This is a genomic window from Pseudomonas eucalypticola, from assembly GCF_013374995.1.
Lineage (GTDB): Bacteria > Pseudomonadota > Gammaproteobacteria > Pseudomonadales > Pseudomonadaceae > Aquipseudomonas > Aquipseudomonas eucalypticola.
The window spans coordinates 3810312-3866344 of record NZ_CP056030.1; the positions used below are offsets into that span (position 1 = coordinate 3810312).

At 65.3% G+C, this 56033-nt stretch carries 51 protein-coding genes (2 of these 51 cut by a window edge); 25 read left to right on the plus strand and 26 right to left on the minus strand.

Going from position 1 to position 56033, the window contains the following annotated elements; genetic code table 11:
* The 10 genes from HWQ56_RS16825 to HWQ56_RS16870 all read left to right on the plus strand — a co-directional run.
* Positions 1 to 488 carry the end of a TldD/PmbA family protein gene (locus HWQ56_RS16825; RefSeq protein ID WP_176571228.1) on the plus strand. Its footprint begins 958 nt before the window's first position, so the window shows 488 of its 1446 coding nt (coding positions 959-1446); its start codon lies off the left edge, out of view; the stop codon is at positions 486 to 488.
* The gene (locus HWQ56_RS16830) at positions 488 to 1837 is read left to right on the plus strand and encodes a TldD/PmbA family protein (RefSeq protein ID WP_158155603.1); all 1350 of its coding nucleotides are present in this window, start codon (positions 488 to 490) and stop codon (positions 1835 to 1837) included. The genes HWQ56_RS16825 and HWQ56_RS16830 overlap by 1 nt, the downstream gene beginning before the upstream one ends.
* A 673-nt stretch (positions 1838 to 2510) precedes the next feature.
* The gene (locus HWQ56_RS16835; protein WP_176571229.1) at positions 2511 to 3326 is read left to right on the plus strand and encodes an energy transducer TonB; all 816 of its coding nucleotides are present in this window, start codon (positions 2511 to 2513) and stop codon (positions 3324 to 3326) included.
* 60 nt (positions 3327 to 3386) lie between these two features.
* Positions 3387 to 4073 (plus strand): MotA/TolQ/ExbB proton channel family protein, encoded by a 687-nt coding sequence (locus HWQ56_RS16840; RefSeq protein WP_425331973.1) that lies wholly within the window; start codon positions 3387 to 3389, stop codon positions 4071 to 4073.
* Positions 4073 to 4474 (plus strand): ExbD/TolR family protein, encoded by a 402-nt coding sequence (locus HWQ56_RS16845; protein ID WP_158153264.1) that lies wholly within the window; start codon positions 4073 to 4075, stop codon positions 4472 to 4474. The genes HWQ56_RS16840 and HWQ56_RS16845 overlap by 1 nt, the downstream gene beginning before the upstream one ends.
* 201 nt (positions 4475 to 4675) lie before the next feature.
* Positions 4676 to 7366, plus strand: a complete 2691-nt coding sequence (locus HWQ56_RS16850; protein ID WP_176571230.1) for a TonB-dependent receptor — start codon at positions 4676 to 4678, stop codon at positions 7364 to 7366.
* Between the two features lie 125 nt (positions 7367 to 7491).
* Positions 7492 to 9354 carry an extracellular solute-binding protein gene (locus HWQ56_RS16855; RefSeq protein ID WP_176571231.1) on the plus strand — a complete coding sequence of 621 codons (1863 nt, stop codon included), beginning with the start codon at positions 7492 to 7494 and terminating at the stop codon, positions 9352 to 9354.
* Between the two features lies 1 nt (position 9355).
* Positions 9356 to 10420: a microcin C ABC transporter permease YejB gene (locus HWQ56_RS16860; protein ID WP_176571232.1), complete on the plus strand. Its 1065-nt coding sequence runs from the start codon at positions 9356 to 9358 to the stop codon at positions 10418 to 10420.
* Entirely contained in the window at positions 10420 to 11442 is a 1023-nt protein-coding gene (locus HWQ56_RS16865) for an ABC transporter permease (RefSeq protein ID WP_158153268.1), read from the plus strand. The genes HWQ56_RS16860 and HWQ56_RS16865 overlap by 1 nt, the downstream gene beginning before the upstream one ends.
* A 2-nt stretch (positions 11443 to 11444) precedes the next feature.
* The gene (locus HWQ56_RS16870) at positions 11445 to 13064 is read left to right on the plus strand and encodes an ABC transporter ATP-binding protein (protein WP_176571233.1); all 1620 of its coding nucleotides are present in this window, start codon (positions 11445 to 11447) and stop codon (positions 13062 to 13064) included.
* Positions 13065 to 13142: 78 nt separating this feature from the next.
* On the opposite strand, the gene HWQ56_RS16875 is transcribed toward HWQ56_RS16870, so the two are convergent.
* Complete coding sequence (locus HWQ56_RS16875; RefSeq protein WP_158153270.1) at positions 13143 to 14318, minus strand: XylR family transcriptional regulator; 1176 nt, start codon at positions 14316 to 14318, stop codon at positions 13143 to 13145.
* 148 nt (positions 14319 to 14466) lie between these two features.
* Here HWQ56_RS16875 and xylA point away from each other — a divergent pair, with 148 nt between their 5' ends.
* From xylA to HWQ56_RS16915, 8 genes are all read left to right on the plus strand, one after another.
* The gene (gene xylA / locus HWQ56_RS16880) at positions 14467 to 15783 is read left to right on the plus strand and encodes a xylose isomerase (RefSeq protein WP_176571234.1); all 1317 of its coding nucleotides are present in this window, start codon (positions 14467 to 14469) and stop codon (positions 15781 to 15783) included.
* Between the two features lie 111 nt (positions 15784 to 15894).
* Positions 15895 to 16896 (plus strand): D-xylose ABC transporter substrate-binding protein, encoded by a 1002-nt coding sequence (gene xylF / locus HWQ56_RS16885; protein ID WP_176571235.1) that lies wholly within the window; start codon positions 15895 to 15897, stop codon positions 16894 to 16896.
* Between the two features lie 163 nt (positions 16897 to 17059).
* Complete coding sequence (gene xylG / locus HWQ56_RS16890) at positions 17060 to 18616, plus strand: D-xylose ABC transporter ATP-binding protein (RefSeq protein ID WP_158153273.1); 1557 nt, start codon at positions 17060 to 17062, stop codon at positions 18614 to 18616.
* Positions 18617 to 19753, plus strand: coding sequence for a sugar ABC transporter permease (locus HWQ56_RS16895; RefSeq protein ID WP_158153274.1), 1137 nt, complete (start codon positions 18617 to 18619; stop codon positions 19751 to 19753).
* A 65-nt stretch (positions 19754 to 19818) separates the two neighbouring features.
* Complete coding sequence (locus HWQ56_RS16900; protein ID WP_158153275.1) at positions 19819 to 20094, plus strand: metal/formaldehyde-sensitive transcriptional repressor; 276 nt, start codon at positions 19819 to 19821, stop codon at positions 20092 to 20094.
* A complete protein-coding gene (dmeF, locus tag HWQ56_RS16905; protein WP_176571236.1) occupies positions 20091 to 20996 on the plus strand; it encodes a CDF family Co(II)/Ni(II) efflux transporter DmeF in 906 nt (301 codons plus the stop codon). The genes HWQ56_RS16900 and dmeF overlap by 4 nt, the downstream gene beginning before the upstream one ends.
* A 3-nt stretch (positions 20997 to 20999) precedes the next feature.
* Positions 21000 to 21188, plus strand: coding sequence for a DUF1289 domain-containing protein (locus HWQ56_RS16910; RefSeq protein WP_176571237.1), 189 nt, complete (start codon positions 21000 to 21002; stop codon positions 21186 to 21188).
* A gap of 170 nt (positions 21189 to 21358) precedes the next feature.
* A complete protein-coding gene (locus HWQ56_RS16915) occupies positions 21359 to 22315 on the plus strand; it encodes an MBL fold metallo-hydrolase (RefSeq protein WP_176571238.1) in 957 nt (318 codons plus the stop codon).
* Positions 22316 to 22503: 188 nt separating this feature from the next.
* Here HWQ56_RS16915 and HWQ56_RS16920 read toward each other — a convergent pair whose 3' ends face one another.
* The 4 genes from HWQ56_RS16920 to gabT form a co-directional block, all read right to left on the minus strand.
* Positions 22504 to 23973, minus strand: a complete 1470-nt coding sequence (locus tag HWQ56_RS16920; protein ID WP_158153279.1) for an aldehyde dehydrogenase family protein — start codon at positions 23971 to 23973, stop codon at positions 22504 to 22506.
* Between the two features lie 122 nt (positions 23974 to 24095).
* Positions 24096 to 24584, minus strand: a complete 489-nt coding sequence (locus HWQ56_RS16925; RefSeq protein WP_158153280.1) for an Lrp/AsnC family transcriptional regulator — start codon at positions 24582 to 24584, stop codon at positions 24096 to 24098.
* 45 nt (positions 24585 to 24629) lie between these two features.
* Positions 24630 to 25271: an HAD family hydrolase gene (locus HWQ56_RS16930; RefSeq protein WP_176571239.1), complete on the minus strand. Its 642-nt coding sequence runs from the start codon at positions 25269 to 25271 to the stop codon at positions 24630 to 24632.
* Positions 25272 to 25336: 65 nt separating this feature from the next.
* Positions 25337 to 26632, minus strand: coding sequence for a 4-aminobutyrate--2-oxoglutarate transaminase (gene gabT, locus HWQ56_RS16935; protein WP_176571240.1), 1296 nt, complete (start codon positions 26630 to 26632; stop codon positions 25337 to 25339).
* A gap of 219 nt (positions 26633 to 26851) precedes the next feature.
* On the opposite strand from gabT, the gene HWQ56_RS16940 reads away from it, so the two are divergent.
* Positions 26852 to 27778 carry a 2-hydroxyacid dehydrogenase gene (locus HWQ56_RS16940; protein WP_158153283.1) on the plus strand — a complete coding sequence of 309 codons (927 nt, stop codon included), beginning with the start codon at positions 26852 to 26854 and terminating at the stop codon, positions 27776 to 27778.
* A gap of 41 nt (positions 27779 to 27819) precedes the next feature.
* Here the strand turns inward: HWQ56_RS16940 and HWQ56_RS16945 are convergent, their stop codons facing one another.
* The 11 genes from HWQ56_RS16945 to HWQ56_RS16995 form a co-directional block, all read right to left on the minus strand.
* A complete protein-coding gene (locus HWQ56_RS16945; RefSeq protein ID WP_158153284.1) occupies positions 27820 to 29277 on the minus strand; it encodes an NAD-dependent succinate-semialdehyde dehydrogenase in 1458 nt (485 codons plus the stop codon).
* A 125-nt stretch (positions 29278 to 29402) separates the two neighbouring features.
* Complete coding sequence (argE, locus tag HWQ56_RS16950) at positions 29403 to 30560, minus strand: acetylornithine deacetylase (RefSeq protein WP_158153285.1); 1158 nt, start codon at positions 30558 to 30560, stop codon at positions 29403 to 29405.
* Between the two features lie 148 nt (positions 30561 to 30708).
* Complete coding sequence (locus tag HWQ56_RS16955) at positions 30709 to 31878, minus strand: NAD(P)/FAD-dependent oxidoreductase (RefSeq protein ID WP_158153286.1); 1170 nt, start codon at positions 31876 to 31878, stop codon at positions 30709 to 30711.
* Positions 31875 to 33251, minus strand: a complete 1377-nt coding sequence (locus tag HWQ56_RS16960) for an FAD/NAD(P)-dependent oxidoreductase (RefSeq protein ID WP_176571241.1) — start codon at positions 33249 to 33251, stop codon at positions 31875 to 31877. The genes HWQ56_RS16955 and HWQ56_RS16960 overlap by 4 nt, the downstream gene beginning before the upstream one ends.
* Complete coding sequence (locus HWQ56_RS16965; protein ID WP_176571242.1) at positions 33233 to 33541, minus strand: (2Fe-2S)-binding protein; 309 nt, start codon at positions 33539 to 33541, stop codon at positions 33233 to 33235. The genes HWQ56_RS16960 and HWQ56_RS16965 overlap by 19 nt, the downstream gene beginning before the upstream one ends.
* Positions 33538 to 35382 carry an ABC transporter ATP-binding protein gene (locus tag HWQ56_RS16970; protein ID WP_176571243.1) on the minus strand — a complete coding sequence of 615 codons (1845 nt, stop codon included), beginning with the start codon at positions 35380 to 35382 and terminating at the stop codon, positions 33538 to 33540. Before HWQ56_RS16970 ends, HWQ56_RS16965 begins: the two co-directional genes overlap by 4 nt.
* A complete protein-coding gene (locus tag HWQ56_RS16975; protein ID WP_176571244.1) occupies positions 35383 to 36243 on the minus strand; it encodes an ABC transporter permease in 861 nt (286 codons plus the stop codon).
* Positions 36240 to 37196, minus strand: coding sequence for an ABC transporter permease (locus tag HWQ56_RS16980; protein WP_158153291.1), 957 nt, complete (start codon positions 37194 to 37196; stop codon positions 36240 to 36242). The genes HWQ56_RS16975 and HWQ56_RS16980 overlap by 4 nt, the downstream gene beginning before the upstream one ends.
* Before the next feature lie 84 nt (positions 37197 to 37280).
* Complete coding sequence (locus HWQ56_RS16985) at positions 37281 to 38924, minus strand: ABC transporter substrate-binding protein (RefSeq protein WP_158153292.1); 1644 nt, start codon at positions 38922 to 38924, stop codon at positions 37281 to 37283.
* Positions 38925 to 39005: 81 nt separating this feature from the next.
* Complete coding sequence (locus tag HWQ56_RS16990; protein WP_176571245.1) at positions 39006 to 40280, minus strand: NAD(P)/FAD-dependent oxidoreductase; 1275 nt, start codon at positions 40278 to 40280, stop codon at positions 39006 to 39008.
* A gap of 58 nt (positions 40281 to 40338) precedes the next feature.
* Entirely contained in the window at positions 40339 to 41010 is a 672-nt protein-coding gene (locus tag HWQ56_RS16995) for a haloacid dehalogenase type II (protein ID WP_176571246.1), read from the minus strand.
* A 595-nt stretch (positions 41011 to 41605) separates the two neighbouring features.
* Between HWQ56_RS16995 and HWQ56_RS17000 the strand changes: the two genes are divergently transcribed.
* The 3 genes from HWQ56_RS17000 to HWQ56_RS17010 all read left to right on the plus strand — a co-directional run bounded on the left by HWQ56_RS17000 (position 41606) and on the right by HWQ56_RS17010 (position 45382).
* On the plus strand, positions 41606 to 42436 hold the full coding sequence (locus tag HWQ56_RS17000) for a GNAT family N-acetyltransferase (protein WP_176571247.1): 831 nt from the start codon (positions 41606 to 41608) through the stop codon (positions 42434 to 42436).
* Positions 42437 to 42453: 17 nt separating this feature from the next.
* On the plus strand, positions 42454 to 43158 hold the full coding sequence (locus HWQ56_RS17005) for a cupin domain-containing protein (RefSeq protein ID WP_176571248.1): 705 nt from the start codon (positions 42454 to 42456) through the stop codon (positions 43156 to 43158).
* Positions 43159 to 43459: 301 nt separating this feature from the next.
* A complete protein-coding gene (locus HWQ56_RS17010; RefSeq protein WP_176571249.1) occupies positions 43460 to 45382 on the plus strand; it encodes a tyrosine-protein phosphatase in 1923 nt (640 codons plus the stop codon).
* On the opposite strand, the gene HWQ56_RS17015 is transcribed toward HWQ56_RS17010, so the two are convergent.
* Both HWQ56_RS17015 and HWQ56_RS17020 read right to left on the minus strand, forming a co-directional pair.
* Positions 45370 to 46362: a helix-turn-helix transcriptional regulator gene (locus HWQ56_RS17015; protein WP_158153298.1), complete on the minus strand. Its 993-nt coding sequence runs from the start codon at positions 46360 to 46362 to the stop codon at positions 45370 to 45372. The genes HWQ56_RS17010 and HWQ56_RS17015 overlap by 13 nt on opposite strands.
* A gap of 163 nt (positions 46363 to 46525) precedes the next feature.
* Complete coding sequence (locus HWQ56_RS17020; RefSeq protein WP_176571250.1) at positions 46526 to 47251, minus strand: SDR family NAD(P)-dependent oxidoreductase; 726 nt, start codon at positions 47249 to 47251, stop codon at positions 46526 to 46528.
* A 99-nt stretch (positions 47252 to 47350) separates the two neighbouring features.
* Here HWQ56_RS17020 and HWQ56_RS17025 point away from each other — a divergent pair, with 99 nt between their 5' ends.
* Positions 47351 to 48244, plus strand: coding sequence for a LysR family transcriptional regulator (locus tag HWQ56_RS17025; RefSeq protein ID WP_158153300.1), 894 nt, complete (start codon positions 47351 to 47353; stop codon positions 48242 to 48244).
* Here HWQ56_RS17025 and HWQ56_RS17030 read toward each other — a convergent pair.
* Entirely contained in the window at positions 48231 to 49409 is a 1179-nt protein-coding gene (locus HWQ56_RS17030; protein ID WP_176571251.1) for a GGDEF domain-containing protein, read from the minus strand. The two genes, HWQ56_RS17025 and HWQ56_RS17030, sit on opposite strands and share 14 nt — an antisense overlap.
* A 197-nt stretch (positions 49410 to 49606) precedes the next feature.
* Between HWQ56_RS17030 and HWQ56_RS17035 the strand changes: the two genes are divergently transcribed.
* On the plus strand, positions 49607 to 50281 hold the full coding sequence (locus HWQ56_RS17035; RefSeq protein ID WP_158153302.1) for an MgtC/SapB family protein: 675 nt from the start codon (positions 49607 to 49609) through the stop codon (positions 50279 to 50281).
* Between the two features lie 54 nt (positions 50282 to 50335).
* On the opposite strand, the gene HWQ56_RS17040 is transcribed toward HWQ56_RS17035, so the two are convergent.
* Positions 50336 to 50746 (minus strand): cupin domain-containing protein, encoded by a 411-nt coding sequence (locus tag HWQ56_RS17040; RefSeq protein ID WP_176571252.1) that lies wholly within the window; start codon positions 50744 to 50746, stop codon positions 50336 to 50338.
* A gap of 52 nt (positions 50747 to 50798) precedes the next feature.
* Positions 50799 to 51950 carry an aldose epimerase family protein gene (locus HWQ56_RS17045; protein ID WP_158153304.1) on the minus strand — a complete coding sequence of 384 codons (1152 nt, stop codon included), beginning with the start codon at positions 51948 to 51950 and terminating at the stop codon, positions 50799 to 50801.
* A gap of 152 nt (positions 51951 to 52102) precedes the next feature.
* Between HWQ56_RS17045 and HWQ56_RS29285 the strand changes: the two genes are divergently transcribed.
* The gene (locus tag HWQ56_RS29285; protein WP_267903662.1) at positions 52103 to 52237 is read left to right on the plus strand and encodes a hypothetical protein; all 135 of its coding nucleotides are present in this window, start codon (positions 52103 to 52105) and stop codon (positions 52235 to 52237) included.
* 117 nt (positions 52238 to 52354) lie between these two features.
* On the opposite strand, the gene HWQ56_RS17050 is transcribed toward HWQ56_RS29285, so the two are convergent.
* The 5 genes from HWQ56_RS17050 to HWQ56_RS17070 form a co-directional block, all read right to left on the minus strand.
* Positions 52355 to 53188 carry an ABC transporter substrate-binding protein gene (locus HWQ56_RS17050; protein WP_176571253.1) on the minus strand — a complete coding sequence of 278 codons (834 nt, stop codon included), beginning with the start codon at positions 53186 to 53188 and terminating at the stop codon, positions 52355 to 52357.
* A gap of 24 nt (positions 53189 to 53212) precedes the next feature.
* Positions 53213 to 53941: an amino acid ABC transporter ATP-binding protein gene (locus tag HWQ56_RS17055; RefSeq protein ID WP_176572419.1), complete on the minus strand. Its 729-nt coding sequence runs from the start codon at positions 53939 to 53941 to the stop codon at positions 53213 to 53215.
* A 23-nt stretch (positions 53942 to 53964) separates the two neighbouring features.
* Entirely contained in the window at positions 53965 to 54708 is a 744-nt protein-coding gene (locus HWQ56_RS17060; RefSeq protein ID WP_176571254.1) for an amino acid ABC transporter permease, read from the minus strand.
* 6 nt (positions 54709 to 54714) lie between these two features.
* Positions 54715 to 55416, minus strand: a complete 702-nt coding sequence (locus HWQ56_RS17065) for an amino acid ABC transporter permease (RefSeq protein ID WP_158153308.1) — start codon at positions 55414 to 55416, stop codon at positions 54715 to 54717.
* A gap of 109 nt (positions 55417 to 55525) precedes the next feature.
* On the minus strand, positions 55526 to 56033 hold the 3' portion of the coding sequence (locus HWQ56_RS17070; RefSeq protein ID WP_176571255.1) for an SDR family oxidoreductase. Its footprint extends 245 nt past the window's final position; only the last 508 of its 753 coding nucleotides appear in the window; its start codon lies beyond the right edge, outside the window; it ends in the stop codon at positions 55526 to 55528.

The window sequence follows — 56033 nt, forward strand, 5'->3', positions numbered from 1 at the left end:
TCGAAGCCGGCGTGCTCAAGCGGCCCCTGGGCGGCGCCCTTTCCCAGGCCCGCAGCGGCCTGGCCGGGGTGGCCAACAGCCGCGCCTGCGACTGGAACCGCCCGCCCATCGACCGCATGGCCAACCTCAATGTCGAGCCCGGCGACCAGAGCCTGGCGCAGATGATCGGCAACATCGAACACGGCATCCTCATGGCGACCAACCGCTCATGGTCCATCGACCAGGCCCGCAACAAGTTCCAGTTCGGCTGCGAATGGGCGCAACTGATCGAAAACGGCGAACTGGCCGGTGTGGTCAAGAACCCCAACTACCGGGGCATTTCCTCGCAATTCTGGCGCAACCTCAGCGCCGTGGGCGAGCGCAGCACCTTCGAGGTGATGGGCACGCCCAACTGCGGCAAAGGTGAACCCAACCAGGCGGTCACCGTCGGGCATGCGTCACCGCCCTGCGTGTTCCAGCAGATCGACGTGTTCGGGGGGCAAGCCTGATGAATGCCTGCGTAATGAGCCACGCCCACTACCGCCGTTCCTTCGACACCCTGGAGCAATGGCTGCACACCCAACTGGCCACCGGCGAGCATTTCTCCCTGTGGTACAGCGCCGAAGACTCGCAGTTCATCCGCTTCAACCATGGCCAGGTACGCCAGGCCAGTCAGGTTCGGCAGATCGACGCCACCGTGCGCCTGATCCGCGAAGAGCGCCATGCCAGTGAAACCCTCAACCTCACCGGCGACGTAGAGACCGACCGCGCCCGCCTGGCCGAGACGCTGGTGCAGTTGCGCGCCCTGCTCGACGTATTGCCCGCCGACCCCTACCTGCAACTGGACAACCAGGTGTTCGCCAGCGACCGCCTGCCCGACGGCAGCCTGCCCGGCGCCGACGAGCTGATTGAACAGGTGGCCACCCTCAGCGCTGGTCTGGACATGGTCGGCATCTATGCCGGTGGGCCCATGTACCGCGGCTTCGCCAGTTCCTGGGGCGGCCGCGGCTGGCACGTGGCGATCAGCGCCAGCCTGGATTTCAGTCTCTTCCACGCCAACGGCGAAGCGGTGAAGATCACCTACGCCGCCAGTGAATGGGACGCTGACGCGCTGGCTGCCGAGTTCGCCCGTGGTCGTGAGCAACTCACCCACCTGGGCAAGCCGCGCAAGACCCTGGCCCCCGGCACGTACCGCACTTACCTGGCGCCGGCGGCCGTGGAAGAAATCATCAGCATGCTGCAGTGGGATGGCTTCTCCGCCCGCGCGCTGGCTACCCGCAACAGCCCTTTGCAGGCGCTGCAACTGGGTAGCGCGCGCCTGTCGCCGCTGGTGTCGATCAGCGAAATGGCCTCCACCGGCCTCGAGCCGTTGTTCAACAGCGAAGGCAGCCTGCGCCAGGATCAGCCCCTGATCGAGCGGGGCCAACTGGTCGGCCAGATGGTCAGCTCGCGCTCGGCCCAGGAATATGGCCTGGTGGCCAACGGTGCCGACAGCTACGAAAAGCCCGCTTCCATCGAAATGGCCGCAGGCGTGTTGCCCAGCGACGACGTATTGCAGGCCCTGGGTACCGGTTTGTACATCGGCAACCTGTGGTACCTGAACTACTCGGACCAGGGCCTGGCACGCATGACCGGCATGACCCGCTTCGCCAGTTTCTGGGTAGAAGACGGCAAGATCGTCGCGCCGCTGGCGACCATGCGCTTCGATGAAAGCCTGTATGCGATGTTCGGCGACAACCTGCTCGGGCTGACCCGTGAGCGCAGCCTGCGGATCAGTACCAGTACCTATGGGCAGCGGGACGCACAGACGTTGCTGCTGCCGGGGGCATTGGTGGATGGGTTTACCTTGACGTTATGAGGTAGCCCCCCCTTGTCCAGGGCTCGGTTTTTTAGCCTTGTGAACATCGAGTGCCGCTCGCGCGGCGCTCGATCTCGTGAATACCAGAAAAACAAACCCGCCCCTTTGAACCCATCATTTTTTATTCCAGACACTCCACTTTTTTATTTCTCTCATCCACAACCAGACAGGTATTCATTGGCATAAACCAACCACGCCCACGCACCAAATAAATCCAAACTTCCCGGATTGGTGCAGCCCTGAAAACATCGCTACCGCCCACGGCCAATTGTTTTACAACTTACCGGCCGCGGTCCCGTGCAGCCCGAGTTTCGCCCCATGATGGCAATGAAATTGCCGGTCAGGGCCCCGTGCACGCCATCGCACGGCAGAACTTACAGAATTGCGACATGACCGGGCTAAATGTGCAAAAACCCCTCTAGAACGGCATTCCTGGCATAGCGGTTGCTCTGTACCACATGCGAGACAGAGACGTACCTATCCGTACAATCAACAAAAAAGGAAAGCGCCATGAAACCGTACGACCGAATACACAGATAGTTGAAAAGACTGGATTCTGACACTCACCCTGCAGACTTCCAAACGGTTAACTCTTGTTCCACCCGCACTTCGAACATTCAGAAAATGTTTGAACGGACGCGCGTTGCCCTTCTATTTGTTCGAGGGAGCCTTGATGAATGACGCGGTAAAAAAGAAACCACCCCAACCGCCTTTAACGGGGGCCGTGGTTTCCACGTGGCCGAGTATTCCCTTCACCGCGAATACTTCACGCCCGGGCGTATTAAAGAAACAGCACGTACTGTTACTGGTTGCTGTTTCGTTGGTATTGCACGGCGGCGCCTGGTGGCTGATACAACAGGCCAAGGCACCGGTGCCGGAAGTGGCGCCGCAAGTGCCGGAAATGACCGTGGAGCTCACCAGCCCCACGCCGCCTGCTCCCGAACCACCCCCGCCGGAACCGCCACCGCCCCCTCCTCCCCCGCCGCCACCGGCGCCCGAGGAGGACCCCGACGCGGTGAAGCCGCCGCCCAAACCGGTGGTAAAGAAAGTCGAGAAGCCCAAGCCGGTGCCCAAACCGCAGCCGCTGAAAAAGCCCGCACCACCGACGCCGCCGCCGGTGCCCGCCCCCGCGCCGGCACAAAGCGCCCCGCCCAGCCCCAGCCCGGCGCCCGCGGCCCCGGCTGCCGCGCCGGGCCCGGTAAAAGAGTCAGCGGCCGTGTCGGGCCTGGCCAGCCTGGGCAACCCGCCGCCCGAGTACCCGTCGCTGGCCCTGCGGCGCAATTGGGAAGGCACCGTGGTGCTGCGCATCAAGGTGCTGCCCAACGGCCGCGCTGGCAGCGTGGAAGTGACCCGCTCCAGTGGCAAGCAACAGCTGGATGACGCGGCGGTGGAAGCGGTGCGCAACTGGAAGTTCATTCCGGCCAAGCGCGGCGACACGCCCATCGAAGGCTTCGCCACCCAGACCATCGACTTCAAGTTGCCGCAATAAACGAACACGACCCATTCGACTGATTCAAGAGGTATCGCCATGAACGCTTCAATGTCCGCAATGATTGTCCCGGGCGTGCTCTGGGCCCTGGTGCTGTTCTCCGTCCTCAGCTGGGGCCTGTTGCTGATCAAATCAGCCCAGTACCTGCGCCTGAAAACCCAGAACCGGCAATTCACCAAGGCCTTCTGGGCCGCCCCCGACCTGCTCACTGCCGCCGAGCACTCCAGCCAGTACCCCGGCGCATTGGCGCGCATCGCCAACAGCGGCTTCGAGGCCATGGCCAGCGAAGAGAACCCGCGCAACGCCCAGCAACTGGCCCACACCATCAACCGCCAGGACCGCCTGGAGCGCAACCTGCGCCAACAGATCCAGAAGGAGCGCCGCGCCCTGGAGGCTGGCCAGGCGATTCTGGCCAGTATCGGCAGCACCGCGCCCTTCATCGGCCTGTTCGGCACGGTGTGGGGCATCATGGAAGCCCTGCAGAGCATCGGCGCCAGCGGCTCGGCGAGCCTTGAAACCGTGGCCGGGCCTATCGGCCACGCGTTGATCGCCACCGGCGTGGGTATCGCCGTCGCCGTGCCGGCGGTGCTGATCTACAACTTCTTCCTGCGCCGCCTGAAGCTGGCCATGGCCGACATGGACGACTTCGCCCATGACTTCGACAGCCTGGCCCAGCGCAGCGCCTTCGCGGTCAGCCGTCAACCCATCGCCCACAAGCATGCCACCGGCGTGCGGGAGGCAAGCTGATGGCCTTCTCTACTCAGGACAGCGATGAAGTGCTCAGCGAAATGAACGTCACGCCGCTGGTGGACGTGATGCTGGTGCTGTTGGTGGTGTTCATCGTCACCGCCCCGCTGATGACCAACGCCATCAAGGTCAACCTGCCGAAGACCGACGCCGTGGCCCCCGCCGAGAAGAAAGACCCGGTGGTGGTCAGCGTCGACCAGGACGGCAAATTCTTCCTGGCCAAGAGCGAAGTCGCCCCCGAACTGCTGGAAAAAAGCCTCTCGGACGTCAAGGCCAAGGACCCCGAGGTGCGTGTCCAGCTGCAAGCGGACACCAGCGTGAACTATGGCCAGGTGGCCAAGGCCATGGCTTCGATCGAACGCTCGGGCATCACCAGGATTTCGGTGATGACCTCGCGGTAAGACGCGGAGCCGGGCGGGGGCTGTAGCAGCCCGGCTACGCGCCAGTACCAGCCGTTCCACCCCTGTGCGGTGCCCCTTGGGCACTGCAGGGCAGCGGCTTGCTTGAAGCAAAGGAGTTTATCCGGGGCCGGCACAACCCATCCGGAAACCAGAGGGCTCACAAGGCCATTTCACAAACGTCTGAAAAAGTCGGAAATTACCATGCTGATGAGTTTTCCACGTTTTACCCTCAAACCACTGGCGGCCACCCTGCAACGGCATCGCCTGGTGCCCTTGTACGTGATGGCCATGGGCATGGGCACCGTGCAGGCCGCCGACGACAGCAGCACCGCAGCGGTCGTGGCGCCCGCCACCACGCAGCTGCAGAAAGTTGAAGTGACCGGCTCGGCCATTCGCCGGGTCGACGCCGAGACGGCCGTACCAGTGACGATCCTGCGCGCCGCCGAGCTGGAGAAACAGGGGGTGACCACCACCGCCGAGCTGATGCAGCGCATCACCGGCAACAACTCGATCGGCAACTCGGCCGGCTCCGTGGGCGCCGCCACCGGCGGCGCCAGCTTCGCCGACATGCGCGGCATCGGTGCCAACAAGACGTTGGTGTTGCTCAACGGCCGGCGCCTGGCCAACAACGCCATGTCAGGGACCGATTCTCAGGGCGGCGCGGTCGACCTGAACATGATCCCCTTCGCCGCCATCGACCGCGTCGAAGTGTTGCGTGACGGCGCCTCAGCCCTGTATGGCACCGATGCCATCGGCGGCGTGATCAACTTCATCACCAAGAAATCGCTGACCGATGGCACCCTCACCCTGGGCGGCGAAAACCCCACCAACAGCGGTGGTGGCGGCAGCAAGGACATGAGTGGCAGCTGGGGCTACGGTGACCTGGACAAGGACCGTTTCAACGTCATGGGCGTGTTCAACTACCGCACCCAGCAAAACCTGGACGCCAACGACCGCAGTTTCGACCAGGACTACGTGCCCGGCCGCGGCCTGGACAACACCTCCGGCACCGCCTTCCCCGGCAACTACAGCCAGAACGGCAACGCCGCCAACCCGTTGGGCACCGCGTGCAGCGGCGCCAACCTGATCGCCAGCAACGGCGTGTGCCGCTACAGCACCCGAAACTCGATCGACCTGCTGCCGCAGACCGAATCCACGTCGTTCTTCGGCAAGGCGACCGGCAAGCTGGCGGACGACCACAACGTCAACCTGGAATACTTCTGGTCGCGCAACAACAACAGCACCACCGTCGCCCCGGCGCCCCTGACGGGTCTCAGCCTGGCGCCCTCCTCGCCTTACTACCCCGGCAACGGCATTACCCCCCTGCCCACCGGTTTCGCCCTGGACCCCACCCAACCGGTGGACGTGAACTGGCGCGAAACGGCTGCCGGTGACCGCGAATCCAAAGACCAGAACACCAGCCAGCGCCTGGTGCTGAGCTTCGATGGCACCGTCGGCGGCTGGGACTACAACGTCGGCGCCGGCTATAACCAGAACCAGGTGTACAACAGTGTCACCGGGGGCTATGCCAGCGATTCGGCGCTGACCAGCGGCCTGGACAGCGGCCTGCTCAACCCCTTCGGTGCGCAAAGCGCCGCCGGCCAGGCCTACATCGACGCCAACACCTACCATGGCGCCTATGCGGTGTCCACGGGCCGCGTGGCGTCGCTGGATGGCAAGGTCACCCGCGAGATCGGTGACTGGTTCGGTGCAGGCCCCGTGGGCCTGGCCTTGGGCGGCGAGTACCGCAAGGAGAAATACCACGAGTCGGTGGCCGATTGGGCCGGCGACCTGTCGAGCCTGGGCGTCGACCCCAACAGCTCGGTCTCGGGCGAGCGCAGCATCAGCGCCGAGTATGCCGAGATCAACGTGCCGGTGATCGACAGCCTGGAACTGGGCGCCGCGGTTCGCCACGACAAGTACAGCGACTTTGGCAGCACCACCAACCCCAAGTACACCTTCCGCTTCCAACCCTTCAAGGAATTGGTGATGCGCGGTGCCTACAGTGAAGGCTTCCGGGCCCCCTCGCTGTATGAACTGAACAACCCCACCTACACCACGTTCACCCAAGGCAACTACAACGACCCTACCCTGTGCGCCGGCGGCGTCGTGCGCCCAGGCGGCAACGGTGGCCGCGACTGCAACCAGCAATTCCTCAACAGCACCGGCGGCAACCAGGACCTCAAGCCCGAGACAGCACGCAACGTCACCCTGGGCTTCGTCTACCAGCCCGTGCGCAACCTCTCCATGGGGCTGGATTTCTGGTGGATCAAGATCGCCGGGCAGATCGAGGAGTTTCCCGAGTCCGAGGTGTTCGCCAACCCTGAGCTGTACAGCGACCGTATCGTGCGCGCCGCTGACGGTTCCATCGACCATATCGTGACGGGCCTGGCCAACCTGGGTAACGTGAAAACCAGTGGTATCGACGTCAGCCTCGACTACCGCTTCCCGCAGACCACCTTCGGCCAGTTCGGCCTGGACCTGCAGGGCACGTACGTCACCCGCTACGATTACCAGCAGATCATCGGCGGTGCCTATACCGACCGCGTCGGCGACTTCCAGGGCGACCAGGTGGCACAGCGCTGGAAACACAACATCACCGGCAGCTGGAACTACGATGCCTACCGCGCTTCGGTGACCAACCGCTTCACCACCGGCTACAACGACTACGACCCCACCACCCACAGCCGCGTCAGCTCGTATTCGCTGTGGGACCTGTCGGCCGGCTACACCTTCGACAAGGTGCTGGACCTGGACGTGGGCGTGAAGAACGTGTTCGACCGCGACCCACCGTTCTCCAACCAGGCCTACACCTTCCAGAGCGGCTACGACCCGCGCTACACCGACCCGTTGGGCCGAACCCTGTTCGCGCGCATGACTTACCACTTCTGAACGAGGTCGACGGGGCTGCGCTCCGGCCCCCACCGACCCGCCTGCGACATCGCACCCCCGGCGCGCTCCACGCCGGGGCTTTTTTCCAGGCCTTGAGTGTTACCGCGGTTCGAGGATTAGCCACCATGCCCCACCCCATCAAGACCCTGCTGTGCGTCTGCGCGGCCAGCCTGCTGAGCCTGGCGGCCCAGGCCGAACCGGTCACGGCCATGACCGTGTACGGCGAAGCGCCCAAATACCCGGCGAACTTCCAGCACTTCGACTACGTGAACCCCGACGCGCCCAAGGGCGGGTCGCTGAGCCGCTCCGCCATGGAGATTGGCCAGTTCAATTACATCCTGCCCTACGTGGACCAGGGCACCGGCGTGGTCCAGGCCGATACCTGGCTGTACTCGCCCCTGGCCTACCGCTCGCTGGACGAGCCCTACACGGTCTACGGCCTGATCGCCGAGAAAATCGAACGCGCCCCCGATGGGCTGTGGGTGCGTTTCTACCTCAACCCCAAGGCGCGTTTTCAGGACGGGACACCCATCACCGCCCAGGACGTGGCCTTCACCTACCACTTGCTGATGACCAAGGCCAGCCTGAGCTTCAGGCTGCTGTACGGCGACGTCGACGACGTGGTGGTCGAAGGCCCGCGGCAAGTGCGCTTTACTTTCAAGAACAACCTCAACCGCACCTTGCCGCTGGACCTGGCCTCGATGCGGGTGATGCCCGAGCACTACTGGAAAGACCACGACTTCGCCAGCGGCGGCGGCTTCGAGCCGCCTTTGGGCAGCGGCCCGTACCGGGTCACCCGCGTGGACCCCGGACGCAGCATCACCTTTACCCGCAACCCGGACTGGTGGGCCAAGGACCTGCCCGTGAGCCGCGGCCTGTACAACTTCGACACCCTGACCGTGAACTTCTATGGCGACACCGAAGTGGCCCGGCAACTGCTGCAGGCCCAGGCGTTCGATTACAACCGCGAGTTCTCCGCCAGCGGTTATGCCGTGGGCTACCAGAGCCCGGTGCTCGACGACGGGCGCCTGCAGCAGCGGATCCTGGCCCCCAACCTGCCCGTGGGCGCCCAGGGCTTCGTGTTCAACCTGCAACGGCCGATCTTCCAGGACCGTCGCGTGCGCCAGGCGCTGTCACTGCTGTGGGATTTCGACTGGGCCAACCGGCAGATCATGCGCAGCTTCTACACCCGCCAGGACAGCTATTTCCCCAAGAGCGAGATGGCCGCCACGCAACTGCCGGACGCCCAGGAACTGGCCATCCTGGAGCCCCTGCGCGGCAAGATCCCCGATGAGGTGTTCACTCAGGTCTACCACTCGCCCCGAACCGATGGCAGCGGCAACCTCCGCGACCAGCAGCTGCAAGCCCTCAAGCTGCTGGCCGAGGCCGGCTGGCACCCGCTGCACAACAAACTGGTGAATGCCCAGGGCGAGCAACTGAAGTTCACCTTCCTGGACGGCCAGGGTGGCTTCGACCGCCTGCTGCTGCCCATGAAGCGCAGCCTGGCGCAGATCGGTATCGACATGGAATTGCGGCGCATCGACGCCGGCCAGTACAACAACCTGATGAATGCCCGCGACTACGACTTCATCGTGGTGCAATTCCCGCGCAGCGGCGACCCGATCATTTCCCCCGGCCGTGAGCTGTACAACCTGTACGCCAGCGCCAGTGCCACGCAACCGGGCAGCTCCAACTTCATGGTGCTGCGCGACCCGGCCGTGGACAGCCTGATCGACGGCCTGGTCAAGGCCGACAGCCGCGACGCCATGGTCCATTACGCCCGGGCCCTGGACCGGGTGCTGCAGTGGGGTTACTACTCGATCCAGAACTACTACGCCCCCGGCACTCCCACCGTGTACCTCAACCGCTTCGGCATGCCCAAGGTGCCGCCCACCTACGATGTGGGCCTGGACACCTGGTGGCAGGTCAGCCCCAAGCCCCTGAACAACCTGCAAATGAGCGCCCTGGCGAACAAGGAGGAGCACTGAGATGCTGCGTTATATCGGCCGTCGGCTGTTGCTGATCATCCCCACCCTGCTGTGCATCCTGGTGGTCAACTTCGTCATCGTCCAGGCCGCGCCCGGCGGCCCGGTGGAGCAGGCCATCGCCCGCCTGCAGGGCGCTGGCAGCCAGGGTATCGGCGGTGGCGGCGGCGAACGCGCGGGCGGCAGCGGCAGCCGTTCCAGCCGCGGGCTGGACCCGGCGCTGATCGAGGAGATCAAGCACCACTACGGCTTCGACAAGCCCATGCACGAACGCCTGCTGCTGATGCTGGACAACTACGCCCACCTGGACTTCGGCACCAGCTTCTTCCGGGGTGCGCCGGTGACCACGTTGATCGCCCAGAAGATTCCCACCACGTTGTCGCTGGGCCTGTGGGCGACCTTGATCACCTACCTGATCTCCATCCCCCTGGGCATCCGCAAGGCGGTGCACCACGGCACCCGCTTCGACGTATGGACCAGCACGGCGATCATCGTTGGCTACGCCATGCCGGCGTTTCTGTTCGCCATCCTGCTGATCGTGATGTTCGCCGGCGGCAGTTACCTGGACTGGTTCCCGGTGCAAGGCCTGGTGTCGGAAAACTTCGACCAGCTCTCGCCCCTGGGCAAGGTCGGTGACTACCTGTGGCACCTGGTGCTGCCGGTCAGTGCCCTGGTGATCGGCGGCTTCGCCACCCTCACCATCCTGACCAAGAACAGCTTCCTCAACGAGATCAGCCGCCAGTACGTGACCACGGCCAAGGCCAAGGGCCTGACCGAGCACCGCACCCTGTATGGCCACGTGTTTCGCAACGCCATGCTGCTGGTGCTGGCCGGCATTCCCCAGGCGCTCATCGATGTGTTCTTCGCCGGTTCGCTGTTGATCGAAACCATCTTCAACCTCGATGGCATCGGCCGCATGAGTTACGACGCGGCGGTGTCGCGCGACTACCCCGTGGTGTTCGGCACCCTGTTTCTGTTCACCCTGTTCGGCCTGTTGATCAAGCTGGTGGGCGACCTGTGCTACACCCTGGTCGACCCGCGCATCGACTTTTCGGCGAGGACTGCCTGATGTTTCACCTCTCCCCCCTGGGCCAGCGCCGGCTGGCCGCGTTCAAGGCCAACCGCCGCGGCTGGTGGTCCCTGTGGCTGTTCATGGCACTGCTGGTGACGTGCCTGTGCAGCGAGTTGATCGCCAACGACAAACCCTTGCTGATCAGCGTCGACGGCACCCTCTATTACCCCATCCTGCATGAGTACCAGGAGACTGATTTCGGCGGCCAGTTGCCCTTCGAACCGGACTACCGCAGCCAGTACGTGCGCGACCTGATCAGCGCCAAGGGTGGCTGGATGCTGTTCCCGCCTATTCCGTTCAGCGACCAGTCGGTGAACTACGACCTGAGCCAGCCTTCACCCAGCCCGCCCACGGCGCAGAACTGGCTGGGCACCGACCAGCAGGCCCGCGACGTGCTGGCCCGGGCGCTATATGGGGCGCGGGTGTCGATCCTGTTTGCCCTGATCCTGACCCTGGTCAGCGGTTTGATCGGTGTGTCGGCCGGGGCGCTGCAGGGTTTCTACGGCGGCTGGGTCGACCTGGTGGGCCAGCGCCTGCAGGAAATCTGGTCGGGGCTGCCGGTGCTTTACCTGCTGATCATCCTCTCCGGCTTCGTCGCCCCAGGCTTCTGGTGGCTGCTGGGGATCATGGCGCTGTTCTCCTGGCTGGCCCTGGTGGACGTCGTGCGCGCCGAGTTCCTGCGTGGGCGCAGCCTGGAGTACGTCAAGGCCGCACGCGCCCTGGGCGTGACCGATGGCGTGTTGATGCGCCGGCACATCCTGCCCAATGCCATGACCAGCACCCTCACCTATCTACCCTTTATCCTCACGGGCGCCATTTCCACCCTCACCGCCCTGGATTTTCTCGGCTTCGGCATGCCTGCTGGCAGCGCCTCCCTCGGTGAGCTGGTGGGCGAAGCGAAGCAGAACCTGCAAGCGCCCTGGCTGGGGCTGACCGCCTTCTTCGTCCTGGCACTGATTCTCTCGCTACTGGTGTTCATCGGCGAAGCCTGCCGTGACGCGTTCGACCCAAGGACCTGACCATGACCGACAACCTGATTGAAATCCGCCAACTGACCGTGGCCTTCGGCGACCGCGAAGTGGTGCACGGCATCGACCTGGACATCCGCCGCGGCGAATGCCTGGCGCTGGTGGGCGAGTCCGGCTCGGGCAAGTCGGTGACGGCGCACTCGATCCTGCGCCTGCTGCCCGGCAATACCGTGCACACCACCGGCAGCATCCGCTTCAACGGCCAGGAGCTGGTGGGGACGACCGAGAAACAGCTGCGTGCGCTGCGTGGCAACCGCATCGCCATGATCTTCCAGGAGCCCATGACCTCGCTGAACCCGCTGCACAGCGTGGAAAAGCAGATTGGCGAAGTGCTGGCCGTGCACAAGGGCCTGGGCGGCAAGGCGGCGCGGGCACGGGTGCTGGAGTTGCTGGAACTGGTGGGCATCACCGAGCCGGCCAAGCGCCTCAAGGCCTACCCGCACCAGCTGTCCGGCGGCCAGCGCCAGCGCATTATGATCGCCATGGCCTTGGCCAACGAGCCGGACCTGCTGATCGCCGACGAGCCTACCACCGCCCTGGACGTGACAGTCCAGCAGAAGATCCTGGAACTGCTGCGCTCGCTACAGGCACGGTTGGGCATGTCACTGCTGCTGATCAGCCACGACCTCAACCTGGTGCGGCAGATCGCCCAGCGGGTGTGCGTGATGCGCGGCGGCGAGATCGTCGAGCAGGCCGAGTGCGAGGCGCTGTTCCAGCACCCCCGCCACCCCTACAGCCGCCTACTGATCGAAGCCGAGCCCGATGGCCGCCCGGTGCCGGTGATGTTTGACCAGTACCTGCTCTCGGTGGACGACGTGCGGGTGTGGTTTCCCTTGCCCAAGCCGTTGTTCCAGAAAGAACGCGACTACATCAAGGCCGTGGATGGAGTCAGTTTCAACCTGCTCAAGGGCAAGACGCTGGGCATTGTCGGCGAGTCGGGCTCGGGCAAATCCACCCTGGGCCAGGCCATCCTGCGGCTGGTGGACTGCAAGGGCAGCATCCGCCTGGGCAACAAGGAGCTGACCCTGCACAACCAACGCCTGATGCGCCCGCTGCGCCGGCAGATGCAGATCGTCTTCCAGGACCCGTTCGCGGCCCTCAGCCCGCGCATGTCGGTACAGCACATCATCGCCGAAGGCCTGCACACCCACGGCATTGGCACCCCGGCCGAACAGGAAGCCGCCGTGGTGCGCGTGCTCGGCGAGGTGGGCCTGGACCCCGCCACCCGCCACCGCTACCCCCATGAGTTTTCCGGGGGCCAGCGCCAGCGCATCGCCATCGCCCGCGCCCTGGTGCTGGAGCCGGCGCTGATCCTGCTGGACGAACCCACCTCCGCCCTGGACCGCACCGTACAGAAGCAGATCATCGAACTGCTGCGCAGCCTGCAACTGCGCCATGGCCTGACCTACCTGTTCATCAGCCACGACTTGGCCGTGGTCCAGGCCCTGGCCCACGACCTGATGGTCATCCGCCATGGCCGGGTGGTGGAACAGGGCCCGGCCCGGCGCGTATTCGCCGACCCGCAGCATCCCTATACTCAGGACCTGTTGAAAGCGTCGGGGTTGATGTCGGGGGCTGCCCGCGCAAGATCTGCCGCTACGCCGGTGCCATGAGTCTGGGAGGGCTGGGCCAGGCTGTGTTGGCGGTGGGCCTGATGGGGCGTGGCGTTTGTGACGCGGCCAGGTCCGCTGCTACGACCTGGCGCGTTGATATTCACCCGGGGTGCAGCCGAATTCGCGCCGGAACACCGTGTGCAGGTACTGCGCCGATTTGAACCCGCAGCGCCCCGCCACTTCCGCGATCGCCACGCCACCCGGTGCCAGTTGGCTGGCCGCGGCGCCCAGCTTGAAGCGCAGGATCTCGTCATGCACGGTGCAGCCCCGGGCCTTGCGGAAGTGCGATTCCAATGATGACCGGGAAACCCCCACGTACGCTGCCACCTGGGCGGTCTTGATGCCCTGGCATGCATACTGGCGAATGAAGTGCAGCGCCTGCATCACGTAGGGGTCGCCCATGGGCTGATGCAGGCTGGAGGCTTGCACGTTGACGGCGTCGGGCGGTATCAGGATCTGCACACCGGCGCCGGGTTTGCCATGCAGCATCTGGTGCAGCAGGTGCGCAGCAGTGCGGCCCATGGCTTCGGTGCCCTGGATCACCGAACTGAGCGGCACCCTCGTGAGGGTGCGGGTGAGCGGGTCGTTGTCGATGCCGATCAAGGCCACCTGATCCGGCACGGCGATACCGGCGGTCAGGCAGGCCTGCAGCAGTTGCCGGGCGCGGGCGTCGGTGACGGCAATAATGCCGATGGGTTTGGGCAGGCTGTGCAGCCAGGCGATCTGCTGCTCGACCGCGCTGTCCCACAGCGGTGCGCTGGTGCCCAAGCCCCGGTAGACCTCGCCCTGCAGGCCGTCGCGGCGCATCAGGTGCAGAAAAGCCTTTTCCCGCTCCTGGGCCCAGCGGTTGGCTTGGGCGGGTGGCAGGCTGAAGCAGGCAAAACGGTTCAGGCCGGCTTCGATCAGGTGGTCATAGGCCATTTTCACCAGAGCGGCGTTGTCGGTGGCCACGTAGGGGATGTGCCGGGGGTAGGCGCGTGGGTCTTCATAGGAGCCGCCCACCGCCACCACCGGCATCGAGATCCCCGCCAGGGCCTCGCCGATCAGTGGGTCATCGAAGTCGGCAATGATGCCGTCGCCTTGCCAGCGCTCGATGCCCTTGAGCCGGCACAGGAAATCCTCCTCCAGAAACAGGTCCCACGCCACGCGCGTGCTGCTCAGGTAGTTGCCGATACCGGCGATGACACCTCGGTCGTAGACCTTGCTGCCGTTGAACAACAGGGCGATGCGGTGGGCAGGGGGTAGGCTTTTCATTGTCGTTGTCCTGACCATGGGCTGGTTTGCACCCTGGCAAGCGTAGCCGCTGCGCAAAATCGCACACCACTTTGGTGATTTTCATGACGGCCGGCCTCGGCCGTCTCGCTAGTATCAGCACACCGCCAAGAACAATAAGGACGCCGCCATGCCGTACTTCCCTGCTGTGGACAAGATCCGCTACGAGGGCCCCGCCAGTGAGTCGCCCCTGGCGTTCCGTCACTATGAAGCCGACCAACAGGTGCTGGGCAAACCGATGCGCGAGCACCTGCGCATGGCCGCCTGTTATTGGCACACTTTCGTGTGGCCGGGCGCCGACATGTTCGGCGTGGGCACCTTCCAGCGTCCGTGGCACGGCACGGGCAACCCCCTGGAACTGGCCATCGGCAAGGCCGAGGCGGCGTTCGAGTTCTTCTCCAAACTGGGCATCGACTATTACAGCTTCCACGACACCGACGTGGCCCCGGAAGGCAGCTCGCTGAAGGAATACCAGCACAATTTCGCGCACATGGTCGACCACCTGGAACGCCACCAGCAGGACACCGGCATCCAGTTGCTGTGGGGCACCGCCAATTGCTTCAGCAACCCGCGCTACGCCGCCGGGGCCGCCAGCAACCCGGACCCCGAGGTATTCGCCTATGCCGCGACCCAGGTGTACAACGCCCTGAACGCCACACTGCGCCTCAAGGGTGCCAACTATGTGCTGTGGGGCGGCCGTGAGGGCTACGAGACCCTGCTCAACACCGACCTCAAGCGCGAGCGCGAGCAACTGGGGCGCTTCATGCGCATGGTGGTGGAACACAAGCACGCCATCGGCTTCAAGGGTGACCTGCTGATCGAGCCCAAGCCCCAGGAGCCCACCAAGCACCAGTACGACTACGACAGCGCCACGGTGTTCGGCTTCCTGCAGCAGTTCGGCCTGGAAGCGGAAATCAAGGTCAACATCGAAGCCAACCACGCCACCCTGGCGGGCCACAGTTTTCACCACGAGATCGCCACCGCCCTGTCCCTGGGCATCTTTGGCAGCATCGACGCCAACCGCGGCGACCCGCAGAACGGCTGGGACACCGACCAGTTTCCCAACAGCGTCGAGGAAATGACCCTGGCCACCTACGAGATCATCAAGGCCGGAGGATTCCGCAGCGGCGGTTTCAACTTCGACGCCAAGGTACGGCGCCAGAGCGTGGATGAGGTGGACCTGTTCCACGGCCATGTGGCGGCCATGGACGTGCTGGCCCTGGCCCTCAAGCGCGCCGCCGCCATGGTCGAGAACGACCGGTTGCAACAGTTCAAGGAACAGCGCTACGCCGGTTGGCAGCAGCCCCTGGGGCAGAAAGTGCTGGCCGGCGAATTCACCCTGCAGACCCTGGCCGAACATGCCGTGGCCCAGGACCTCCACCCTCGGGCGGTCAGCGGCCGCCAGGAGATGCTCGAAGGCGTGGTCAACCGCTTTATCTACCCCTGAGGCAAGCCGGCCGGTGACAAACGCGCTACAAAACTGTGCTCGTCATCGGCCGCCAGCATCTACAGTTTCATCGTCACTCGTGTCTCCAACAATAAAAAACGGACGCTCACCATGAAATCATTCAAACGCACACTCCTGGCCGGTGCCCTCGCCCTGCTGTCGCTGCCGGTGATGGCCGACGCGGCCCACCCCAAGATCGGCTTTTCCATCGATGACCTGCGCCTGGAGCGCTGGGCCCGGGACCGCGATTACTTCGTCGCGGCGGCGGAGAAAATGGACGCCAAGGTCTACGTGCAGTCGGCCGACGCCAACGAGCAGAAGCAGATTTCCCAGATCGAGAATCTCATCTCCCGCGGCGTGGACGTGATCGTGATCGTGCCGTTCAACGCCACCGTGCTGACCAACACCGTTGCCGAGGCAAAGAAGGCGGGCATCAAGGTGGTCTCTTATGACCGACTGATCCTCAATGCCGACATCGACGCGTACATTTCCTTCGACAACGAGAAAGTCGGCGAAATGCAGGCGAGCGGTGTGCTCAAGGCCGCGCCGAAAGGCAATTACTTCCTGCTCGGCGGCGCCCCTACCGACAACAACGCCAAGGTGCTGCGCGAAGGCCAGATGAAAGTGCTGCAACCGGCCATCGACAAGGGCGATATCAAGATCGTGGGCCAGCAGTGGGTCAAGGAATGGAACCCCACCGAGGCGCTGAGCATCGTCGAAAACGCCCTGACCCGGAACAACAACAAGATCGACGGCATCGTCGCCTCCAACGACGCCACCGCGGGCGGCGCTATCCAGGCGCTGGCCGCGCAGAAACTGGCGGGCAAGGTGCCGATATCCGGCCAGGACGCTGACCTGGCGGCGGTAAAGCGCGTGCTCGACGGCACCCAGACCATGACCGTGTACAAGCCGTTGAAGCTGATCGCTTCCGAGGCGGCCAAACTGTCGGTGCAACTGGCGCGCAACGAAAAGCCGGCCTACAGCTCGCAGTACGACAATGGCAGCAAGAAGGTCGACACCATCCTGCTCACCCCTACCCCGCTGACCAAGGACAACATCGACCTGCTGGAGAAAGACGGCTTCTACACCAAGGCGCAAATCGCAGGGCAGTAACCGTTGCTCACCCACCCTCTCGAGCTGCTCCAGCCTCTGTGGGACCGGGCGAAGCTCGGGAAGCCGGCGCCGCGTTGTGCCTGACCCTGCGCGGCGTGCGCTTCCCGAGCTTCGCCCGGTCCCACAGGCGGTGTTGGGGCGCCTTTGTGCCGAGCTGAAAACCATGTCCGAATACCTGCTGGAAATGAAAGGCATCGTCAAGACCTTTGGCGGCGTGCATGCCCTGAACGGCATCGACATCAAGGTCAGACCCGGGGAATGCGTGGGCTTGTGCGGCGAGAATGGCGCTGGCAAGTCAACGCTGATGAAGGTGCTGTCAGCGGTGTACCCCTGGGGCAGCTGGGAGGGCGAGATTCTCTGGCAAGGCCAGCCCCTGCGGGCGCACTCCATCAGCGAAACCGAAGCCGCGGGCATTGTCATCATCCACCAGGAACTGACCCTGGTGCCCGACCTGTCGGTGGCCGAGAACATCTTCATGGGCCACGAGCTGACCCTGTTCGGCGGGCGCATGAACTACCCGGCCATGATCCACCGCGCCGAGGCCCTGATGCGCGAGCTCAAGGTGCCGGACATGAACGTGTCGCTGCCGGTGTCGCAATACGGCGGCGGCTATCAGCAACTGGTGGAAATCGCCAAGGCGCTGAACAAGAAGGCCCGCCTGCTGATTCTGGACGAGCCCTCCTCGGCCCTGACCCGCTCGGAAATCGAGGTGTTGCTGGACATCATTCGCGACCTGAAGGCCAAGGGCGTGGCGTGCGTGTACATCTCCCACAAGCTCGACGAGGTGGCAGCGGTGTGCGACACCATCGCCGTGATCCGCGACGGCAAGCACGTGGCGACCACCGCCATGGCCGACCTGGACATCCCGCGCATCATCACCCAGATGGTCGGGCGCGAACTGAGCAGCCTTTACCCTAACAGCCCGCACGACATTGGCGAGGTGATCTTCGAGGCCCGGCACTTCACCTGCCTGGACGTCGACAACCCCAAGCGCAAGCGCGTCGACGATGTGTCGTTCAGCCTGCGTCGCGGCGAGATCCTGGGCATCGCCGGGCTGGTGGGCGCCGGGCGCACAGAGCTGGTATCGGCGCTGTTCGGCGCCTACCCCGGGCGGTACCAGGGCGAGGTGTGGCTAGCAGGACAGCGCATCGACACCAGCACCCCGCTCAAGGCCATTCGCAATGGTCTGTGCATGGTGCCCGAAGACCGCAAGCGCCAAGGCATCATCCCCGACCTGGGCGTGGGCCAGAACATCACCCTGGCGGTGCTGGACAGCTATTCGAAAATGACCCGCATCGACGCCGAGGCCGAACTGGGCAGCATCGACCAAGAAATCGCCCGCCTGCACCTCAAGACCGCCAGCCCCTTCCTGCCCATTACCAGCCTGTCCGGTGGCAACCAGCAGAAAGCCGTGCTGGCCAAGATGCTGCTGACCCAGCCCCGGGTGCTGATTCTCGATGAACCCACCCGCGGCGTGGATGTGGGCGCCAAGTACGAAATCTACAAACTGATGAGCGCCCTGGCAGCCCAGGGCGTGGCGATCATCATGGTGTCCTCGGAACTGGCCGAAGTGCTGGGGGTATCCGACCGCGTGCTGGTGATTGGCGAAGGCCAGCTGCGCGGCGACTTCATCAACCAGGGCCTGAGCCAGGAAACCGTGCTGGCGGCCGCCCTGAGCCAACCCGTGCACACTGACCCTACTGATCGGAAGCCCGTGTAGATGAACCAGGTCAAGCAACTGTTCAGCCGCTACAAAATGCTCGCGCTGGTGATCGCCGTGGCGATCATCTGGCTGTTCTTCAGTTGGCAGACCGAGGGCGGCTTCGTCACCCCGCGCAACCTGTCCAACCTGCTGCGGCAGATGTCCATCACCGGCATCCTGGCCTGCGGCATGGTGCTGGTGATCATCAGCGGCGAGATCGACTTGTCGGTGGGCTCGCTGCTGGGGTTGCTGGGGGGCGTGGCCGCGATCCTCGACGTGGTTTACCACTTGCCACTGCTGGTTAACCTGGGGCTGGTGGCGGTGTTGGGCCTGGTGATCGGCCTGGCCAACGGCGCCATGACCGCCTACCTGCGCATTCCTTCGTTCATCGTCGGGCTGGGCGGCATGCTGGCGTTTCGCGGGGTGCTGCTGGGCGTCACCGGCGGCACCACCATCGCCCCGGTGTCGCCGCAACTGGTGTACGTGGGCCAGGGTTACCTGCCGCCGGCGGTCGGGATGATACTGGGCGCGGTGCTGTTCGCCCTGACCCTGGTGCTGACCTGGAAGCAACGGCGCAACCGCGCCCTCCATGGCCTGGCGGCGCGGCCCCTGTTACGTGACGTGCTGCGTGTGGTGCTGATTGGCGCGGTCCTGGCCGGCTTCGTCTACACCCTCAACAGCTACGACGGCATTCCAGTGCCGGTGCTGCTGTTGCTGGTGTTGCTGGGGGTGTTCAGCTACGTCACCAGCCAGACCGTGTTTGGCCGGCGCATCTACTCGGTGGGCAGCAACATGGAGGCCACGCGGTTGTCGGGCATCAACGTGCAGGCCGTCAAGTTGTGGATTTTCGGCATCATGGGCGTGATGTGCGCCCTGGCCGGGTTGGTCAACACCGCGCGCCTGGCGGCAGGTTCGCCGTCGGCGGGCAACATGGGCGAGCTGGATGCCATCGCCGCATGCTTTATCGGCGGCACTTCAATGCGCGGCGGCTCCGGCACCGTGTACGGCGCCTTGCTGGGCGCCCTGGTGATCACCAGCCTGGACAACGGCATGTCGATGCTGGACGTGGACAGCTACTGGCAGATGATCGTCAAGGGCAGCATCCTGGTGCTGGCGGTGTGGGTGGACGTGAGCACCCGAAGCGGCCGGCGCTAAATAGCCTTGCATAGGGGTACCGGGTATGCCTATCCTATGCCGCATATAGGTAAGGGGGGTATCCCATGGGCCACATAGCTTCGAACAAAGACGACCTGCTCAAGCGGGTCAAGCGCATCGCCGGGCAGATCCAGGCAGTAGAACGGGCCCTGGAGTCGGACCACGACTGCGCCAAGACCCTGCACCTGGTGGCCGCCACCCGCGGCGCCATCAACGGGCTGATGGACGAGATCATCGAAGACCACGCTCGCGAGCACGTGGCCAACCCGGCGCTCAGCGATGCCGAGCGCAGCCAGGGCGTGGAAGAACTGCTGGAAGCCATTCGGCGGTATTCGAAATGAACGCGCCCCATGCCCATAGCCACGTATTCCTCGGCTCCACCCATGATGAAAATGCCCGCCGCACCCTGTGGGTAGTGGCCCTGACCGTGGTGATGATGGTCGGTGAAATCGCCGCAGGCTACATCACCGGTTCCATGGCCCTGCTCGCCGACGGCTTTCACATGGCCACCCATGCGGGCGCCCTGGGCATCGCCGCGGCAGCCTATGCCTATGCCAGGCGCCACGCCAACAGCGCCCGCTACAGCTTCGGTACCGGCAAGGTCGGCGACCTGGGCGGTTTCGCCTCGGCGCTGATTCTGGGGCTGGTGTCGCTGGGCATCGGCGTGGAGTCGTTCATGCGCCTGGTCAACCCCACCCAGGTGGCCTTCGGCACCGCCACGTTGATCGCGATAGTCGGCCTGGCGGTGAACATCGTCAGCGCCCTGCTGTTGGGGCACGGCCATGGCCACGGTCACCATGACCATGACCATGACCATCCCCATGGCCATGACAACAACCTGAAGTCCGCCTACGTGCACGTACTGGCCGACGCTCTCACCTCGGTGCTGGCCATCGCCGCCCTGCTGGCGGGTCGCTACCTGGGCTGGGTGTGGCTGGACCCGGCCATGGGCCTGGTGGGCGCGCTGGTGATCGCGCGCTGGTCCTGGACCCTGATCGGCACCACCGCCGGCGTCTTGCTCGACCGCACCGACGAGCACGTGGCCGCGGAAATTCGCCAGTTGGTGGAAACCCCGGGCGACGCCACCATCACCGACCTGCATGTGTGGCGTGTGGGGCCGGAAGCCCATGCCGCCATCGTCAGTGTGCTGGGCCAGGGCAGCCTGGATGCCGAGCGCATCCGCGAGCGTCTCAAGCCGGTTCACGAGGTCAGCCACCTGACCGTCGAATTCCGGGCGGCCTGAGTCATGGCCAAGGAAATCGAAAACCCGTGCATCGCCGTGTGCCAGCTCAGTGGCGACCTGTGCGTGAGCTGCGGGCGCAGCCGGCAGGACATTCGCCAGTGGAAACGCATGAAACGCCCGGAAAAAATGGCCGCCGTGCAACGCGCCACGCTGCGCCTCAAGGCCCTCAACAAAGCCCGAGCAACGTCGTAGCAGCGGACCTGGCCGCGTCACGGGCGCGGCGCGGTACCCGCTTTACCGCGTGTACCGCCGACGCGGCCAGGTCCGCTGCTACAGGGCCACCGCCGTGCCAATGGCTGCTGGCGTCGATGCAACACTTGCGCAACCCGGTACACTGAGCTTTTTCCAACAAGGGGCCCGCCATGGACCTGCTGTTTCTGGGCACCTCGTCCGGGGTGCCCACCAAGGCCCGCAACGTCAGCGCCACCGCGGTCATCGAAGCCTCCGGCAAAGCCTGGTACCTGGTCGACTGCGGCGAAGGCACGCAGCATCAACTGCTGCACTCGCCGCTGTCGGTGCGCGACCTTCGCGCCATCTTCATCACCCATGTGCACGGCGACCACTGTTTCGGCCTGCCAGGGTTGCTGGCCAGCGCTGGCATGTCCGGGCGCAGCGAACCGCTGGAAATGGTGTTGCCCCAGGCGCTGCACGCCTGGGTGCGCCAGAGCCTGGCCGTGAGTGACACCCACCTGCCTTTCGACCTGCGCCTGCATGCGCTGGAAAGCCTGGACCAGTGGACCAACGCCAGCATGGCGGTGAACACCGTAGCGCTGTCCCATCGGGTGCCCAGTTGGGGTTATGTGTTCACCGAGGTCAACCCTGACCCGCGCCTGGACAGCGAGCGTCTGCTGGCCGATGGCATACCCCGCGGGCCGCTATGGGGCGAACTGGCCCATGGCCGTGATGTGGAACATGAGGGCCGGGCAATCGCCGCCAGCAGCTACCTGCGCCCTTCCCGGCCGGGGCGGCGCATCATCGTCTGTGGTGACAACGACCGGCCCGAGTTGCTCGCGCAGGTGGCGCCAGGGGCCGACGTGCTGGTGCATGAGGCCACCTTTACCCAACCGGTCCTGGAGCGTGCGCAGACCAGCCATGGGCACAGCACCGCTGCGGCGGTGGCCCGGTTCGCCGAGGCCGCGGGCGTGCCGAACCTGGTGCTGACAAATTTCAGTGCGCGCTACCAGGGCGACCCGAAGCGCAGCCCGTGCATCGATGACGTGCGGGTGGAGGCTGAAACACACTACAGCGGGCGGTTGGTGCTGGCGCAGGACCTGCAGCGTTACCGTGTGGGGCGGGACGCAGTGCTGGTCGCCCTCTAGGCTCTGCTCATTTACAACACGTACACTCCGCTTCCTCGCCTGTTTTCGCCTAGCCTGGCCTTCGCTGGAATACATTTCCCGTTCCAATCGCCGCGCCGTACCTGATGTTTCGTGCTGTCACCTTCGCCAGCAAGCTATGCGCCCACAGGCTGTGTCAGCCTGGGACGCGGCGAAGCTGCTTGACGGGGTCACGTGGGCTCGTAGCCGATGATGGCCTTGGTTTCCAGGTACTCCTCGAACCCATGCACGCCAAACTCCCGGCCATTGCCCGAGCGCTTGTAGCCGCCGAACGGCGCGTGCGGGTTCCAGGCCGGATGATTGAGCAACACCTGGCCGGCGCGGATACGCGAGGCCACCGCGCGCACCTGGTTCAGGTCCGTGCCTTGCACGTGGGCGCTGAGGCCATAGACCGTGTTGTTGGCGATAGCCACGGCGTCGTCCAGGGTGTCATACGGGAGGATGCACAGCACCGGGCCGAAGATTTCTTCCTGAGCAATGGCCATGCCCGGTTCGACGTCGGAGAAAATGGTCGGCCGGGCGTAATAACCGACTTCCAGGCCCGCTACACGTCCCGTACCGCCGCAGATCAGCCTGGCGCCCACCTCGATGCCTGAAGCGATCATCGCCTGCACGCGGTTGAATTGGGCCTGGTTGGCGATGGGGCCAAGCACGGTGTCAGGCGAGGCCGGGTCACCCACCAGGATCGACTCGGCGGTGGCCGCCGCCAGGGCTTCGACCTCGGCCAGGCGCGCACGTGGCACCAGCATGCGGGTCGGCGCGCTGCAGGACTGGCCCACGTTACGGAATGCCGTCATCACGCCCAGCGGTACCACCCTGGCGAAGTCGGCATCGGGCAGGAGCACGTTGGGGGATTTGCCACCCAGTTCCTGGGTCACGCGCTTCACCGTCGGTGCCGCGGCCTGGGCTACCAGGGCGCCGGCGCGGTTGGAGCCGGTGATGGAGATCATGTCGATGTCAGGATGGCTGGCCATGGCTTCGCCCACCTCGGCGCCGCTGCCGTTGACCAGGTTGAATACCCCGGCAGGCACACCGGCGTCGTGCACCAGTTGGGCGAACAGCAGCGCGCTCAACGGCGACAGTTCGCTGGGTTTGAGTACCACGGTGCAACCTGCGGCGATGGCCGCGGCGGCCTTGGCGGTGATCTGGTAGAGCGGCCAGTTCCATGGGGTGATCAGCGCGCATACGCCAATGGCTTCACGGACGATGGCAGTACCGTTCTCAACCTGCTGGAAGGGATACTCGGGCAACAGATCACGGACGACCCGAATGTGCTCCGCGGCCAGGGGCACCTGCAAGGTGCGGGCAAAGCCGATGGCAGCGCCCATCTCGAGGGACAAGGCCTGGGCGAACTGCTCGTTGCGCTCCAGCATCAGCTCATGCAAGCGCGTGAGTATCCGCACCCGGCTGGCCACCGGCGAAACACTCCAGTGGGTAAACGCAGCGCGGGCAGCCACCACGGCCTGGTCGACATCCAGCGCGGTGCCTTTGGCGACGTTGGCCACTACCTGCTCGGTCGCGGGGTTGACCACGGGCAGGCTGCCCGCCTCGCGCACCGGCAGGCACCAATCGCCATTGATATAGAACCGGCGCGTGAGGGCCGGGTCGATGCTGAAAACATGGGTGGTCTGGTCGGTCATTCACGTGCCCCCGAAAAAAGGAAAATCCATGGCTGATACGCTACCAGACGCGGTCAGGCGCAGCGTGCCGTTCTCCGGGGTTGCGTGGGATGTTGTGCTGAATGGCGGCGGTTTTCCGCGCACTAGTGCCGGATCAGCTTGCGCAGGGGGACCACCTCTTTCATCACCGGTGACTTGATGACGATGTAGCTGAAGTATTTGGCGATGCCGATGTTCTTGTCGATGATGCTTTCGATCACCTCCTGATAGTGCTGGATGCTGCGCGTCATGAACCGCACCAGGTAGTCGTACCCGCCGCTGATGAGGTGGCATTCGAGCACCTCGTCGACCTGGCGAATGTTGGCCTCGAACTTGGCGAAGTCCTCGCGCTTGTGATCGCTGAGAGTCACCTCGGTGAAGATCGTCACCGACTCGGTGATCTTCGCCAGGTTGATGTGGGCCTTGTAGCTGGAGATATAGCCCGCCGCTTCCAGGCGCTTGACCCGCTGCAGGCAGGGGCTGGCCGAGAGGCCAACGGCGTCGGCGAGGCTGACGTTGGTCATGCGGCCATCTTTTTGCAGCTCGACCAGGATATTGATGTCGATGCGGTCCAGTTTGACCATGCCTTCCATTCAGTTGCCCTCGAATGCCAATGTCCCTGAGGTTTTTCAATCAATTCAACGGCGTAACCATAGCTGATGTTGAGCCACCAGGTCGGCGAGGCTGTTGATGCACTCGTCTACCGGGCACTGGCCTGCTTGCCGCCGGCCCCGTCGCAACAGGCACACGGCGCCCTGCACCGCAGGCTCAGGCAGGCTGGCACGCACCCATAGCGCCTGCTCGAACGGTACGTGCTGCTGGTCCAGCCAGGCCTGGCCTTGGGCGGGCGCCACCAACTCCTCGGTGTGGATCCCCAGGCGCTCGCACAGCGCTTCGCGGTCCTGGGCATCGCGATCACACAGTATCGCCAGCCGGTAGAACTTGCGCAGATACAGCAATGCTCCGGGCGCGTCTTCGAACAGCGGCCAGGTCACGGGGGTACGGGCGAAACTCAGACTCTCCTCCCAACTGGCCCGCACCTGCAACGCTTCGGCCAACTGGCGATGGGCAAAACACAACAGCCCGGTAAAGCCCAGCTCCTCGAACCGCGGGTACAGGCCATGCAGCACCTGTTCGAAGCGGTCCAGTACCGGGCCCTTTTGCGCCACCACCCCCGTGCCGACGAGCAAGCCCTGCAGCGCCGTCCAGACGCCACTGTCACGGTCGATCAGCACGCCGTCACAGTCGAGCAGCAACACACGATAATCAGTCAGGCGCATGCCAACTTCATCTCCATGATGGACAACGGCGGCCCAGGCGATGAAGCCCGGGCCTGTCGTGAGGTTCAGGCAATCAAGACCCGTGCCAACGCGCGGTCGAGGATAACCAGGGCTTCGTCGAGCTCGACGTCGGTGGTGGTCAGGGGGGCGAGGAAACGCACGACATTGCGGTGCACCCCGCACTTGATCACCAGCAGTCCGCCTTCGCGGGCGGCGTCGATGACCTGCTGGGCCAGGGCCGCGTCGGGGCTGGCATCGGCATCGCCGCTGACCATTTCCATGGCCAGCATGAAGCCTTGCCCGCGCACGTCGCCGATGCGCGGGTAGCTCTGCTGCAGCACCTGCAGCCCCGCGCGCAAGCGCACGCCCAACTGTTCGCCCCGGGCCAGCAAATGCTCGTGCTCAAAGGCGTCGATCACCGCCAGCGCCGCGGCGCAGGCCAGGGCATTGCCACCATAGGTGCCGCCCAGGCCGCCGGGCGTGGGCGCGTCCATGATCTCACTGCGCCCGACCACGGCGGACAGCGGCAGGCCGCCGGCCAGGCTCTTGGCGACGGTGACCAGGTCCGGCTGGATGCCAGCGTGCTGGAAGCCGAACCAGCGGCCGGTGCGGCCAAATCCGGCCTGGATTTCATCGAGGATCAGCACAATGCCGTGTTGCTCGGTCAATGCGCGCAGTGCCTGCAAAAACTCCGGCGGCGCGGTGAGGAAGCCGCCATCGCCCTGCACCGGCTCGACGATGATGGCCGCCACACGGTCCGCCGCGATCTGGGTGGCGAACACGTCTTGCAAGGCCGCCAGTGCATCAGCGCTGCTGATGCCACGGTAGGGGTTGGGGTACGGGGTATGGAAGATCTCCGGCGCGAACGGGCCGAAGTTCTGTTTGTACGGCTGACTCATGCCAGTCAGGCTGCAGCCCAGCAGCGTGCGCCCGTGGAAGCCACCGCGAAAGGCGATGACACCGGGACGGTTGGTGTGGCCACGGGCGATTTTGATGGCGTTTTCCACCGCCTCGGCACCCGAAGTGAACAACGCCGCCTTGTGCGGTACGTCACCGCCGACCAGCGTGCTCAAACGCTGCGCCAGCTCAATATAGGGGGGGTAGGCGACCACCTGAAAACAGGCATGGGAGATTTTCGTCAACTGCGCCTGCACCGCTTCGACCATTTTGGGGTGGTTGTGCCCGATATTGAGCACGCCGATGCCGCCGACAAAATCCAGGTAGCGCTTGCCGTCCACGTCCCACAACTGTGAGCCCTGGGCGCGGTCGATCACCAGCGGGTGGGCGGTGAGCACGCCGCGGGGCACTGATTGTTCACGCTGTTGCAGCAGTCGAGGGGTGTCATTGAGTTTGCTGTTCATGAAAGCTTCCTGTGGCCATGCCCGCGGTGGGTTTCGATGCATTCCAGAGTACGGGTTGCGCGGAGGCGACGTGGCCGAAGTTGCCGGCCAGCAAGGGCACATCGACTGTTTTGCGGGGCGCAAACGGCAGAATCGCTTGGCGGGGATGGGGCACAATGGGATGAGGGCTTTATTGAACGAACGCTTCAACAGCCTGACTCCCCCGACAAGGACTCCCCCATGGCCCTGCTCTACAAAGCCGACCCCCAGCGAGGCGAGCGCTGGCGACAGCTGTTCGCCGCCCACGCCCCCGACATCGAGTTCCGCCAGTGGCCCGACATCGGCAACCCTGCGGAGATCGAATACCTGGCCGCGTGGCAGGCACCCGATGACCTGGCCACCCTGCTGCCCAACCTCAAGGCCTTGCTGGCGATATCCGCCGGGGTCGACCAGTTGAACCTGTCCGCACTGCCCCCGCACTTGCCGGTGGCGCGCATGCTCGACCCAGGCATCACCCAGGGCATGTGCGAATACGCTACCTGGGCGGTGCTGAGCCTGCACCGCGACATGCTGCGCTACCGTGCCCAGCAGCAGGCCGGGGCATGGGAAGCGCGGGCGCTGGTGCCCGCCAGCCAGCGTCGCGTCGGAGTGATGGGGATGGGGCAGCAGGGCAAGGCCATCGTCAAGTGTCTGCAGGGGCTGGGTTTTGCGCTATCGGGCTGGGCGCGCAGCGCGCATCAGCTGACAGGGGTCGAGTGTTTCGCCGGTCCTGCGCAGTTGCCTGCCTTTCTCGGCCAGTGCGACATCCTGATCTGCCTGCTGCCGTTGACCGAGCAGACCCGCGGCATCCTCGACCTTTCCTTGTTCGAGCAACTGCCCAGGGGCGCTGCCCTGATCAACATGGGCCGTGGGGCACACCTGAACGAAGCCGACCTGCTGACGGCCTTGGCCAGCGGCCAGTTGAGCGGCGCGGTGCTGGACGTGCTGGGGGTTGAGCCGGCCCCGGCCGACCACCCTTTCTGGCAGCACCCCGGCATTATGCTGACACCGCACATCGCTGCCATGACACAACCGGACAGCGCCTTTGCCGTGCTGCTGGACAACATCCGCCGCCACCAGCGCGGCGAACCTCTGAACGGCCAGATCGACCGCGCCGACGGCTACTGACCCCCGCCCGGTCCCCAAGGGAGGGACCGGGCCTGCCGCGATTACAGCCCGCCGATGTGAAACGCCTTGATTTCCAGGTATTCGTCCAGCCCGTAGCGCGAACCTTCACGGCCCAGCCCGGATTGCTTAACACCACCAAACGGTGCGACTTCCATGGAGATGGCCCCGGTATTGAGCCCCACCATGCCAAACTCCAACGCCTCCCCTACCCGCCATGAACGCTGCAGGTTCTGGGTGAAGTAATAGGCCGCCAGCCCGTAGGGGGTGTCGTTGGCGATGGCGACCGCCTGGGCTTCGGTGTCGAAGCGAATCAAGGGCACCAGCGGGCCGAAGGTTTCCTCGCGGGTGCACAGCATGTCAGCCGTGACATCCGCCAGCACCACGGGCTCGACGAAGGGGCTGGCCGCCTCTGGCACACCGCCGCACAGCAGCCGCGCGCCCTGCCCCAGGGCGTCATCCACATGGCGCGCGACTTTTTCCACGGCGGCCTGGTTGATCAACGGCCCCAGGGTGACGCCCGCCTCCAGGCCGTTGCCGACCTTCAGCGTCGCCACTTCCTGCAGCAACCGCGCGGCAAAGCGCGCGTAAATCCCCGTTTGCACCAGGATGCGGTTGGCGCACACGCACGTCTGCCCGGCGTTGCGGAACTTGCTCTGCATCAGCCCCGCCACTGCCTGCTCGATGTCGGCATCATCAAACACAATGAACGGCGCGTTGCCGCCCAGCTCCAGGCTCAGGCGCTTGATGTGTTCGGCGCTCTGGCGCATCAGCAGCCGGCCAACGGCGGTGGAGCCGGTAAAGGATATCTTGCGCACGGCAGGGTTGCCGGTCAGCTCGCCGCCGATGCCCTGGGGCATGCCGGTCACCACGTTGAACACCCCGGCCGCAATGCCCACCCGCTCGGCCAGCACCGCCAGGGCCAGGGCCGACAACGGTGTCAAGTCCGAAGGTTTGACCACGATGGTGCACCCCGCCGCCAACGCAGGCGCGCACTTGCGGGTGATCATGGCGGAGGGGAAATTCCAGGGGGTGATGGCGGCGCAGACACCCACCGGCTGCTTGAGCGTCAACAGACGACGGTCGCCACTGGGCGAAGGAATGGTCTCGCCGTACTGGCGTCGGGCTTCCTCGGCGAACCATTTGACGAAGCTGGCGGCGTAGCGGATCTCGCCCTGGGCCTCGGCCAGGGGCTTGCCTTGCTCCAGGGTCATGATCAGTGCCAGGTCGTCCAGGTTGTCCAGAATCGCCTGGTACCAGGCCTCCAGCAGCAAGGCACGCTGCGCCGCCGGGCGTTCACGCCACGCCGGCAACGCCGCTTCGGCGGCCTCGATGGCGCGGCGGGTTTCGGCACCCTGCAGGGCCGGTACGTGGGCGATGCACTGGCCGGTGGCCGGGTCGAGCACCTCCAGGGTGGCGCCGTCATCGGCAGCCAGCCATTGCCCGTTGATATAGGCCCGTTCGGCCAGCAGGGTGGGGTCTTTCAAGCGGTTGCGCAACATGGGGCTGATCCTGTGAGTCGTGGTAGGACCAGTCTAAAAACATGCGTCGCCGGGGCGATGCCGAATACGCCCCGGCAACAGTGCCGAATGCTGAAATCGGCGGCCAGGCAGCATGAGCTGCCTGCTCAGCCGCGCACGCCCTGCAACAGAGTGTGCAGCAGGTGTTCGCAGGCCTCCAGTTGTGCCAGTTCCACGTACTCGTCGGGCTTGTGCGCCTGCTCGATGGAACCCGGCCCGCAGACCACCACCGGCACGTTCAGGCGTTGGGCGAACAGCCCGCCCTCGGTACCAAAGGCGACTTTGACCTGGGCCGTTTCGGCCGGGGCGAATGCCTTCAGCCAGCGCACCGCCTCTACCGTCGGCGAGGTTTCCAGGCCCGGGTACGCGTTGAGGGTTTCGATGTGGATGTCGGCCACGCCACTGACCTTCTTCGCCTCGCGGGCAATGGCCTCGGCCTGCTCGGCCAGGTCCGCCAGCATCACCTCGGGATCATCGGCCGGCAGGTGGCGAATCTCGAATTCCAGGGTGCACAGGTTGGGCACGATGTTCAGCGCCTTGCCGCCATCGATACGCCCGACGTGCACGGTGCTGTAGGCGATATCGTAAGCATCATCATGGGCACCCTGCGCTTGCAGGCGTTGTTGGGTGGCGCGCAGCCGGGTGATGAAGTCGCTGGCCAGGTGAATGGCGTTGGCCGCCAGTGGTGCCAGGGACGAATGCGCTTCCTGGCCGTGGCACTGCACACGGTACGAGGCCTTGCCCTTGTGGCCAAGGGCGAAGTGCATCTGGGTGGGCTCGCCGACGATGCACAGGAACGGCCGCTGGGGCGCCAGGTGCAACACATCCAGCAGACGGCGCACGCCCACGCAGCCGATTTCCTCATCATAGGACAGGGCCAATTGCAGCGGCCGGCTGAGCGGCTGGTCAGCGGCCGTCAGCAGCGTATCGATGGCCACGGCGATGAAACCCTTCATGTCGCAGGCGCCACGGCCGTATAGCTTGCCGTCACTGACGGTGGCCTGGAACGGCGGCCTGGTCCAGGCCTGGCCGGCCACGGGCACCACATCGGTGTGACCGGACAGCAGCACGCCGGGCACGTCCCTGGGGCCGACACTGGCGAACAGGTTGGCCTTGGTACCGGCATCGTCATGCACCAGGCGGGTTTCGATACCCTTGGCCTCGAGTCGTTGCTGCACGCAGTGGATCAGCGCCAGGTTGGACTCGGACGACGTGGTGTCAAAGCTGATCAGTTGTTTGAGAATGTCGAGTGTGCGTGGGTTCATGAGTGGCCACTCAGGATGAGGTCATTATGCGCTCTGTGGGACCGGGCGAAGGTCGGGAATGAGGCGCTGCGCACTGGCTGAGCGTACGCGGTGTGCCTTTCCCGAGCTTCGCCCGGTCCCACAGGGTCGGCGGTTGAATGTCAATGCATCAGTGTGTTCTGGCTGGCTTCTTGAGCGCGTTCACAGAGGGGGCAGGTGCAAATCGGTTGATGTGGAAATCGTGAATACGCGTGCGGGTGCTGCCGGTGGCGATCAGTTCGGCCATGACCGCACCCACGCCGGGGCCCAGTTGGAAGCCGGCGCCGCAGAAACCAAAGGCGTAGTACAGGCCGTCGACCTGGCCGCTGGGGCCCATGATCGGCAATGAGTCCGGCGTGTAGCTCTCGATACCGCTCCACACCCGAATGATGTTCAACGGCGCAATGCCCGGCACCAGCCGGCGCATCTGGCTGATCTGGTTGAGGATGCTGCGCGGCTCGACGTGGGCGCGGCGGTTGAGCATGTCCGGCTTGCTGCGGTAACCGCCGCCAATGACGATGTTGCCACGGGCGATCTGGCGGAAGTAGATCACTTCTTCCGGAACCTTGGTGTATACGCCAATCACTGTTTTCAAGGCGTAAGGCACCGGCTCCGTCACAGCCATCTGCGGGCCGTTGGTGTCCAGCGGTACCGGTTCACCGAACTGCGCCGACAGCCTGTCGCCCCAGGCGCCGGCGGTCACCAGCAGGTTGGGCGCACTGAAGCGGCGCCCGTCGCTGGTCTCGATGTGGAAGTCACCGCCTACCTTTTGCACCTCGCGCACCTCGGTGCGCTCATGCACCGTGGCCCCCGCGCGGACAGCGGCGCGGGCAAACGCCGGGGCCGCCAGGCGCGGGTTGGCGTGACCGTCGTGGGGCGCGTAGGAACCGCCCTGAACTTCCGGCCCCAGAAACGGGAAGCGCTCATGCAAGGCCTTGCCACTGAAAATCTGCAAGTCCAGTTCGCGGGCTTCCGGCGCCTGAGCGTAGGCTTCCAGATCGGCGATGTGCGCCGCGTCATAACACACCCGCATGTGCCCGCTGGGCAGAAACTCCAAGTCTTCGCCGATCAATTCCGGCAGGCGCTTCCACAGGTGATACGACCGGTTGGACAGCTCCAGCTGGCACAGGTAACGGCCCTGGCGGCGGACATTGCCGAAGTTGACGCCGCTGGCGTACTGACCGATCTGGTCACGTTCCAGCACAATCACCGAGCGTCCATGCTGGCGCAGGAAAAACGCGGCGGCCGCGCCCATGAAGCCGCCGCCCACGATGACTACATCGGCCTGTTGCACGTTCATGCCTGTACCTCCTGCAGCTTCAGGGTCAGTGGCTTGACCGGGGCCTGGCCACGTTGGCGCCCCACTTCCTTGACGGGCACCCCGGCCGCGGCCGCGATGATCTCGGCTCCGGCCTGGGAGCAGTAACGGCCCTGGCACCGGCCCATGCCCACCCGGCTGAACGCCTTGGCGCGGTTGACCTCGCAGGCGCCCTTTTCGCGGACCACGCCGCGCAGTTCGCCGGCGCTGATCATCTCGCAGCGGCAGACGATGGCTTCGTCCGGCACGTGCTGAACCTGCGCCGCCGGCCATGGAAACGCCTCGGTGAGGCCCAGGCGGAAGCGCTCCATCCGGGCCAGGACCCGCCGCTGGGCCTCGGCCGCGCCCGATGCCACCGGCAAACCCAGGTCGTTCAACAACGCCAGGGCCGCCAAGCGCCCCGCCGCCTCTGCCGCGTCCGCGCCACGAATACGTGCACCATCGCCAGCGGCGTAGACGCTGGCCAATGAGGTGCGGCCGTCTTGATCGGTCTGCACCAGCCACTGGCCGGATGCCTCGTCGAACGCGAAGGCGCAACCGGCCAAGTCCGCCAGTTGAGTTTCCGGGCGCAGGTGGTAGCCCAGGGCGACGGCGTCGCAGCCTACCCGCACGGTCGCGCCTTTGCCCGTGCGCACGGTCACGCCCTGCACACCCGTGCGTTCGTCGCCATCAATATGCAACGGCGTGACACCTAGGTGCACGGCCACACCCGCCTGGTACAACCCGGCCAGCAAACCGACGCCGGTGGCCAGCACGCCCGGGCGGGCCAGCAATTTTGGCGCGGCGCGCAGCCGCGAATACAGCGGCGAGGTGTCCAGAACGGCAGCCACCTTGGCACCGGCCTTCACGTACTGGCTGGCCACCAGGTACAGCAGCGGCCCCGTGCCCATGAACACCACGCTGGCACCGATGGAGACCGCCTGGGCCTTCAGCGCGATCTGTGCGCCGCCCAGGCTGTAGGTACCCGCCAACTCCCAGCCCTGTACCGGCAACAGCCGGTCGGTGGCACCGGTGCATAGCACCAGCGCGTCGTATTCGAGCGCCGTATGGCGGCCCTGGCTGACACAGCACAGTTGCTGGTCTGCCAGATTCCACACCAGGGTATCGGGGCGGTAATCCAGCTGCCCGCGCACCTGGTCGAAACGTTCGTGCAGGGCCTGGGCCTTGCCGGCCTCGCTGCCGTACAGTTGACGGTAGTCCCGGGTGAAGCCCTCGGGCTGGCGGCGGTAGATCTGCCCGCCCGCGCGACGCCCCTCGTCCACCAGGGTCGGGCGAATACCGGCCGCCAACAGGGTTTCGGCGCAGCGGATGCCCGCGGGCCCGGCGCCAACAATGGTTACCCGCGCAGTGGCCATGCCGCCTCCGGTTGTGAGGTAAGAATATCCAGGCCGTCGCGCACGTCTTCACCGCACGCGCGCAGGCGCTCGCCGTCGCGGGTCCATACCCAGCAGTCCTGGCAGGCGCCCATCAGGCAGAAACCGGCGCGCCGGCCGTTGTCGAATTCAGAGCCGCGCAGGCTGTCGCCACTGGTCAGCAGCGCCACCATCAGCGTGTCGCCTTCCAGCGCCTGAACCGGCTGGCCGTCGACCAGCAAGTGAACAGCCGGGCGTTGCTGCTCGGCCAAGCGGACAAAACGGGCACTCATGCGTAGGCTCCCTGAGCGGGCAAGACAAGGGTTGGTTGGCCAGCGGCCAGTTGCGGGCTGTCCAGGTGGCAGAGAATCTCGCTGCCACCGGCGATCACCCGGCGATTGGGCGCGGTGTAGTTGCACAAGCCTTCCACCCGCAGCGGGCAACGGTTGAGGAACGTGCACAACTCGCGCTGGTTGACGGTGGGCGCGCTGATGGGTGGCAGCTTGCACGCCACCGCCGTGCTTTCCAGCCAGCCCTGGCGCAGGGCCGGCACAGAGTTGATCAACAGGTTGGTGTAAGGATGGAACGGTGCCTGCCCCAGCGCCTGGCGGCTGCCGCTTTCAACGATGTGGCCGCTGTACATCACCGCCACGTCGTCACACAGGGCGCGCACGGTGGAAATGTCGTGGCTGATGAAGAGGTACGACACCCCCAGCTCGCGGCGCAGTTCGGCCAGCAGCTCCAGAATCGCCGCCCCCACCACCGTGTCCAGGGCCGAGGTCACCTCGTCGCACAGAATCAGGTCCGGCTTGGCGGCCAAGGCCCTGGCCAGGTTGACCCGCTGTTTCTGCCCGCCCGACAGGGCGCCAGGGTGCCGTTCAGCCAGGCTGCGCGGCAGCTTCACCAGGTCCAGCAGTTCATCGATGCGCTGGCGCTGGGCGGCGCCTTTCAGGCCGTGGCACGCCCGCAAGGGGCGGCCAAGAATAGTGGCGATGCTGTGCATGGGGTTGAGTGCGGTGTCGGCGTTCTGGAACACCATCTGTATGCGCCGGAACTGGTCTGGCGAACGCCCCTGCAGGTCACTGGACAAGGGCTGGCCGTCGAACATGACCTCGCCACGCGCCGGTTGCAGCAAGCCGGCCACCACCCGCGCCAGGGTAGACTTGCCCGAGCCTGACTCGCCGATGATGCCGATGGCCTGCCCCCGGTGCAGGGTCAGGTCGATGTCTTCCAGCACGCGGATGCGCGGCAGCCCGTGCAGGTCGCGAGGGCCATAGCCGGCGGTCAGGCCGCGCAGGCTCAGCAACGGCGTATCGCCCCGGGCCGCATCGTCGACGCGAATCTTCGCCGCCGGGCGCGCGGCCTCCAGCAAACGGCGGGTGTATTCATGGTTCGGCGACTTGAGCAGCGCGGCGGTGCCGTTGTCTTCCAGAATCTGCCCGCCCTTGAGCACGATGATCTGGTCGGCCATCTGTGCCACCACCGCCAGGTCATGGCTGACGTACACCGCCGTGGCGCCACGCTCGCGCACCACGCGCTTGAAGGCCCGCAACACCTCGATCTGGGTGGTGACATCCAGCGCCGTGGTTGGCTCGTCGAGCACCACCAGCAGGGGGTCGCTGATCAGCGCCATGGCGGCCATGACGCGCTGCAACTGCCCGCCCGAGACCTGGTGCGGGTAACGCTCGCCGATGTGCTCGGGGTCCGGCAGGGCGAGGTCGCGGAACAACTCGATGGCCTTTGTGCGCAATTGCTCGCGGCTGCCGCCCACACCGTGGATGAGCGCGCCTTCGAGCACCTGATCGATCAAGCGGTGAGCCGGGTTGAACGCCGCTGCGGCGCTCTGCGCCACGTAGCTCACCCGGTTGCCGCGCAGGCTTTGCAGTTCGCCCTCGCTCAGGGTCAACACGTCTTGATCGCCCAGCCGCACTTCACCGCCGGCGATGCGGCAGCCACGGCGCGCATAGCCCAGCAACGACAGGGCAATGGTGGTCTTGCCCGAACCCGACTCGCCGATCAGCGCCAGTACTTCCCCGCGTTCCAGGTTGAAACTCACACCCTTGACGATCTCGGTTTCGCCGCTGTCGCCGCAGGCATTGACCCGCAGGTCCTTGACTTGGATGAGATGGCTCATTCAGCGCCCTCCCTGGCTATGCTGGCGACGGCTGGAAATGCTGTCGATCAGCAGGTTGATGCCCACGGTCATGGAGCCGATGGCCAACGCCGGGATCACCAGTGCCGGCGCCCCCTGGCTAAGGCCGCCGATGTTTTCCCGCACCAGCGAACCCAGGTCGGCGTCCGGCGGCTGCACGCCCAGGCCCAGAAAACTCATGCCACTGAGCAGCAGCACAATGAAACCGAACCGCAGGCCCAGGTCGGTGAGCACCGGGTTGAGCATGTTCGGCAATATTTCCACGCAAGCGATGTACCAGCGCGGCTCGCCGCGGGTACGGGCCACTTGCACGTACTCCAGCGCTTCGATGTTGGTGGCCAGGCTGCGGGCAATGCGGTAGCAACCCGGTGCATAGCTGAGCACCGCCGTGGCAATCAGCAAAGGCACCGAGGCCCCGAACGCCGACACCACCACCAGCGCCAGCATCTTGCTGGGGATGGAAATCAACGCATCCATCAGGCGGCTGACGCAGCCGTCCAACCAGCGTGACGATACCACCGAGAGCAAGGCCAAGGAGGTGCCCACGGTGCTGGCGAGTACCGCCGCCACCAGGGCCAGGCCGACGGTGAAACGCGCGCCGATCAACACCCGGCTGAGCATGTCGCGGCCCAGGTAGTCAGTACCCAGGGGGAACGCCCGGCCTATGTCATCGAACACGTTGCTGGAGATCACGTCACCCACGCCGTGGGGCGCCAGCCAGCCGCCGAACAGCGCCACCAGCAGCCAGAAGGCACAGAACCCCGCGCCGACCAGGCCCAACAGCGGCGTGCGCACCCGAGGGAACGGTTTGAAACGGGCAGACTTGCCAATGACGTTGTTCATTGCTGTCTCAGCCTCGGGTTGGAAAGGATTGCCGCCACGTCAGCCACCAGCACCAGCGCCAGGTAAGCGGCGCAGAACAGCATGGTGCAGGCCTGGACCAGGGCCATGTCGCGGTTGGTCACGGCGTCCACCATCAGGCTGGCGATGCCGGGATAGTTGAAGATGGTCTCGACGATGACCACGCCACCCAGCAAGTAGGACAGGCTCAGGGCCACGGCGTTGACGATGGGGCCGATGGCGTTGGGCAAGGCATGGCGCAGCACGATGCGCACCGGGCTTGCACCCTTGAGGCGGGCCATTTCCACATAGGGGCTGTCGAGCTGGTCGATGACCGCGGCGCGGGTCATGCGCGCCATCTGCGCGACGATCACGCAGCACAGGGTCACCACTGGCAAGGCATAGGCGCGCAGAAACGCCAGCGGCGTGTGCACCTCGGTGGCGAACGACAGCGCCGAAAGCCAGCGCAGCTTCACCGCGAAGATCAGTACCGCCAGGGTCGCCACCAGGAATTCCGGTACCGCTACCAGGGTCAGGGTACAGAAGCTCAGCACGCTGTCCAGGCGGCCGCCGCGGCGCATGGCCGAGACGATGCCCAGGGTCAGCGCCACGGGCACCGACACCAGCGCGGTCACGGCCGCCAGCATCAGTGTGCTGGGCAGGCGCCCCGCCATCAGTTCGCTGACCGGCATGGCGTTGGACACCGAGTCGCCCAGGTGGCCGGTGACCAGGCCGCCCAGCCAGTGCAGGTAACGGACGATGCCAGGCTGGTCCAGGCCCAACTGGGTGCGCAGCGCTGCCACCTGCTCGGGGGTCGCGAACTGGCCCAGGGCCTGTTGCGCGGCGTCGCCGGGCAGTATCGCGGTGATGGCGAACACCACCATCGACACGATCAGCAGCGTCAGGGCCACCAGGCCCAGGCGCCGCGCGATCAGCCAGTACAGAGTGTTGTGCATGGTACGTCTCCTGCACCTGTGTGTTTACCCGGTTCAACGCGTTCCCGTAGCCGCGGCCTTCGGCAGCGGCTACGAAGGCTGAGGTCAGGCGTCCAGCCACACCTGCTCGGCGAACATGTAACCCATGAAACCGCCCAGCGGGTTGCTGCCGTAGCCCTTGATGCGCGCGTCCACCCCATCGATGTTGCTGATGAACACCGGAATGCCGATGCCGCAGTGGTCGTGCACCAGGGTCTGCATGTCCTTGTACATCTGGCTGCGCTTGGCATCGTCGGTCTCGCCGCGGGCGGTCATCAGCAACTGGTCGAACTGCTCGTTCTTCCAGCCCGACTCGTTCCAGGGCGCCGTGGACTGGAAGAACTGCGAGAAGATGATGTCAGCGTTGGGCCGTGGGTTGATGTTGCCGAAACTGATGGGGTGCTTCATCCAATGGTTGGACCAGTAGCCATCCGACGGCAAGCGGTTCACGGTCAGGTCCAGGCCGGCCTGCTTGGCCGACTGCTGCAACAGCACCGCCATGTCCACCGAACCGGTGGCGGCCGGCGAGGCCACCAATGGCATCTTGACGCTGGCCATGCCGGCTTTCTTCAACAGGAAGCGCGCTTTGTCCGGGTCGTACGGCGTCTGCGGCAGGTCGGCATTGTAGTAGCGCGAACCGGGCGCGATCGGGTGGTCGTTGCCCACTACCGCATAACCGCGGAACACCGCCGACTTCACCTGCTCACGGTCCAGCAGGTACTTCATGGCCTGGCTGAAATCGGCATTCTGGGTGGGCATCTGGTCCTGCCGCAGGATCATGTCGGTGTAGTTGCCCGACGGCGCGTCCACCACCGCGTGCCCGGCACTGGCGGCGATGCGGGCGGTGGAGCGCGGGTTGACCTCGTTGATCATGTGCACGTCGCCGGACAGCAGCGCATTGACCCGTGACGGCTCATCGGAGATGGCGATGAACTCGATCTCGTCCAGGTACGGCAGGCCCGGTTTCCAGTAGTTGGGGTTGCGCGCCGCCACCGAGCGCACGCCTGGGCGGAACTCCTTGACGGTGAACGGCCCGGTGCCGATGCCCAGGTTGAAGTCGGTAGTACCGGCTGGCACGATCAACAGGTGCGACACGGCCAAAATCGATGGCAGCTCGGCGTTGGGCGCGCTCAGCTTGATCTGTACTTCCAGCGGGCCGGTCGCCTTGATCTCGGCGAACTGCTCCATCAGCGGCATGACCTTGGAGCCGGTGGCCGGATCCTTGTGCCGGGTCAGGGAAAACACCACGTCCTCGGCGGTCAGCGACTTGCCGTTATGGAAGGTGATGCCGTTGCGCAGGGTGATGACCCACAGGCTGGCATCGGTGTGGTCGATTTTCTCGGCGAGTTCAAGCTGTGGCACCAGGTGCGAGTCGAAACGGGTCAGGCCGTTGTAGAACATGTACTGGCGGGCGTAGTCGGTGGACAGTGCGCCCTTGGCCGGGTCCAGGGTGTCGGCGGTAGACGACGACATGCCGGCCACGCGAATTTTTCCGCCCTTCTTGCCCACGGTGGCGGGGCCGGCATCGGCTTCGGCGGCGAACACCGAACCGGCGCCTCCCAGCAAGCCACCGACGCTGCTGGCCATGATCCCTGCCACCCCCAGCATGCGCAGGGCGTCACGGCGTGACATGCCACGGTTCAAACCATCGAAAATACGCACACTGTCGGCGCCGGTGATGAGCTGGGCTTCGACCTTCTTGTCTGTCATGGCGGTTCTACCTGTCGAGAATCGGGTTACACGAAGGGCTCGCGGTTGGCCGCGAACGTGCTTGAACGAAAGCAGGTTGAATCAGTGCAAGTGGTCCTGCAGCCGGTAGTACGCGCCTACCAGGGGCAGGAACCAGGGTTTGCCGAAATGCCCCGGAATGGCTGGCCAGTCGAGCCCGCGCCAGGGGTTGGCCGCGGCATTGCCGTCCAGCACATCGGCCATCACCCGGCCCATGTGCACCGACATCTGCACGCCATGGCCGCTGTAGCCCATGGAGTGGAAAATACCGCCATGCTGGCCGGCCCGTGGCAGGCGGTCGGCGGTCATGTCCACCAACCCGCCCCAGCAATAATCGATGCGCACCCGGGCCAGTTCCGGGAACATCTGCGCCAGGGCCGCGCGCAGAATCTCGCCGCTCTTGGCGTCGGAACGCGGGCTGGACATGGCGAAGCGCGCCCGGCCGCCAAACAGCAGGCGGTTGTCCGGCGTCACACGGAAATAATTGCCGATGATGCGGCTGGTCACGTACGAGCGCTGGGCCGGCAGCAACCGGGCTAGCAGGTCAGGGGCCAGTACCTCGGTGACAATGATGAAACTGCCCACCGGGGCCATGCGCCGGCGGTACCAGTTCAGGTCGCCTACCTGGGACGCCCCCGAGGCCAGCAACAACTGCTTGGCCTGCACCGTGCCGCGTGCCGTGTGCACCTGGTACCCGCCCGCCCTGGCCTGCCACTGGCTGACCGCGGCGTTTTCGTAGATCAGCGCCCCCTTGCGCGCGGCCGCCTCGGCCAGCCCCACGCCAAAACGGCCCACATGCATCTGCACGCCATTGCGCTGCAACAGGCCGCCGTGAAACTGATCCGAGTCCACCTCGCGGCGCACCTCGGCGGCCGACAGCAACTGCACGTCGGCATCCACCTCGCGGCGAATCAGTTCACAGGTTCTGGCCATGCCGGCGAAATGCTCCGGCTTGGCGGCCAGCTTCAGTTTCCCATTGCGCTGGTAATGACAGTCGATGCCCTCGCTGTGCACGATTTCGTCCACGCTGGCCACCGCGCTTTCATAAGCCTGGTAGAACGCTCGGGCCTGCCCTGCGCCCAGCTTGGCCGACAACACCGCGTAGTCCTGGGCCACCCCGGTGTTGCATTGCCCGCCGTTGCGCCCCGATGCTTCGCCGATCACGCGGCCGGCCTCGAACACCGCGACCCGGGCGCCTTTTAGCGCCAAGGCACGCGCCGCCGACAGGCCGGTGAAGCCACCCCCCACCACGGCCACGTCAACCTGCCCCTCGACCGGCCCGGCCTGGCCGAGGCCGAAGGCCGGGGCGGTATCCAACCAGTAGGATTCACTGCTCATGTACGGCTCCTGCAGGCAATGGGAACGGGCGCCAGCGTGGCGGCGCCCTGGGGTGCGCTTACAACCCGACGAGGCCCGGCAGGCCGCCGATGTCGCTGATCTGGTTGTACTCGTAGCTGGCGTTGGCCGCAGGCTCATGGCCCCGGGCAACGAAGGCCTTGTTCTTGATGCCCATGTCATGGGCCGAGAACAGGTCGTAGCGGAAGCTGGAGGACACGTGGAGCACGTCCTCGGGACCGCAGCCCAGGTTGTCCAGCATGAACTCGAAGGCCGCCAGGCGCGGCTTGTACACCTTGGCCTGGTCGGCGGTGAATACCTTGTGGAACGGCACGCCCAGCTTGTCCACATTGGACATGATCTGCGAATCGCTGGCGTTGGAGAAAATCACCAGGGGGATCTTGTCGGCGATCTTCGCCAGGCCCGCGGTCACATCCGGGTGCGGGCCCCAGGTCGGCACGGCGTCGTAGTAGAGGCGTGCCTCGGCTTCGCTGAACGCTACGCCCCAGCGTTTGCAGGTGCGCTCCAGGGCGTTTTTGAGGATGACGTCGTAGGGCTGCCAGTCGCCCATCACTTCATCCAGGCGGTAGGACGAGAAACTCTTGACGAAGGCGTCCATCTTTTCGGCCGCCACGCGGTCGGCGAACAGCTCACGGGTCATGGTGCCCATGTGAAAATTGGTGAGGGTGCCGTAGCAATCGAAGGTGATGTATTTGGGGCGAAGAAAGCTCATGGTGCCGTCCTGAGTTCGTGGAAGTCTGTGGCGCAAAGGCCCGTTGTTGCAGTCCAGGGGAGGGCAACCCTCCGTTGCGCAGCGACTTCATTACACCACTGTGAAATCAGCAGATGGCGTTTAAAGCGCAGGCTGGAAAACACAAAAAACCGTTTTGACACGTCCCCGCAGCATTGCGTGCTTTCTGCTCCACACGCGGGCAAAGGCTGCAAAAGTGCGCCGTTTTGGCCCCGGAATTCGGGACCCGGACGGCAGCAGCCGGCCAACGGCAGCAGAATCTGCGCCGGAAAAGACCAATGCAAGACGAGCGCCAGGCGCGTGGGGGCCTTGAAAAAACGGGGGTTTGCCGCTGCTTTATAGAGGGGCCCACCGCACCACGCCTGCAGGCGGCCTGCGGCAAGCAGAATCTGCTGAAGATAACCCTGCGGACCTGGCTCGGTCCTGGCATTTGCTGCTGAGCGCCGTGGCGGTGGAAGCAGTTAATGTGGCCCGCCCCGTGCCGCCGTGCACAATCTGCCGAAGTTGTCTCGCCCCCTTGCCAGCCCTCGGCGCAGGTGCGATACAAGGCGCCATCGCGACCCACCGGAGCCCCCCCATGCCTGACTACACGTACCGCCCCATGACCGCCGCCGACGTACCGGCCGCCCATGCCTTGTCCGTTGCCCTGAAGTGGCCGCACCGCGCCCAGGACTGGGCCATGCTGCAGAGTGTCGCCGACGGCTTCGTCGCCCTGGACAACGGCCGCGTCATCGGCTCGGCCTTCGCCTGCCACCAGGGCGCGTGGTCGACCATCGGCCTGGTGATCGTCAGTGACGACTACCAGGGCCATGGCATTGGCCGGCGCTTGATGGACCTGGCACTGGCAAGCATCGGCCCACGCACGGCGCTATTGAATGCCACCGTGGCGGGGGCGCCGCTGTACCGCAAAATGGGTTTCGTGGAATTCGGCCACATTCAGCAACGCCAGGGGACCGTGGGCGCCCTGACCGCGCCTGCCACGCCGGGCCGCGGGCTGACGGCGGCAGACCACCCCCGCATGAGCGCGCTGGCCAGTGCCGCTACCGGGCTGGCGCGCGGCAGCGTGATGCAGGCGGTGTTTGCCGACATCGAGCAGGCGGTTGGCATCGATGTCGACGGCCAACTTCAGGCCTTCGCCGTGCTTCGCCCATTCGGCCGCGGCCGCTGCATAGGCCCGGTGGTGGCCGGCAGCGCCGAGCAGGCGCAAGGGCTGATCGAGCACCTGCTGGCCCAGGTGCCGGATGCCTTCGTGCGCATCGACATCCCCGTGGGCTGTGGGCTTGAAGGGTTCCTGGACAGCGTCGGTTTGCCCGGGGTGGATACCGTTACCTGCATGAGCCGCGGGGAAATCCCGCGGCCCTCGGGTGACGCGCGTGCCTTTGCGTTGGTCACTCAGGCCATTGGTTGATTGCAAGGGAAAAAGATATGAGCGGTTCGATTGCAGTGGTGTTGGCGTTTGCAGAGGGGCACGCTGCCTGTGGCGCGGCAGGGGTTGGCCCATGGGTGGCCGACGACCCGTTCGCCGCAGGGCGCAGTACCGTCTTCACGGACGACCTGGGGTTTGCTGCCGGTGTCGTCAGGGTGGGCGGCCGCCATGAAGTGGTGGACTATCCGCTGACGGAGATGCTGGTCGTGCATGCAGGGGAATTGAGCGTGGTCAGCGGCGAGCAAGTGGTGCACTTGAAGGCCGGGGGCAGCGTGGTCATCGCCCGGGGCACGGCATTCACCCTCGACGCTGGCGCCGAGGCGCTGTGGGCCTGGTGCGCAACCCGCGCACAAGCGGGCGCAAAGCCTGGGCTGACGGTACTGGACCGGCACGCCCACTTGAGCCCGTCCGCGCCGCCGGGTGACGACATCCTCATCAGCCAGGCCCCCCAGTGCCGGGCCCAAGGGGCGTTTGAGGAAGGCGCCCTGCGCGTCGGCGTGTGGGACTCCACTGCGTATGAGCGACGCAGCCGCGGGCATCTGTGCCACGAGTTGATGCACCTGACCGAAGGCCAGGTGACATTGCGCCTGGACCAGGGCCGCGAGCTGGTGGTGAACCCAGGCGACACCGTTTTCGTCGCCAAGGGCGCGGGTTGCGGGTGGTTGAGCCAGGGCTACGTGCGCAAATTCTACGCCGTGGTCTGAGGCGCTTGCTACCAAGTCCTACGGGCTGGCCACCTTGCGCAACCGCACGGGCCTGCGGCTGGAAGAGGTGATATTGGCGACATTTCTGCAGCGGTTGCTGGACGTCCAGGGCGCGTTAGCCTGAGAGGGCGCCACGGGCGCGGCGCTTCGCCAGCAGGCTGTTTCAGGCAATGGCACGGACAACACGCGCACAGTGCGGACACTTCGCGCAGGCTTTTCTGCGCCCGGCGCAGTTGTCACATTGGCGTTCATCTGGACACAGATAGTAGGCAGCCCAACCCGTTCCCAAGGAAGCTGCATTGTGCTGTCCCGACTCCTCTGTTCACTGTCTGCCATGACGCTGTCGATCACCGCTGCCCAGGCCGCCGAAACCGACGCCATCACCACGCCCATCCTGAGCAGCGTCGACAACTTCCGCGACATCGCCGGCACCACGACGGCGTACACCACTGCCAATGACGGCACCATGCGTACGGGGGTGTTCTACCGCTCCAACGCCCTGACGCCATCGGCCGCGGACCTGGCGACGCTCAACAGCCTGGGGATCACCGCAGTGTACGACCTGCGCACCGCCAGCGAGATCGCCGCCACCCCCGATACCCAGCTCGACGGCGCGACCTACACCAACGTCGATATCCTGGGCAACCTGACCTCGGGGGCGGTGCTGAGCAGCATCACCGTGGACAGCGCAGCCAGCGCCGTGGCGCTGATGCAGGAAACCAACCGCGAGTTCGTCAGCGACGCCAACGTGCGCAGCGAGTTCGCCGTGCTGTTCAATGACCTGGCTTCGGTGGACGGCGCCGCGCTGTTCCACTGCACCGCGGGCAAGGACCGCACCGGCTGGGCCACGGCCGTACTGTTGAGCATCGCCGGGGTCGACAGCGCCACGATCATGGCCGACTACCTGGCTACCAACGCCTACACCGCCACCCGGGTCGATGCCACGCTGGCCGCACTGCCCGCCAGCCTCGCGGCCATTTACGAGCCGACCCTGACAGTGGACGCCAGCTACCTGCAGGCGGCACTGGACGAGGTGACCGCGCTGTACGGCAGCATGGACAACTACCTCAAGGAAGGCCTGGGGCTGTCCCAGGCAACTATCTATGTGCTGCGTGCCAAGATGGTCTACTACAACAGCCTGCCCGGCCAGGCGGGCTTCGTGGGTAACGCCGCGGCCGGGGCCCTGTTGCTCCAGCAATTGCAGAACAGCAGCCTGTCCGGCGCCTACACCGCCTACAACTACTACCTGCAATCGGCCATCGACGCTGGTGACCTGGGCGGCGTGCAGTCCACCATCGGCGGCCAGGTGCATGCCGACGCCGCCAGCTACCTGCTGCGCCAGGACGCCTTGATCGAGGGCGCCGCCGCCCCTTACGCCAGCGGCACCGACCTCAAGGTAGGCCAACGCAGCGTGTGGACGGCGGGCCTGGCCGGCTACCTGGGCACCGATGGTTCAAGCCAGGCTGCCAGCAGCAATGAACACACCCAAGGCACGATGGTCGGGCTGACCCAGCGCTTCAGCGAACAACTGAGTGGCCATGCCGCCTTCGGCTACAGCCGTGGCAGCATCGGTGGCGCCAGCGGCTCGGTGGACACCGACCTGACCTTCCTCACCGCCGGCACACGGCTGGGGGCCAACAGCCTTGAGCACGGCCTGTTCGTCAGTGCCGATGCCATGGCCGGTTATGTGGACTACAGCAGCAAGCGTCAGATCGGTGGTGGGTTGGGGGCGGCCGACGGTGATACCCATGGCACCCTGAGCAGCGCCAACGTCGCCCTGGGTTACCGCCTGCCCATGAGCCAGGTGACCCTGGAACCGAGCGTTGGCGTGCGGATCAGCCACCTGAACCTGGACGGCTTCGACGAAAAAGGCAGCGAAGTGGCCCTGGACGTCGACGCCACGCACCAGACCCGGCGCAGCGCCTTCACTCAGCTCAAGGCCTCGCTGGCGCCGATTGGCGTAGCCCGGGGCTGGCAACTGGTGCCGGGTGCCCAGGTGGGTTACGAGCATGTGCTGGGTAACCACTCAGTGACCAGCGACGCACACCTGCTTGGCCTGGACATCGAGCAACAGGCGGCGTATTCCACCCGCGATCAGTTCAGCGGCGCCCTCAACCTGACGGCCAGCCTGGGTGCCTTCAGTGTCGGCGCCGAAGCCGGCGCGCTCACCGGTGGCGGTAGCCAGGGCGTGAGCGGTAGCGTGAAGGCCAGCTACCAGTTCTGACCGGCGCTGCGCAGGCCATTGCGAACGTCCTGCGGGCTCAACCCGTAGGCGTTCTGGAAGTAGTGGCAGAAACGTCCGACATTGGAAAACCCCAGCTGCAGGGCGACCTCGGTCACCGAGGCCGCCGCCCCTTGCCGGAAGGCTTCATAGGCACGGGCCAGGCGAACCTGGCGCTGGTAGGCGGCGATGGAGGTGCCCATGAAACGCCGAAAACCGTCCTGCAGGGCGCGCAGGCTGACATGGCTGAGCGCCGCCAATTCGGTGCTGCTGACCAGGCAGTGGGGGTGTTCCTGGATGTACTCCATGGCCAGGCGCACGTGCCGGGGAGCGATGGACGGGCCAGGCCGGCGCAGCGCCTCGCTGTAGCTGTGCGGCCAGCTTTCCAGCACCGCGTCCACCAGCATTTCCTGCAACCGCGTCGGCATCAGGGCGCTGCTGTTCATGAGCGTGTCCAGCTCGTCACCCGTGGCGAACGCAACGATGGCCTTGATGCCCTGAAAGGCCTCGCGACTCAGATCCACCTGCGGCTCGAAACGAATCTTGCGCACGATGGGGCGGCCCAGCAAGGTCGACAGCCGTTGAGTGAACAGCCCGCGGCGTATCGACAGGCCATGCTGCCCGTGGCCATCAATGATCTGCACTGAGCGCACCTGGGTCTTTTCCACCGCCAGGCCCACCTGCGGCCTGCCCACGGTGGCGTCCGCCAGGTTGAAAATGATCTGCCCCGCCGTGGGGATGACAAAGGTGATCTCGTCATCGAGGTCGGGGATCTGCACGGTGAAATCGCCCCGATAGCACAGGCGCCGGAAGCTGACGCCTTCATAGCGGCCATACACGCCGGCGATACTCACGGGGCTACCGGTGCGGGGAAGGTCGTTGTAGAGGTTGCCGAACACCCTGGAAAAGAGGCTGCCAAATGCTTCGCCGCCCATGTGGTCGGAGCGGATGATGAACGGCCTGCGCGAGACGGCTGCGTGCATGATGGTCGATACCTGAACGGGCGATGCGCCCCTGGCCAGAGCAGCTTGCCCGGCCGGGGTGCTTGATTGTTGTAACGAGCGCTGTACATGCGATCGGCGGCAACGCTAGCAATGAAACATGACAGCGACATGACGCTACACAATCTTGACACTTGCGCAGGCGCTAGCGCATCACAAGACCGCCATCCACCGCGTATTGGCTACCGGTCACATAGCTGGCCTGCGCCGATAGCAGGAACAGCGCCACCGCGGCGGCCTCGTGCGCTGAACCGGCGCGCCCCAGGGGTACCTGTTCGACCACGGCGCGCTCGAACTGCACCTGCGCCGCCTCGCCCATGAACCCGCGAAACCCGGTGTCGATGGGCCCCGGCACGATCGCGTTGACGCGAATGCCCCGGGGCGCCAGGCTTGCCGCCCAGCACCGCACCATCGACAGTAACGCCCCCTTGGTGGCGGCGTAGGCACTGACCAGCGGCGCCGCCTCGAACGCCGACGATGACGCCGTCACCACCACCGAGGCACCCGGTTTCAATAGCGGTGCAAGCCGTGCCAGCTGCAGCGCCGGCGCTCGTACGTTGGTCGCCATCAGCGCGTCGAAGCACTCGGCGGTCATCGCCTCCAATGCGCCCACCCGGGCAAACCCGGCGTTGAGCCACAACCCATCCAGGCCCCCTGCTCTTTCGGCCGCCGCGGCCAGGACCTGGACGTTGACGGGGTCGCCAACATCGCCCAGTACCACCACGCAGTCGTCTGTCGGGCTGAGGGATTCGTTGCGCCGCCCACTGGCGATAACCCGGCCACCCTGCGCGAGGATGTGCTGGGCACCCGCCAACCCGATGCCTCGGGTACCGCCCGTAATCATCACGGTCTTGCCACTGAACATGCTCATGTCACGCCTCCGGTCGGGGTCAAAGGCACAGCATGCCAACAGCCGATTCGAATAATAATCGGCTATTATCCCCGAAGGTCATTTAGTAACGGAGGCATAATGCGCGGTAGCGAATTCGCGGAACTGAAGGCCTTCGTCGCCATCGCCGAGCACGGTAGTTTCACCCGGGCGGCGGCCTACCTGGGCATGTCGGCCTCGGCCCTGAGCCAGACGCTCAAGGCGCTTGAGATGCGCGTCGGCGCCCGCTTGTTCAACCGGACTACCCGTAGCGTTGCGCTGACCGAGACAGGGGCACAGCTGCTGGCTCGTCTGCAACCTACGTTCGAGGCGCTGGAGGCCGCGGTGGCCGAGGCAGGTGCCAAGCCCGGAACCGTCACTGGCCGCCTGCGTATCAATAGCACCCGCGACGCCGCCCTGCACTGCCTAGCCCCGCTGGTGGCGCCGTTTTTGCAATGCCACCCCGGCATCAAGCTGGAAATAGAGGTGGACGACCGCCTGGTGGACATCGTCGCCCAGGGCTATGACGCCGGCGTGCGGCTGGGCGAGCGGCTCGAACAGGACATGATCGCGGTAAAGCTGGGTGGTGAACTGCAGATGATGGTGGTCGCCGCCCCCGCCTACCTTCAGCGCTGCACAATGCCGCTCACGCCCCAGGACCTGCGGCAACATGCGTGCCTGGGCTACCGCCGGCCCACGGACGGCAGCCCCTACCGGTGGGAGTTCGAACGTGACGGCAAGGTGCTGGAAGTCAAGGTGGACGGGCCCATCCTGGTCAGTGACCCGGCCATGCTGACCCGTGTGGTACTGGACGGCGCCGGCCTGGCCTACCTCTTCGCCCATCAGGTGCAGGCTTACGTCGAACAGGGCTTGCTGGTGCAGGTACTACCGGACTGGACACCGCCCTTCGCGGGCTTCTATCTGTATTACCCCAGCCGCTCGATGAGCGCCCCGCTGCGGGCCTGGGTGGACTTCCTCCGCCTCAGGGCCCCGTGACCGGCGCGGCGGCTGTCGTGGTGCGGTCCACCAGGCGGATACTGTCGCGTCCCCCGCGCTTGGAGGCATAGAGCGCGTGGTCGCCCTGCTCGATCAGCGCGGCCAGGCTGGTGGGCGGTCGGTCGAACAGGGTGGCGCCAATGCTCAGCGTGACCGGCGTGGGCGTGTCGAAGGTCTGCGCCGCGACGTGGCGGAACTGCTCGCGCAACGCCGTTCCCAGGGCTTCGACACGTTCGCTGGAGGCATTGGCCAACAGGATCACGAACTCATCGCCGCCCAGCCGCGCTGCCAGCGAGCCCTCGGGCAGCACTGCACGAACCATCTCGCTGAGGGTAATCAGCAAGCGGTCACCCGCCGTGTGGCCGTACAGGTCGTTGACCGGTTTGAAGTTGTCGATGTCGATCAACAGCAATGCCCCGGGGCGGTGACGGGCGACCTGGTTGAGCAACCGCGGCGCGCGGACCTCCAGCGCACGGCGGTTATACAGGGCCGTCAACGGGTCGCGGTTGGCCAGGCGGGCGATCTGCTGTTCGCGGCGATAGCGCTCGGTGCCGGTCATGGACAACGCGATCAGCATGATCGCGATGGCGCCTTCCACCAGGGAAATCTGGATGATTTCCCCGCGGAAGGACACCAGGTCGATGGCAGTGCCGGAAATGGCCGCGGTGCCCACCTTGAACAGGTAGAACAAGCCATGGCCCAGCAACACATAACGCAGCTGCACCGCCCCGACACTGAGGGACTTGCCGTGGGGCCGCAGCAGGAAGCTGGCGCGCAGGGTCACCAGGACGATCATCGACGACTGGACCATCAGCATCACCTTCGACCAGGCCTGGTCGCTGGGCAGCGTGAGCATGGCCAGCCAGACCACCACGATCAGGTACCAGCCCCGCGACAGGCGGGTTTCGGTAAACCGCGCCACCCCCAGCAGGAACAGCCAGTGCGCCACCACCAGCAGGCCATTGGCGAACCATACCCCCACCAGCACCAGGCCGCTGCCGCGCATCAAGGCCAGCACACAGCCGACGGCGATGATCGCGAAGCCACCACTCCAGAACAGCAGCGATGCCTCGCGAACGCTGCGCCACTCCACCGCCAGGTAAAGCGCCGCCGCCGCAGCCAGGGCGACGGAAAGGGTCAACATTGTGGGTGGATCGAGCGTCATAACCTGACTGGCCTGTCAATTCTGCGGTTAAAAGCCGGATTGTAATCGCTTGCCGGGCTTTTTCGCAGGGGCCAGCGGACCCCACATTGCCGCAGCCGCGATTTTTCCGACCAAAGAAGCCAGACTCAGAGAGACCGCGCCCAGAACCAACCTGGCGGCCCACAGGTCCACTCTGCGTCAACCAAAGGGAGGAAACCATGCTCAGTGACTGGGAAATGTGCATTCGTCTGCTGCTGGCGGCCTTGCTCGGCAGCCTGATCGGCCTGGAACGCGAGCGCCTGCTGTGGGCCGCCGGGCTGCGCACGCATATGCTGGTGTGCGTGGGCTCATGCCTGCTGATGATCGTCTCGGCTTTCGGCTTCCATGATGCCTTGCAAATGGCCCATACCGAACTGGACCCTTCCCGGGTGGCGGCGCAGGTGGTCTCGGGGATCGGCTTTCTGGGCGCCGGCTCGATCCTGCTGCGCGGCGAAGTGATCCGCGGGCTGACCACGGCGGCCAGCCTGTGGACGGTGGCGGCGATCGGCCTGGCGGTGGGGGGCGGGCTCTACGCAGTGGGCACTGCGGCGACCTTCATGATTCTGCTGATTCTGGTGGCGATCAAACCGGTGGAGCGCCTGTACCGCAACAAGGTGAAGAAGCACGTGCTGAAACTGGTCGCGCCGTCACGCACCCTGACCTTGAAAAAGGTCAACGAGGTGATGGGCAACCGCTCCAGCAAGGTCAAGCAGTTCATCGTCGAGAAAGGCAGCCAGGAGGACACCGACAGCGTCACCATCGAGCTGGTGCGCACCTCCGGGGCCCAGGCCGAGGAAATCCTCAAGCAGTTGCTGACCATCGAAGGCGTGCAGGAAGACCAGGCGGCCCAGTGAACCCGGACCGCCCCCCAACCGGGCGTCAGTCTTCCTCGGCCGAGGCCGGTGCGGTTACTGAGGCAGCACCTGGGTCAGCGGCTTGCCCAGCTCGGTGATGTAGGTGGACACGATCTCGGTTTCCTGCGGGCCGTTCTTGACGATGTGCGGGGCACCGGCCGGGGTTTCGAAGGTGTCCCCGGCATGCAGCACGTGCTCCGGCTGGCCGTCGATGGCAATGGTCACCGAGCCGCGCGCCACGTAGCCCGACTCCAGGTCTGGGTGGGTGTGGTGCGGCGAGTTGGTGTTGGCCGGGAGGATGATGCGAATCACGTTCACTTCATAGCCCGCCGGGTAGACCACGTGTTGCAGCACGGTGCGCGAGCCGGCCGCAGGCTTTGCCGCCGGAGGGGTGGAGGTGCAGCCCGCCAGGGCCACGAGGGTAGCCAGCATCGCGCAGGCCTTGCCGTTGAAACCAACCATCATGTGTTTCCCTTGTTCACATCAATATCAAGTGGCCATCTTACCGCCACGCCGGTCAGTCGTGGGAAAACTTCATCACCGTGGTTTGCTGGTACAGCTGGCCGGGGTTCAGCCGAGTACTGGGGAACGCAGGCTGGTTGGGCGAATCGGGGTAGTGCTCAGCCTCCAGGGCAAAGGCCCCCCAGTGCCCATACACCTTCCCAGCCTTGCCCTTGATGGAGCCGTCCAGGGAGTTGGAGGTGTAGAACTGCACCGCGGGCTGGGTGGTGAACAGCTGCAGGCGACGGCCCGAGTGCGGGTCACTGATTTCCACGGCCGGCTTGCTCAGGTCGCCCTGGGTGTCCAGCACATAATTGAAGTCGAAACCGCCCTGCTTGGGCTCCGCGTACTTGAGTTGCGGGTGGTCCGCCTTGATGTGGGTGCCGATTGGCGTGGGCGCCAGGAAGTCCATGGGCGTACCGGCCACCGGGGCGATCTCGCCGGTGGGGATCAACTTAGCCGAGACCGGCGTGTAATGGCTGGCGTGCAGGGTGGCCACCTGGTCCAGGATGGTGCCGCTGCCCGCGCCTGCCAGGTTGTAATAGCCGTGGTTGGTCAGGTTGACGACCGTCGGTTTGCTGGTGGTGGCGTGGAACTGGATGCGCAATTCGTCCTGTTCGGTCAGGCTGTAGGTCACCTGGGTGGTGAGCTCGCCGGGAAAGCCCATCTGGCCGTCGGCGCTGACGTAGCTCAGGGTCACGCCCACCGAGTCCTTGTCGCGCGTGGGCACTGCTTTCCAGACGTGGGTGTCGAAGCCCTTTGGGCCGCCGTGCATGGCATTGGGGCCGGCATTGAGGGGCACCTTGTAGACCCGGCTGTCGAGGGCGAAGGTGCCGTCGGCGATGCGGTTGGCGTAGCGGCCGATGGTGGCGCCGAAGTGCGGATCGCCGTTTTTCGCCTGGTAGTCGCGGGCGTTGTCGAAACCCAGCAGCACATCGTCGAAGTGACCGTTCTTGTCGGCGACGATCACCGACTGCAGGATGGCGCCATAGGTGATCACCCCCACCTGCATGCCGTGGCTGTTGGTCAAGGTGTACTTGTCGATGGCCGTGCCGTCGGCCAGGGTGCCGAAGCTGCTGCGCTGGCTGGCCAACCCCGCGGCGTGGGCGGTGATGCTGGCCGTGAGCAGGGCCAGGGCGAGGCTCGAGCGTAGCGGTAGGTGGTTCATCGGTCACTCCATGTGCGCAAAAGCCTTCATGAAAGCATGATATGACCCCAGGGCGGATCCTACTTAGGTAGCAAGCGAAGAAAAAATGAATCAACCCGCGCCGGGGTCGGTCAAGACCTATGTATGCAGTCAATCTGGCGAGGTAAACACACATGACCATCGAAGCAGAGACACTGGTAGAACTGACCGAAGCCCTGCAACAGCGCGGCCTGGTACTGGTTTCGGACGTACACTTCACCCGCGCCCCGTACCGGCATGACCATCACTGGGTCTGCTGCGTGGAATAACCCTCCAGGCCCCTGGAGGACGCGCGACACGGCCGCGCGACGCTCGGGAACGGTACCCGCCTGCTGTCAGCAGAGACGGGCGACCTGGTTCCCGAGCGTCGCACAGCCCTTACCGAATCACGGCAGCGGGTCGAACTTCAGGTCGGCGAGGCTTTGCACCTTGTCTTCACGAACCATCTTGTAGGCAGTGTCCGGGCCGATCCAGCGGTTCCAGATGGCGTCGATCTCACCGGCCTGGTCCATGGCGCGCAGGGCTTCATTGACCTTGGCCAGGAAGGCGGGTTCGCCCTGGCGCATGCCAGCACCGATGGGTTCCAGGGCCATGGGTTCCTTGGCGATGGCCAGGTTCACCCCACCCTCCTTCGCCTGGCCCACCAGTTTGATGGCGGTCATGGTGTTGGTCACCAGCCCCACGACTTTGTTCTGCTGCAGGGCCATGTAGGCTGACCCGGTGTCCTGGAAGGTCACGGGTGTGGCATCGGCCAGGCGGATCGATTGCTCCGACGTCGAGCCCTTGGTGGAGCTGATTTTCTTGCCCTTGAAGAATTCACGCGGCTGGTCGGCGTTCGGCGCGCGCACCACCAGGGTTTCCTTGGCGATGTAGTACGGGTCGCTGAACTGGATCTGTTCGGCGCGGCTCTTGGTGTACGCCAGGTTGGCGAAGATCAGGTCCACGCGGCCCATCTTCACCTCCGGCACCCGGGCTTCCACCGACATCGGCTTGAGCTCCAGGGCCACACCCAGGTGCTTGGCCAGGGCAGTGCACAGGTCGACGTCCATGCCTACCAGTTCGCGGGTGGTCGGGTCGGGCGCCGAAAACGGTGGCACGTCGGCGTACACACCGCAGCTCAGGCTCTTCTTGGCCATCACGTCGCTCAGCTGGTCGGCGTGGGCCACCGCGATGGCCAGGGGCGCCAGGGCGATGGCGGTCAGCAATTTAGTCAGTGCCATGGGGCTTACTCCAGGGGGTTGGATTCAGTGGGCGCGCAGGTCGGCGATGAAGCGCTGCGCACGGGGATGGCTGGGTTGGCTGAAAAACTGTTCGGGGGCGGTCTTTTCCAGGATTTGCCCGGCGTCCATGAACCAGATGGTGTCTGCCACTTCGCGGGCAAAATTCATTTCGTGGGTCACGCACATCATGGTCATGCCCTCCTTGGCCAGGCCCTTCATCACGCTCAGCACTTCGCCGACCATTTCCGGGTCCAGGGCGCTGGTGGGTTCGTCGAAGAGCATCACCGGCGGCTCCATGGCCAGGGCACGGGCGATCGCCACCCGCTGCTGCTGGCCACCGGACAGCTGCGCCGGGTAGGCGTTGGCCTTGTGCGCCAGGCCCACGCGGTCCAGCAACTGCAAGGCCTGGGCCTTGGCGGCGCTGGCCTTGAGGCCGCGCACCTTGGTCGGGGTGAGGATGATGTTGTCCAGCACCGACAGGTGCGGGAACAGGTTGAAGCTCTGGAACACGAAGCCGACACGGCTGCGCAGGCGGTTGAGGTTGGCGTCGGTGCCGTTGACGTCCTGGCCGTCGAACAGGATCTGGCCTTTCTGGATGTCCTCCAGGCGGTTGACGGTGCGAATCAGCGTCGACTTGCCCGAGCCCGACGGCCCGCACAGCACCACCACTTCGCCGCGCTTGACCTCGGCGGTGATGTTGGTGAGTGCCTGATACTCGCCATACCATTTGTTGATGCTGGAAAACATGATCATCGGATGCATGAAGGCAACCCTCTTCAGTTATCGGTGGTCAGCAGGGAAGCCTGCGGCGTCGCGGTGGCGGCACTGCCCAGGCGCTTGCGGGCGATGCGCCCTTCCAGCGCGCCGGCCAGGCGGGTCAGGCCGTAGCACAGGACGTAATAGGTGATGGCCAGGATGAAGAACACCTGGAACGGCTTGGTCAACAACTGGTTGTTGACCTGGTTGGCGGCAAAGGTCACTTCCTGCACGTTGATCACGTAGCCCAGGGAGGTTTCCTTGATGATCGACACGAACTGGCTGATCAGGCTGGGCAGCGCGTTGTAAAGCGCCTGGGGCAGGATCACCCACAGCGTGGTGCGCACATAGCCCAGGCCCAGGGCGCGGGCGCCTTCGTACTGGCCACCGGGCAAGGCCTGGATGCCGCCGCGGATGATCTCGCCCAGGTACGCGCTCTGGTACACCACCAGGGTGCAGAGCATGGTGGTGAAGCCGGTGATGTTGTGGCCGATCAGCAAGGGCACCAGGAAGTAGGTCCAGAAGATCACCATCAGCAGCGGAATACCGCGCAATACGTAGACCCACACGGTGGCCGGGTAACGCAGCCAGCGCCAGGGCGATACCCTGGCCAGCGCCAGCAGCAGGCCCAGCGGGAATGCCAGTACCAGGGCCGAGGCCGCCAGGATCAGCGTGCTGGCCAGGCCACCCAAGGGGCCGTGGGGGTATTGGCCGATGAGGAAAAGCGGCCAGTTGTCGTGGACAATCTTGAACAAATCGAACATCGCGGCCTACCTCGCCAGGGCTTTGCTGAAGTGCCGAGCCACCAGGGCGCCAGCGCCCATCAGCATCAGCGAGAACGCCAGGTACACCACCGTGGCCACCAGGTATGACTCGAACGTGCGGAAGGTGTAGTTCTCCACTTCGCGGGTAGCGTAGGTCAGTTCCACCACGCCGATGGCCATGGCCAGGCTGGTGTTCTTGAACAGCAGCACGCTGTGGTTGATCAGCGACGGCAGGCAGTTCCTGACGCCCTGGGGCAGCACCACGTAGCGCAGCGAGCGCACGTAGCCCAGGCCCAGGGCACGGGCCGCTTCGGCCTGGCCACCGGGAATGGCGCGCAGGCCGCTGCGAATGTCTTCGCTGAAATAAGCGGCCTGGCACAGGCCCAGGGCGATGATCGCGAACAGGTACTCGGTACTGAAATTAGCGAGCCACACCTGGGTGTTGTCGCTGAGCAGGGTCGGGATACCGAAGTACCACAGCATCAGCTGCACCAGGGTGGGCACGTTGCGGTGGTAGGACACGTAGGCCGCCACCAGGCGCTCGGCGTAGCGGTTTCCAGTCAACCGGATGGCCACCAGCAACAACGCCAGGACCATCGCCAGGCACCAGGCAAAGAGGGCCAGTTGCAGGGTCATGCCGATGCCCTTGAGGATCAGCTCGGTGTATTCGCCCTGAAAAACGGCGGCAAGATCGAAGTCATGCTTCATGGTCAATTCCCATCGACATGCGGCGTGGGGCAGATACAAGGCGCCAGGGCAGCCCCGGCGCGGGTACGGCAGTGACGGCTTGGGCCGTTCTTCTGGCGGGGCGTGGTGCTCAGGCCTGGTAGTCCTGGGGGCGCGCGGTGGACAGGCCGCCCGGCACCTGCAGGGTGGGAGTGATCTCCATATGGCCGACGTTCATCGACACCGGCGCGGCAATGGCGAAAGCAATGGCGTTGGCAATGTCCTTGGCTTCGGGCAATTCGAAGCCTTCGATGAAGCGTTGGCGTACTTCTTCGGAGTCGCCGTGCACGTGGGCGAAAATGTCGGTGGCCACGCGGCCAGGGCAGATTTCGGTCACCCGCACACGCCTGCCGAACGCGTCCACGCGCAGTTGCTTGGAGAGCATGCTCACCGCCGCCTTGGTAGCGTGGTAGGTGGCGTTGCCGCCGAAGTTGTAGGCGGCAGCGATGGAGCTGATGTTGATGATATGGCCGCTGTCGCGCTCGACCATGCCTGGCAGCGCCAGGCGTGCCAGGTGCAGCACCGCGCGCAGGTTGACGTCCACCAGCAGGTCGATGCCCTCGGCGTCGGCCTTAAGCAGCGAACCCGGACGGTCGACA

Excerpts from the sequence above, each read along its gene's own strand:
- dmeF (WP_176571236.1), top strand. The coding sequence starts at position 20,091 with ATGAACGCGCCCCATGCCCATAGCCACGTATTCCTCGGCTCCACCCAT.
- xylG (WP_158153273.1), top strand. The coding sequence starts at position 17,060 with ATGTCCGAATACCTGCTGGAAATGAAAGGCATCGTCAAGACCTTTGGC.
- HWQ56_RS16920 (WP_158153279.1), bottom strand. The coding sequence starts at position 23,973 with ATGACCGACCAGACCACCCATGTTTTCAGCATCGACCCGGCCCTCACG.
- HWQ56_RS17060 (WP_176571254.1), bottom strand. The coding sequence starts at position 54,708 with ATGTTCGATTTGTTCAAGATTGTCCACGACAACTGGCCGCTTTTCCTC.
- HWQ56_RS16915 (WP_176571238.1), top strand. The coding sequence starts at position 21,359 with ATGGACCTGCTGTTTCTGGGCACCTCGTCCGGGGTGCCCACCAAGGCC.
- HWQ56_RS17025 (WP_158153300.1), top strand. The coding sequence starts at position 47,351 with ATGCGCGGTAGCGAATTCGCGGAACTGAAGGCCTTCGTCGCCATCGCC.
- HWQ56_RS16860 (WP_176571232.1), top strand. The coding sequence starts at position 9,356 with ATGCTGCGTTATATCGGCCGTCGGCTGTTGCTGATCATCCCCACCCTG.
- HWQ56_RS16960 (WP_176571241.1), bottom strand. The coding sequence starts at position 33,251 with ATGGCCACTGCGCGGGTAACCATTGTTGGCGCCGGGCCCGCGGGCATC.
- HWQ56_RS16985 (WP_158153292.1), bottom strand. The coding sequence starts at position 38,924 with ATGACAGACAAGAAGGTCGAAGCCCAGCTCATCACCGGCGCCGACAGT.
- HWQ56_RS16945 (WP_158153284.1), bottom strand. The coding sequence starts at position 29,277 with ATGTTGCGCAACCGCTTGAAAGACCCCACCCTGCTGGCCGAACGGGCC.
- HWQ56_RS16970 (WP_176571243.1), bottom strand. The coding sequence starts at position 35,382 with ATGAGCCATCTCATCCAAGTCAAGGACCTGCGGGTCAATGCCTGCGGC.
- HWQ56_RS16865 (WP_158153268.1), top strand. The coding sequence starts at position 10,420 with ATGTTTCACCTCTCCCCCCTGGGCCAGCGCCGGCTGGCCGCGTTCAAG.
- HWQ56_RS16940 (WP_158153283.1), top strand. The coding sequence starts at position 26,852 with ATGGCCCTGCTCTACAAAGCCGACCCCCAGCGAGGCGAGCGCTGGCGA.
- HWQ56_RS16925 (WP_158153280.1), bottom strand. The coding sequence starts at position 24,584 with ATGGAAGGCATGGTCAAACTGGACCGCATCGACATCAATATCCTGGTC.
- HWQ56_RS16990 (WP_176571245.1), bottom strand. The coding sequence starts at position 40,280 with ATGAGCAGTGAATCCTACTGGTTGGATACCGCCCCGGCCTTCGGCCTC.
- HWQ56_RS17000 (WP_176571247.1), top strand. The coding sequence starts at position 41,606 with ATGCCTGACTACACGTACCGCCCCATGACCGCCGCCGACGTACCGGCC.
- HWQ56_RS16845 (WP_158153264.1), top strand. The coding sequence starts at position 4,073 with ATGGCCTTCTCTACTCAGGACAGCGATGAAGTGCTCAGCGAAATGAAC.
- HWQ56_RS16895 (WP_158153274.1), top strand. The coding sequence starts at position 18,617 with ATGAACCAGGTCAAGCAACTGTTCAGCCGCTACAAAATGCTCGCGCTG.
- HWQ56_RS16910 (WP_176571237.1), top strand. The coding sequence starts at position 21,000 with ATGGCCAAGGAAATCGAAAACCCGTGCATCGCCGTGTGCCAGCTCAGT.
- HWQ56_RS17045 (WP_158153304.1), bottom strand. The coding sequence starts at position 51,950 with ATGAACCACCTACCGCTACGCTCGAGCCTCGCCCTGGCCCTGCTCACG.
- HWQ56_RS17040 (WP_176571252.1), bottom strand. The coding sequence starts at position 50,746 with ATGATGGTTGGTTTCAACGGCAAGGCCTGCGCGATGCTGGCTACCCTC.
- HWQ56_RS16850 (WP_176571230.1), top strand. The coding sequence starts at position 4,676 with ATGCTGATGAGTTTTCCACGTTTTACCCTCAAACCACTGGCGGCCACC.
- HWQ56_RS16995 (WP_176571246.1), bottom strand. The coding sequence starts at position 41,010 with ATGAGCTTTCTTCGCCCCAAATACATCACCTTCGATTGCTACGGCACC.
- HWQ56_RS17035 (WP_158153302.1), top strand. The coding sequence starts at position 49,607 with ATGCTCAGTGACTGGGAAATGTGCATTCGTCTGCTGCTGGCGGCCTTG.
- HWQ56_RS16835 (WP_176571229.1), top strand. The coding sequence starts at position 2,511 with ATGAATGACGCGGTAAAAAAGAAACCACCCCAACCGCCTTTAACGGGG.
- HWQ56_RS17065 (WP_158153308.1), bottom strand. The coding sequence starts at position 55,416 with ATGAAGCATGACTTCGATCTTGCCGCCGTTTTTCAGGGCGAATACACC.
- HWQ56_RS17055 (WP_176572419.1), bottom strand. The coding sequence starts at position 53,941 with ATGATCATGTTTTCCAGCATCAACAAATGGTATGGCGAGTATCAGGCA.
- HWQ56_RS16980 (WP_158153291.1), bottom strand. The coding sequence starts at position 37,196 with ATGCACAACACTCTGTACTGGCTGATCGCGCGGCGCCTGGGCCTGGTG.
- xylA (WP_176571234.1), top strand. The coding sequence starts at position 14,467 with ATGCCGTACTTCCCTGCTGTGGACAAGATCCGCTACGAGGGCCCCGCC.
- HWQ56_RS17030 (WP_176571251.1), bottom strand. The coding sequence starts at position 49,409 with ATGACGCTCGATCCACCCACAATGTTGACCCTTTCCGTCGCCCTGGCT.
- HWQ56_RS16930 (WP_176571239.1), bottom strand. The coding sequence starts at position 25,271 with ATGCGCCTGACTGATTATCGTGTGTTGCTGCTCGACTGTGACGGCGTG.
- HWQ56_RS17005 (WP_176571248.1), top strand. The coding sequence starts at position 42,454 with ATGAGCGGTTCGATTGCAGTGGTGTTGGCGTTTGCAGAGGGGCACGCT.
- HWQ56_RS17020 (WP_176571250.1), bottom strand. The coding sequence starts at position 47,251 with ATGAGCATGTTCAGTGGCAAGACCGTGATGATTACGGGCGGTACCCGA.
- HWQ56_RS16840 (WP_425331973.1), top strand. The coding sequence starts at position 3,387 with ATGATTGTCCCGGGCGTGCTCTGGGCCCTGGTGCTGTTCTCCGTCCTC.
- HWQ56_RS16855 (WP_176571231.1), top strand. The coding sequence starts at position 7,492 with ATGCCCCACCCCATCAAGACCCTGCTGTGCGTCTGCGCGGCCAGCCTG.
- HWQ56_RS16875 (WP_158153270.1), bottom strand. The coding sequence starts at position 14,318 with ATGAAAAGCCTACCCCCTGCCCACCGCATCGCCCTGTTGTTCAACGGC.
- HWQ56_RS17050 (WP_176571253.1), bottom strand. The coding sequence starts at position 53,188 with ATGGCACTGACTAAATTGCTGACCGCCATCGCCCTGGCGCCCCTGGCC.
- HWQ56_RS29285 (WP_267903662.1), top strand. The coding sequence starts at position 52,103 with ATGACCATCGAAGCAGAGACACTGGTAGAACTGACCGAAGCCCTGCAA.
- HWQ56_RS16955 (WP_158153286.1), bottom strand. The coding sequence starts at position 31,878 with ATGAACGTGCAACAGGCCGATGTAGTCATCGTGGGCGGCGGCTTCATG.
- HWQ56_RS17015 (WP_158153298.1), bottom strand. The coding sequence starts at position 46,362 with ATGCACGCAGCCGTCTCGCGCAGGCCGTTCATCATCCGCTCCGACCAC.
- HWQ56_RS16965 (WP_176571242.1), bottom strand. The coding sequence starts at position 33,541 with ATGAGTGCCCGTTTTGTCCGCTTGGCCGAGCAGCAACGCCCGGCTGTT.
- HWQ56_RS16900 (WP_158153275.1), top strand. The coding sequence starts at position 19,819 with ATGGGCCACATAGCTTCGAACAAAGACGACCTGCTCAAGCGGGTCAAG.
- HWQ56_RS16975 (WP_176571244.1), bottom strand. The coding sequence starts at position 36,243 with ATGAACAACGTCATTGGCAAGTCTGCCCGTTTCAAACCGTTCCCTCGG.
- argE (WP_158153285.1), bottom strand. The coding sequence starts at position 30,560 with ATGAACCCACGCACACTCGACATTCTCAAACAACTGATCAGCTTTGAC.
- xylF (WP_176571235.1), top strand. The coding sequence starts at position 15,895 with ATGAAATCATTCAAACGCACACTCCTGGCCGGTGCCCTCGCCCTGCTG.
- HWQ56_RS16830 (WP_158155603.1), top strand. The coding sequence starts at position 488 with ATGAATGCCTGCGTAATGAGCCACGCCCACTACCGCCGTTCCTTCGAC.
- gabT (WP_176571240.1), bottom strand. The coding sequence starts at position 26,632 with ATGAACAGCAAACTCAATGACACCCCTCGACTGCTGCAACAGCGTGAA.
- HWQ56_RS16870 (WP_176571233.1), top strand. The coding sequence starts at position 11,445 with ATGACCGACAACCTGATTGAAATCCGCCAACTGACCGTGGCCTTCGGC.